Below are 56,673 nucleotides of genomic sequence, written 5' to 3' on the forward strand. Positions count from 1 at the left end.
AAAAGCACGACGACCATCAGCGGCATGCTCTCCTCCAGCGGGGTCTTCGCCACTCCGTGCCCCAGCACCGACGAACTCTCCGAACTCATCGCCGAGGTCCAGTTCAGATACGAAACAGACGGGCTGGCCAACAGCGTTCCGTTCCTCGGAGGTCTGGGGCTCTTTCCCTGGACGCCAGAGAGTACGTACATGCTGCTGAGCGAATACTGGGCTGCCCAGCGAAGCCGTACGATGCCTCGTCCGCACGTGGAGCGGGAACTCAGCGACCTTTGGGACACCGCGGACACCCGTGTCCTGAGCGCGCACTCATCGCTGCCGTCCCTCCCACTGGTCACTTATCCCGACCCTTGGGAGAAGCTGAAGGCCGAGCCGGATCTTCGAGTCGGCACCGTCACAGCAATGATGCTCGGCGAGCGCGGTGGGGGCGACCGTGCATGGGAACATTGGATGTCCACTCGCCCGTGGAGCACACTCACGGCCCGCCACTTGGTTCAGCTTGGCGGCGATCTCGTCCGGTGCAAGGCAGCTCAGCGGACCCTCGCTCAGTACGTCGATCTGGCACCAGCTGGCCATATCTCCCGTGCAGTCCTTTTACGGGCGGCGGAGATCATCGAAGAGCAGTTGAAGGACATCGCACTAGCCATCGAAAGCATTGGCGCCATCGAGTACGACTTGCTACGCGAGCGCACAGCGGACGAGCACTTCCAGGACGGTTGCCTTGCCACCTTCAGCAAGCACCTTCTGAAGCGCTCTCAAGCCTTCACGCCCTTCGAAGAACATAAGATGAACCATGGCACATGGGCTGCGATCCCCTGGTGGTCCCTAGTCGTTCACGGTAAGCAAGAACAGCGGGCGGTTGAGGACTTCCTGAAACGCGGCGGCCTCCAACTGGGTGTCGCCGCCGAAAGTCCCGACGCCGACGAGCTCGTCATCAGCTGTGAGGAACCCGACCTCGGACCTTCATGGATAACCGCCCGGCTCATCTTCGATCTTCGCGACGTCGTACAGGCCTGCGAGTTGCTTCTTCTGGGTCGGCGGCAATCCGTGGTTGTGGACTTCCTCACCGAGCACATCGATGAGTGGGACGATCGGCAAGTGCATCTGGCCGGAAGTCTCGACCTCTCGCTCGGGCCGGAGATCGGAGCGACACTGACCGATGTCGCAACCCGTGCCCTGCACCGACTTTTACCTGATTCTCCTGGTCCATCGCTTCATCACGAGGGCGTGCCGGCACTTGATCGACTCCTCGGCTCGTCACGGCTCCCGAGGATCGCCCGCTGCCCTCGCTAGCCGGCGGTGTCCTCGCACGCTCGGACGAGGTCGCGGTGGCCGAGTTCGCGCGCGTACTCGCCACCTCCGCCATCCTGGCAGCAGCTACCGATCCGCGTTTTTGAACGATGAGGACGGGCATGGACGTCGCGCCCTCGGAATGGCAGAAGCACATTCGACGATTCGACGGTCGGCGCCGACACGCACTGGTCGCAGCATCGCGCGGACTGCTGCAGACAGCAAGGCTCCCCGACTTGCATCGCCGCAGGTCAGGGAGCCTCTGAAGGCCTACTCAGACGCTGAAGCGGAACTCCACCACGTTCCGCCCTGCATCACGTAGTTCTACGCGATCTTCCATCGATGCCTCGCCCTTGACGCAGTCCTTGGCCGCCGAGCTGGCCTCCAACAAGTCCTTGGCCGCCACAGGAGGGCAAATCTTCCGTGCGACATCTCTATAGGGGACATGCAAGCACAACCCAGTTCCCTGGCCTCGGCGCCCAACTGCACGTACCCCGCGCCCCCATCCGAGCGGCACCCGGGCCCGGGCACCCCGGGGCAGGCCCGGGTGGCCCTCCCCGAGGAGCCGCCCGACGTGACCGAGCCCGTCGCTGCCACCCTCCTGCAGCTCCTTCGCACCCTGATCGCCGATTCGAGCCAGCAGCGCCCCGAGACCGGCAGCGGCTGACCGAGAGACGCGGGCAGCCACTGGCTCTTCTCCCCCATTCGAGGTACGACAGAACGCCGCATAACACCCGCAGCGCGCCCCACACCGCGCGCCCGCACTGGGAGTCTCACCGCACGTGATCCGCTTCGCCTTCGCCGGCCGCTGCTCCACCGAGGACCTCCAAGACCCCGAGGCCTCCAGAAACTGGCAGCTCACCCGTGCCCGAGCCCTGATCGAACCCGCCGGCGGCCACATCGTCACCCAATACTTCGACATCGGACACAGCCGCTCCCTGCCCTGGCAGCGCCGCCCCCGCGCCAACGAACTCCTCCAAGCCCTCCGCAACCCCAACCGCGGCTTCGACGCCGTCGTGATCGGCGAGCCACAGCGCACCTTCTACGGCAACCAGTTCGGCAACACCTTCCCCGTCTTCGTCCACTTCCGTATCCCCCTGTGGGTCCCGGAGATCGGCGGCCCGATCGACCCGGACAACGAGGCCCACGACCTCGTCATGTCCGTCTTCGGCGGCATGAGCAAGGGCGAACGCAACCGCATCAAGATCCGGGTCCGGACCGCCATGAGTTCTCAGGCCCAGCTCCAGGGCCGCTACCTCGGCGGACGCCCCCCGTACGGATACCTGATCGGCGACGCGGGGCCGCACCCGAACCCGGCCAAGGCCGCCACGGGACAGCGGATCCACCGCCTGGAACCCGACCCCGCCGCAGCCCCCACCGTGGCCCGGATCTTCCAGATGTACATCGACGGCATGAGCGACAAGGCCATCGCCGCCCAGCTCACCCGGGAAGGCATCCCCTGCCCCTCCGCCCATGACGCGGCCCGTAATCCCCACCGGAAGAAGACCGCATGGCAGGCCGGAGCGGTCAGAGCGATCCTCATCAACCCCCGATACACCGGCTACGAGATCTGGAACAAGCAGCGCAAGGAGGAACACCTCTACGACGTCGACGACGTCACCCTCGGCCACCGCACCCGCATGACACACAACCCGGCCGACCAGTGGGTGTGGTCCAATGACGCCGCTCACGAAGCGATCGTCACCACCCAGCTCTTCGACACCGTCAAGAAGATCCGTCAGCAGCGTGCCCGCATGCCGCAGCGCCTCGAACGCCCCGGACGACAACCGCAGGGGCAACGGACGTACGCACTGCGCGGGCGGGTGCGATGCGAGACGTGCGGGCGCAAGATGCAGCCCGCGACGATCCGCAACACCGTCTACTACCGCTGCGAGTTCAGGGAACAGGAGCGGTCCCTCCACCCCGGCCTGGATCACCCCCGGACCGTCTACCTCCGGGAGGACGTGGTGTGCCGGGCTCTGGACCGGTGGATCGCGAAAGCCTTCGCCCCCGACCGGCTCACCGCCACCCTCACCGCCCTCGCCCAAGCCAGCGCGGCAGCGCACGCTGCCGAGACGCTCACTCCGCAGCACGCACAGGCCCGCAAAGTCGTCAAGGAATGCGAGCGGCGTCTCGCCCGCTACCAGGCCGCCCTCGAAGCCGGCGCCGACCCCGCCGTCGTCACTCAATGGATCAACGAGGCGCAGGCGGAGAAGGAGGCAGCACGCAAGAAGCTCGACACGCCACCTGCCGCCACTCGAAAGAAGGAAACTCCCCTCAGTGCCGACCAGATCCGGGAGATCACTGAGAGACTCGGAGACATCGCACAACGCGTGCAGGCCATCGACGCAGAGAAGAAGAGCCCACTCTACGAAGCCCTCGGGATCACGATCAGTTACGAACACGCAGGTAGGGCCGCAACCGTTAGGTCGAGGCCCTCATCCGCGTATCGCTATAGCGAGTGTCCGAGGGGGGACTTGAACCCCCACGCCCGTTAAAGGGCACTAGCACCTCAAGCTAGCGCGTCTGCCATTCCGCCACCCGGACTAGGTGTCTGCCGCCTGACCGGGGGTGTTCCCCGCGGCGACATGGACAACAATACCAAGCTTTCGGAGTGCCTTTCACCTGCGTTTCCGTCGGCGTCTGCGCAGGTCGGGCGCTCGTCACCGCCCGTGGCCGGGTCATCACCGGGCGGCCAGCAGCGCCTGCAGCGCGCGGACGAACGTCGCGGCCGTCTCGTCGTCCAGAGGCGCGAGAAAGCGGCGTTCCGCGGCCCGCCGCGCGTCCTCGGCATGCCCCATCCGCTCACGCCCGGTGTCCGTCAGTTCGACGATGTTGCGCCGACGGTCCTGCGGGCTGCGCCGGCGCTCGACCAGCCCCCGCCGCTCCAGACCGTCGAGCAGGGCGACCATCGTCGTGCGGTCCACCCCGAGCCGCCCCGCCACCTCGATCTGGGACAGCGGTTCGGCTCCGGCCAGCACCACCAGGACCGCCAGCTCGTGCCCGTCCATGGCGTACGGCGCGAGCGTCTCGGCCGAGGTCCGCGCCAGCTCGGCCTGGACGTGCTTGAGGAGGTATCCGAGCCGGGATTCGAGGGGGTCGCTGGCCATGCCGTAGACGATATCGAAAACTGATCGTCAGCAATGCTGATGATTTACTACGCTGACGACTATGACCGCCATGACGACTGTGACGACCGGGACGACCGGGACGCCTTTGCGCTTCGGCATCAAGACGACGCCCATGCACGTTCCCTACGACGACATCCGCCGCGTCTGGCAGGAGGCGGACGCGGTGCCGGAGATAGCGGACGCCTGGCTCTGGGACCATCTGCTGCCGGTGGCCGGGCCCAGGGACGGCGCCGTCCACGAGGGCTGGACGCTGCTCTCCGCCCTGGCCGCGCAGACCGAGCGGCTGCGGCTGGGACTGCTGGTGACCAGCAACCGGATCCGGCCGCCCGCCCTCCTCGGCAAGATGGCCTCCACCGTGGACGTGATCTCGGGCGGCCGGCTGGTCCTCGGGCTGGGCGTCGGCGGGACGCACCAGCCGCCCGGGGCGGGCGGGATCGCCGGGGAGAATCCGGCGGTCGCCGAGTACGAGGCGTACGGCCTCACGCTCGTGCCGCCCGCCGAGGGCATCGCCAGGCTGGACGAGACGGTACGGATCCTGCGGCTGATGTGGACCCGGGACGTCTTCGACTTCGAGGGCACGCACTACCGGCTCAAGGGGACCCGGAACGAGCCCAAGCCGGTGCAGCGCCCCGGGCCCGCGCTGCTGATCGGCGGCTGGGGCACCCGGCTGCTGCGGCTGGTCGCCGAACACGCGGACGTCTGGAACGTACCCGGGCCGCCGCACAACACCGTGGAGTTCGTCGCCGAGCGCGCCGGGGTGCTGGACGCGCACTGCGCCGAACTGGGCCGGGATCCGGCGGAGATCGTCCGCTCGGTCCAGGTCCTGGTGTCGTACGACGACCCGGCGGCGACCCGGGCCACGGTCATCGCCCTCGTCCGCGCCGGGATGAACCACATCGTGCTGAGCCTGCCGCGCCCCTATCCGCAGGGCGTGGTCCGCAGACTCGCCGAGGAGGTCGTCGCGCCCGTACGTGCCGTCATGGGATGAGCTGATATTCCGGGAAGTTCCCCGGCAGCCGCTCCCCCACCGGCCCCTGCGTCACCGCGCGCACCAGCAGCTCCCCGCCGACGAAGGCTCCCCGCCAGGACGCGCCGAAGCCGCCGAACAACTCGTCGCGGTCCCCGCGTGAACGCGGCTTTCCGTGCCCGACCTTGAAGGCGCGGATCTGCGGGGCCAGGCGCGCGAAGGTGGCCTCGTCGTCGGTGGAGAGCGAGGCGACCAGCGCGCCGTTGGAGGCGTTCATGGCGGCCAGCAGTTCGGCCTCCGTGTCGACCAGGACGATCGTGTCGACCGGGCCGAAGGGTTCCGCGTGGTGCAGCGGGGAGGACCGGGGCGGGTCGAGGAGCGTGACCGGGTGGACGTACGACGAGGTGTCCTGACCGGGCAGGAAGCGCGCGTCGGCCGGGCGGCCGCGGTGCAGCGGGACGGCGCCGCGGTCGACGGCCTCGGCCACCTGGTCGGTGAGTTCCTTGGCCTTGGCCGCGTTGATCACCGGCCCGAAGTCCAGCTCGGGCAGCGGGTCCCCGGGGGCGGAGACCGCGAGGGGGTGGCCGATCCGCAGCCCGCGCACCGCCGGCAGGTACGCAGTGAGGAACTCGTCGAACAGCTCACGCTGGACGACGAAGCGCGGGTAGGCGGTGCAGCGCTGTTTCCCGTAGTCGAAGAGCCCCGGGACTACGGCCGTGAACGCCTCCCAGTCGGTGAAGTTCCAGATGCCCCAGGTGTTGAGTCCCTCCTGTTCGAGTACATGCCGTTTACCCAGGTCGGCTACGGCGGTGGCCACGGCCGCCCCTGTGTCCCGGCCGCCGACGAAGGAGACGCAGCCGATCTCCGGCGCCCGCACCAGCGCCTCGGACAGTTCGCCCCCGCTGCCGCTGAGGAGTGTGACCGGCAGGCCCTCACGGGCGGCCAGCGCGCAGGCCAGGGTGAGACAGGCGACCCCGCCGTCGGTCGGGGTCTTCGCCACCACCGCGTTGCCCGCCAGAGCCTGGACCAGTACCGCGTGAACGAGCACGCTCATCGGGTAGTTCCAGCTGGCGATGTTGGACACCGGCCCGTCCAGCGGCGCCCGCCCGGCGAGCATCGGCTCGATGCCGTCGGCGTACCAGCGCACCCCGTCGATGGCCCGGTCCACGTCCGCCCGGGCGAGCCGCCAGGGTTTGCCGATCTCCCAGACTAGGAGCAGGGCGAGGAGTTCGCGGTGTTCGGCCAGGGCGTCCAGGGTGGCGGCCACCCTGGCTCTGCGCTCCCCCAGAGGGGTGTGCCGCCAGGCGCGGTGCTGGTCGAGACAGGCGCGGACGGCCCGGCGGGCGGTGTCCCCGTCGAGGCGTGGGGCGCCGGCGACGGGGCTGCCGTCGACGGGGCTGGTCGCGGGCAGCGGGCGGCCGTCGGACTGCCAGGCCCCGGCCCAGAGGTTGAGGACACGGTCGTCACGGAAGGCCTCTGGGGCGACGGCGAGACAGCGCGCCCAGGCGTCGCTCCAGCCGGTGCCGGGCTTTCGAACAAGCGGGACCAGCGGGACCGGAGAGTCGAGGACCATGGCTCAGCTCCCTTCCGGCTGACGGGCATCGAGCAGCTCCAGGACCAGCCGGGCCGTCTCGGTCGGTGTGCTCCCCACCCGCACCCCGGCCGCCTCCAGCGCCTCCCGCTTGGCCCGGGCGGTCCCGGCCGATCCGGACACGATGGCGCCGGCGTGCCCCATGGTGCGGCCCTCGGGCGCGGTGAACCCGGCGATGTAGCCGACGATCGGCTTGGTGACGTGGTCCCGGACGTAGGCGGCGGCCCGTTCCTCCGCGTCACCGCCGATCTCCCCGATGAGGACGACGAGTTCGGTGTCGGGGTCCTCCTGGAAGGCTGCCAGGCAGTCGATATGGCTCGTACCGACGACCGGGTCACCGCCGATCCCGACGCAGGTCGAGAAGCCGATGTCCCGTAGTTCGTACATGAGTTGGTAGGTCAGCGTGCCCGACTTGGAGACGAGACCGAGCCGCCCGGGCTTGGTGATGTCGGCCGGGATGATGCCCGCGTCGGACTGGCCCGGTGTGATCAGTCCGGGGCAGTTGGGGCCGATGACCCGGGTGCCCTTGGCACGGGCGTACGAGGTGAAGGCCACCGAGTCGTGGACCGGGATGCCCTCGGTGATCACCACCGCGAGGCCGATTCCGGCGTCGGCGGCCTCCAGCACCGCCGCCTTGGCGAACGCGGGCGGCACGAAGACGACGGTGACGTCGGCGCCGGTCGCGGCGATGCCCTCGGCGACGGTGCCGTAGACCGGGACGGCACGGTCGTCGAAGTCCACGGTCCGGCCCGCCTTGCGCGGGTTGACCCCACCGACGACGTCCGTCCCGGCGGCCAGCATCCGCCGGGTGTGCTTCATGCCCTCGCCGCCGGTCATGCCCTGGACGAGAACCTTGCTCTCCTTGGTGAGATAGATCGCCATGTCCCGGCTCCTCAGGCGCTGTGGGCGAGTTCGGCTGCGCGGCGGGCGGCGCCGTCCATGGTGGTGGCCTGTTCGACCAGGGGGTGCGCGCGTGCGTCGAGGATCGCCCGGCCGCGCGCCGCGTTGTTGCCGTCGAGGCGGACCACCAGCGGTTTGGTCAGCCGGACCGTCTCCAGTGTCCGCACGATCCCGTCGGCGACCGCGTCGCACGCCGTGATCCCGCCGAAGACGTTGACGAGCACTGACTTCACGGCCGGGTCGGAGAGGATCACCGAGAGCCCGTCGGCCATGATCTGGGCGGACGCCCCGCCGCCGATGTCCAGGAAGTCGGCGGGTCGCGCGCCACAGCCGGCCACCACGTCGAGGGTGGACATCACCAGGCCCGCGCCGTTGCCGATGATGCCGACCTCACCGTCCAGCTTGACGTAGTTGAGCCCCTTCGCGGCGGCCGTCGCCTCCAGCGGCTCGCGGTGCTCACCCTCCTCGGCGCCCCAACGGGCCTGCCGGAAACGGGCGTTGTCATCGAGGGTGACCTTGCCGTCGAGGGCCAGGATCCGGCCCTGCCGGGTGCGTACGAGCGGGTTCACCTCGACGAGCAGGGCGTCCTCGCGGACGAGCACGTCCCACAGCCGTACGAGGACGTCGACGGTCTGCGGCGGCAGCCCGGCCGCCTCGGCGATTGCGCCCGCCTTCGCCGATGTGACGCCCACAGCGGGGTCGACGGGGACCCGGGCCACCGCCTCGGGCCGGGTCGCGGCCACCTCCTCGATCTCCATGCCGCCCTCGGCCGACGCGATCGCCAGGAAGCCGCCGGCCGCCCGGTCGAGGACGTAGGAGACGTAGAACTCGCTCTCGATGTCGACGGGTTGGGCCAGCATCACCTTGCCGACCGGGTGCCCCTTGATGTCCATGCCGAGGATCTGACGCGCGGTCAACTCGGCTGCGGCCGGGTCCGCGGCGAGCTTCACCCCGCCCGCCTTGCCCCGGCCGCCCGTTTTCACCTGGGCCTTCACCACCACTCGCCCGCCGAGCCTGCGGGCGATCTCCCGGGCCTCCTTGGGCGAGTCGGTGACCTCGGCCCTCGGCACCAAGATGCCGTGTTCCTCGAAGAGTTCCCTTGCCTGGTGTTCGTACAGGTCCATTTCGGCTCCTGTCTTGAAAGTGCAGCACGCCCCCTGGACACCACCCACCGGATGCGGGATAACAAGGTTCATACAGTATTCGTCGACTGTATGCAATGTACGAAGACGGCATCCCGGACGCCATCCCAGACGGCATTCCACCCCCCTACGAAGGGACAAGGACTTCGCCATGCCCGACGACACCCAGGACGTGATTTCCGGTGGTCATCTCGTTGCGAAGGCACTGAAGGCCGAGGGGGTCGACCGCATCTACACGCTGTGCGGCGGCCACATCATCGACATCTACGACGGCTGCGTCGACGAGGGCATAGAAGTCGTCGACGTCCGCCATGAGCAGGTGGCCGCCCACGCCGCCGACGGCTACGCGCGCCTCACCGGCAAGCCCGGGTGCGCGGTCGTCACCGCCGGCCCCGGTACGACCGACGCCGTCACCGGGGTCGCCAACGCCTTCCGCGCGGAGTCCCCGATGCTGCTGATCGGCGGCCAGGGGGCGCACTCCCAGCACAAGATGGGGTCGCTGCAGGACCTGCCGCACGTCGACATGATGACGCCGATCACCAAGTTCGCGGCGACCGTCCCGGACACCGCGCGCGCCGCCGACATGGTCTCCATGGCGTTCCGCGAGTGCTACCACGGCGCGCCCGGCCCCTCCTTCCTGGAGATCCCGCGCGACGTCCTGGACGCCAGGGTCCCGGCGGAGAAGGCGCGCATCCCGAAGGCGGGCGCCTACCGCGCCTCCACCCGCTCCGCCGGCGACCCCGAGGCGGTCGAGAAGCTCGCCGACCTCCTCGTCCACGCCGAGAAACCCGCCATCCTGCTGGGCAGCCAGGTCTGGACGACCCGCGGCACCGCCGCCGCCATCGATCTCGTGCGCACCCTCAACATCCCCGCCTACATGAACGGCGCCGGACGCGGGACCCTGCCCCCCGGCGACCCGCACCACTTCCAACTCTCCCGCCGGTACGCCTTCTCCAACGCCGATGTCATCGTGATCGTCGGCACGCCCTTCGACTTCCGCATGGGCTACGGCAAGCGCCTCTCCCCCACCGCGACCGTCGTCCAGATCGACCTCGACTACCGCACGGTCGGCAAGAACCGGGACATCGACCTCGGGATCGTCGGGGACGCGGGCCTGGTGCTGAAGTCGGTGACCGAGGCCGCCTCCGGACGCGTCAACGGGGGTGCGTCCCGGCGCAAGGAGTGGCTCGACGAGCTGCGCGCCGCCGAACAGACAGCGATCGAGAAGCGGTTGCCGCATCTGCGGTCGGACGCCAGCCCCATCCACCCGTACCGCCTGGTCAGCGAGATCAACGACTTCCTCACCGAGGACTCGATCTACATCGGCGACGGCGGTGACATCGTCACCTTCTCGGGGCAGGTGGTCCAGCCCAAGTCCCCTGGCCACTGGATGGATCCGGGTCCGCTCGGCACCCTCGGCGTCGGCGTCCCCTTCGTGCTCGCCGCCAAGCAGGCCCGCCCCGACAAGGAGGTGGTCGCCCTCTTCGGCGACGGCGCCTTCTCGCTCACCGGCTGGGACTTCGAGACCCTGGTCCGCTACGACCTCCCCTTCGTGGGGATCGTCGGCAACAACTCCTCGATGAACCAGATCCGTTACGGCCAGGCCGCCAAGTACGGCAAGGAGCGCGAGCGGGTCGGCAACACCCTCGGGGACGTCCACTACGACAAGTTCGCCCAACTGCTGGGCGGTTACGGCGAGGAGGTCCGCGACCCCGCCGACATCGGTCCCGCCCTGCGCCGGGCCCGCGAGTCGGGCAAGCCCTCGCTGATCAACGTCTGGGTCGACCCGGACGCGTACGCCCCCGGAACCATGAACCAGACCATGTACAAGTGAGGTGGAACGCCCATGACCACCAAGGCACTTGAGGGCATTCGCGTCCTCGACATGACGCACGTCCAGTCCGGCCCCTCCGCCACCCAGCTGCTCGCCTGGCTCGGTGCGGACGTGGTCAAGCTGGAGGCGCCGACCGGTGACATCACGCGCAGGCAGCTGCGCGATCTCCCGGACGTCGACTCCCTCTACTTCACGATGCTCAACTGCAACAAGCGGAGCATCACCCTCAACACCAAGACCGAGCGCGGCAAGGAGATCCTGACCGAGCTGATCCGCCGCTCGGACGTGATGGTGGAGAACTTCGGGCCGGGCGCGGTCGACCGGATGGGGTTCACCTGGGACCGCGTCAAGGAGATCAACCCGCGGATCGTCTACGCCTCCATCAAGGGGTTCGGGGACGGCCCGTACACCGACTTCAAGGCGTACGAGGTCGTCGCCCAGGCGATGGGCGGGTCGATGTCGACGACGGGGTTCGAGGACGGCCCGCCGCTCGCCACGGGCGCGCAGATCGGTGACTCGGGCACCGGCGTGCATACAGTGGCCGGGATACTGGCGGCACTCTTCCAGCGGGAGCGCACCGGCCGCGGCCAGCGGGTCAACGTCGCCATGCAGCACGCCGTGCTCAACCTCTGCCGGGTGAAGCTGCGCGACCAGCAGCGGCTCGCTCACGGCCGGCTCGCCGAGTACCCCAACGACGACTTCGGCGTCGAGGTGCCCCGCTCCGGCAACGCCTCCGGCGGCGGCCAGCCCGGCTGGGCCGTCAAGTGCGCGCCGGGCGGTCCCAACGACTATGTGTACGTCATCGTGCAGCCCGTCGGCTGGCAGCCGATCACCCGTCTCATCGGCCGGCCGGAGCTGGCGGAGGACCCCGAGTGGGCGACCCCGGAGGCCCGCCTCCCCAAGCTCAACAAGATGTTCCAGCTGATCGAGGAGTGGTCCTCGACGCTCCCGAAGTGGGAGGTGCTGGAGCGGCTCAACGCCCACAACATCCCGTGCGGGCCGATCCTCTCCACCAAGGAGATCATCGAGGACGAGTCGCTGGTCGCCAACGAGATGGTGGTCACCGTCCCGCACCCCGAGCGCGGCGAGTTCGTCACCGTCGGCAACCCCCTCAGGCTCTCCGACTCCCCCGTGGAGGTGACCAGTTCACCCCTCCTCGGCGAGCACAACGAAGCGGTCTACATCGGCGAACTGGGTCTCGGCGACGAGGAGTTGCGCCTGCTCAAGTCGAACGGAGTGATCTGACGTGATGGCAGAGGACCGGGAGCTGCGGGTCCGTGCGCTCCTCGACTCCGTGCGGGCCGAGGGCCGTACCGCACTCACCGCGCCCGAGGGCAAGGTGATCGCCGACGCGTACGGGATCGCCGTACCGGGCGAGGAGTTGGCGACGGACGTGGACGAGGCGGTGGCGTACGCGGCACGCTTCGGCGGTCCGGTCGTGATGAAGATCGTCTCGCCGGACATCCTGCACAAGACCGACGCGGGCGGGGTGGTCGTCGGCGTCGAGGGCGCGGCGGACGTGCGCGCGGCCTTCCACCGGATCATCGAGAACGCGCGCGGCTACAACGCCGAGGCCCGCATCGAAGGCGTCCAGGTACAGGAGTTGCTGCCGAAGGGCACGGAGGTGATCGTCGGCGCGGTCACCGACCCGACCTTCGGGAAGGTCGTCGCCTTCGGGCTCGGCGGGGTGCTGGTCGAGGTGCTGAAGGACGTGACCTTCCGGCTCGCGCCCGTCTCCGCCGACGAGGCGCTGTCGATGCTGGACTCCATCAAGGCGGCCGAGGTGCTGCGCGGGGTGCGCGGGCAGGCCGGGGTGGACCGCTGGGCGGTCGCCGAGCAGATCCGCCGGGTCTCCCAACTGGTCGCGGACTTCCCGGAGATCGCCGAGGTCGACCTCAACCCGGTGATCGCCACATCGGAGGGCGCGGTCGCCGCGGACATCCGGATCATCCTCGCCGACCAGGTGCCGGCGGCCCGTCGGCGGTACGGACGAGACGAAATCCTGGCGACCATGCGCCGGTTGATGCAGCCCCGCTCGGTCGCCGTGATCGGCGCCTCCAACGAGCCGGGAAAGATCGGCAACTCGGTGATGCGCAACCTCGTCGACGGCGGTTTCGCCGGGGAGATCCATCCGGTGAACCCCAAGGCCGATGACATTCTGGGCCGCAAGGCGTACAAGAGTGTCACGGACGTTCCCGGTGAGGTGGATGTGGCCGTCTTCGCCATTCCCGCCAGGTTCGTGGCAGCGGCGCTGGAGGAGGTGGGACGGAAGAAGATCCCCAACGCCGTCCTGATCCCCTCCGGTTTCGCGGAGACCGGCGAGCACGAACTCCAGGCTGAGATCGTCGCGATCGGCGAGCGCTACGGCATCCGTCTCCTCGGCCCGAACATCTACGGCTACTACTCCACCTGGCAGGACCTGTGCGCCACGTTCTGCACGCCGTACGACGTGAAGGGCGGGGTGGCGCTGACGTCCCAGTCGGGCGGGATCGGCATGGCGATCCTGGGCTTCGCGCGCACCACCAAGACGGGTGTGTCGGCGATCGTGGGCCTCGGCAACAAGTCGGACCTGGACGAGGACGACCTGCTCACCTGGTTCGGCGAGGACCCGCACACCGAGTGCATCGCGATGCACCTGGAGGACCTCAAGGACGGCCGCGCGTTCGTGGAGGCGGCGCGGAACACCGTACCGAGGAAGCCGGTTGTGGTCCTCAAGGCGGGGCGTACGGCCGCCGGTGCCAGGGCGGCCGGTTCGCACACGGGCGCGCTCGCGGGCGACGACGCGGTGTACGACGACATCCTGCGGCAGGCGGGCGTCATCCGGGCGCCGGGCCTGAACGACATGCTGGAGTACGCGCGCGGCCTGCCGGTGCTGCCCACCCCGCAGGGCGACAACATCGTCATCATCACGGGAGCCGGCGGCAGCGGCGTGCTGCTGTCCGACGCGGTGACCGACAACGGGCTGACCCTGATGGAGATCCCGCCGGACCTCGACGAGGCGTTCCGGCGCTTCATCCCGCCCTTCGGCGCCGCCGGCAACCCGGTGGACATCACCGGTGGCGAGCCCCCGTCGACGTACGAGGCGACGATCCGGCTGGGGCTTGAGGACCCCCGGATCCACGCACTGGTCCTCGGCTACTGGCACACCATCGTCACCCCGCCGATGGTCTTCGCCGAACTGACGGCCCGGGTGGTCGCGGAGTTCCGGGAGCGGGGGATCGAGAAGCCGGTCGTCGCCTCCCTCGCGGGGGACGTCGAGGTCGAGGAGGCCTGCCAGTACCTGTACGAGCGGGGGGTCGTGGCGTACCCGTACACGACCGAACGGCCGGTGGCCGTGCTCGGCGCCAAGTACCGCTGGGCGCGGGCGGCCGGACTGCTGGGGGGCGCGTCATGACGTAGCCGAGGAAGGGGCCGGCCGGCGGAGCGCGTCCTCGGCCGGCCCCGGGACCCGTGCGCGCGCGAAAGGCATTGGACAGGGGGCGCTGGCCAGAGCTTTCGACGCAAGGGGTGCTGAGCGAACATGTCATCCATCGATCTATCGGCGTCCGTCCCTTTCAGGGAGGTGACGGACCGCAACGGCCGCAGGTACCGGATCGGCGAGACAGATGTCGATCTCATGGGCCGGACAAGGAAATGGATGGTCGTCCTGCCCTGGGTGGGCATGATGGGCATCAGCTCCGCCGAGTACGCGTTCACGTCGGCGGAGGAGACGCTCCACGAGGCGCATCTGTGGAGCAGTGGGCACATCTTCTGGCTGATGGGCGTCTGGGTGTTCTTCCAGGCGGCCGTGGCCTTCCCGGCCGGGCAGTTGCGGGAGAGCGGACGGCTCCCCGCCCGTACGGCCATGCTGATCGGCGCGGCCGGCACGCTGCTGGGCTATCTGGCGCTGGCGTTCGCGCCGAACGTGGTCGTCGCCTATCTCGGCTTCGGCATGTGCAGCGGCATCGGCGCCGGTCTCGTCTACGCGACCTGCGTGAACATGGTCGGCAAGTGGTACCCGGAACGCAAGGGCGGCAAGACGGGCTTCGTGAACGGCGGTTTCGCCTATGGGTCCGTACCTTTCGTGTTCCTCTTCACCTCGGTGCTCGACCTGAGCAACTACAAGGCCGTCCTGTCCGCGGTCGGAGTCGGCCTGTGTCTGGTGGTGGCGTCGGCCGGCTGGTTCTTCAGGGACCCGCCGAAGAACTGGTGGCCGCCGCACGTCGATCCGCTGAGGGCCACTCAGGATCCGCGCATCCGGCGGGCGTTGGAGAAGAACCCGCCGGCGATCAAGCAGTACACACCCAAGGAGGCCGCCCGTACCCCCGTCCTGTGGATGATGTGGTTCTGTCTGCTCTGCACGGCCGGGATCAATATCTTCGGCATCGCCTTCCAGGTGCCGTTCGGCAAGGACATGGGCTTCGCGGGCGGGATCGTGGCCACGGCCATGTCCCTGAAGGCGCTCGTCAACGGCACCGGACGCGGGGTCATCGGCTGGATCTCCGACCGCTACGGCCGCCGCAACACCCTGATCATCGTCTGCATCGTGCTCGGCACGGCACAGTTCGGAGTCCTGGCGTCCGGCCAGACGCACAGCATGCCGTTCTTCCTGTTCTGCTCCATGGTCTCCGGCTTCGGCGGCGGGGCGATCTTCCCGCTCTTCGCGGCCATGACGGCGGACTACTTCGGTGAGAACAACAACGCCACCAACTACGGGATGGTCTACAGCTCCAAGCTGATATCCGGCCTGGTGGGCTCCGGTCTGGGCGCGGTCGTCGTCGGTGAATGGGACTACCACGGCGCGTTCGTGCTCGCGGGCTCCGTCGGCCTGGCCTCCGCAGTGCTGGCGCTCTTCCTCAAGGCACCGGGCAGGCCCAGCGCCCGGCGCATCGTCCCCAACCCGCAACCGCTCGGCGAGGAGATGGCGTGACATGTCGGCAGACCCTGTAGCCACGAACAGCACCGGCGCCGAACGGCGTCCGTACCGCGAGGTGACGGACGCCCGCGGCCGGGTGTACCGGATCGGCGAGACCGACCGGGACATCCTCGGCCACTCCCGCAACCTCATGGTGTATCTCCCGTGGGTCGCCATGATGGCCATCAGCGTCTTCGAGTACGCGTACGGCTCCGCGGAGGACACCCTGTCCCATGCGCACGGCTGGACGCAGTCCAACACCTTCTGGATCCTGAGCATCTGGGTGTTCTTCCAGGCCGGCATCGCGTTCCCGGCGGGCTGGCTGCGGGAGAAGGGCATCCTCACGGCCCGCCGGGCGATGTACACCGGCTCCGTGATGTGCCTGATCGGCTTCCTGGCCCTCTCCCACATCAGCGAGATCTGGCTGGCGATCATAGGTTTCGGTGTGATCGGCGGCCTCGGCTCGGGCCTCGTCTACGCGACCTGCATCAACATGGTCGGCAAGTGGTTCCCCGAACGCCGTGGCGCCCGCACGGGTTTCGTGAACGGCGGCTTCGCCTACGGCTCACTCCCCTTCATCTTCATCTTCAACTACGCCTTCGACACGGCGAACTACCACCGGGTCCTGGACCTCATCGGCGCCTACGTGATGGTCGTCGTCCTGGTCTCGGCGTTCTTCTTCAAGGACCCGCCGAAGAACTGGTGGCCGGCCGACATCGACCCGCTCACGCACGCCGGCGGCTCCAGGACCGGGACGGCCCTCGCCAAGAACCCTCCCGCGGTACGCCAGTTCACTCCGAAGGAAGCGATCCGCACCGGCATGCTCCCGCTGATGTGGATCTCGATCGTCATGACGGCAGGCGTCTCGATCTTCGGCATCTCGTTCCAGGTGGACTTCGCGAAGGACGTGGGCTTCGGTCCACTGGTCGCGGCCTCCTCCATGGGCGTGATGGCGGTCATCAACGGCGTGGGCCGAGGTGTGGTCGGCTGGCTCTCCGACCGCTTCGGCCGCAAGCCGACCCTGGTCTTCGTGATACTGGTCCTCGGCCTCGCCCAGTTCGGCGTGATCTGGGCCGGTGACGTCAAGAGCGAATGGCTGTTCCTGTTCTTCGCCTTCCTCTCCGGCTTCGGCGGCGGCGCGTTCTACCCTCTCTTCGCCGCCCTGACCCCGGACTACTTCGGCGAGAACTACAACGCCACCAACTACGGCCTGGTCTACAGCGGCAAGCTCATCAGCGGCCTCTTCGGCGGCGGCCTCGGCTCCATGGTGGTCGGCGCCTGGGGCTACAACGGCGCGTACGCCCTGGCGGGCGGCATCTCGATGCTGGCAGCGGGGGTGGCCCTGCTGCTGCGGCAGCCGGGCCACGAGGGCACGGGCGCGAAGGTGCGGGCCGCACAGCCACAGACGGCGACCTGACGGTCCCGGTCTCCGCGTTGCACCGCGGTTGAGTCCCGGGCAGCTGTCCGGGACTCGACCGTTCGCTGACTCGATGCGTTCGGTCCCTTCACAGGCCGAAGAACAAGCGACCCCGACACCCCAGTCACTGGCAGCGCATGACGTTCCGTCAAAGGATCTCAGAGACCTTGTAGGCGATTCCGCCTTCGACCAGGTACCCCGATCCGACGCACACCGTGCCGTTGAGCCAGGCGTACGGCTCGGCTCCTGTCTCGAAGAGGGGGTTGGTGCGGAAGTAGTACTGGTCGGGGTCGATCCGGTGCCGCTCGGCGGGGTCGGCCATGGCGGCGCGCAGCTTGGGCGGGGTGACCCAGCGTCCCCCGTAGGTCATGTGCAGGAGGGCGCCGTCGTGGGTGCGCAGGGTCAGGCGTACGTCCAGGCTCATCGTTCCGTCGGGACCGAACAGCGCCCAGTCTCCTCCGCCGGGGAGGACCTCGCCGTGCAGCCTGGGCCCGTGGAACGTGCCGCCTGCCGCTCCGAAGAGGACGCGTCGGCCGAACGGGCCGGGGCCGATGGGCAGGCGGGGGTGCAGGTCGACGACCATGTCGAAGAGGTGCGCTGTCCGGATGTCGCCGACGTCCTTGACCCGCGGGTCCGTTGTCATGCGGCGTCGCCTCCTTCGAGTGCGGGGAACAATCGGCGTCGGACCGCGTCCGTCGAGACGCCGGACCGGGCGCAGAGCGTCGCCAGGTCGAAGAGGAACCGTTCGCCCGCGATGAGGTCGTCCGCGAAGGTGAACTGGATGAACACGGGTATCTCCGCGCGCCTGCCGTTGGGACGTACGCCGAACCGGTTGCCCGTCATGGTCATTCGTGCGGTGCCCCAGCACACGAGCGTGTCGCCGTTGCTCGCGTGGCCTTGCAGGTCGACGTCATAGTCGGGAAACGAGGCGAAGAACCGGCGCAGCACCTTCTCGTTCTCGGCCAGACCCCTTGCCGTCGTACCGAAGGCGGGTGTCTCCAGCAGGACGTCGGGGTGGAGGAGCCGCAGTGCGGCGGGGACGTCCTGCCGGCTCTTCACCTCGGCGAGGGAGTGGGCCAGTTCTAACATGCTTTGTCCGTCCATGAGTTGCCTCCTTCTCGGAGAGATGAACGTACGACCGGTCGTACGCTTTGGGCAAGCCCGTATGTCAGGATGGGGCCATGAGCGATCAGTCGGAGCACTGGGGCCCGCAATCGGTCCCGGTGGCGGGCGGAGCAGCAGGCGAGTCCATGTCGGATCAGCGGCTCGTCCGGGGGGTGCGCGCCCGGCGCAGGATCGCGCGGCACGGTGTCGATGTCGCGTCGTTGGAGGGGCTGGACGGACTGAGCATCGGCCGGCTCGCCGCCGACCTGGAGCTGAGCAAGAGCGGCGTCCAGACGCTGTTCAGGACCAAGGAGAACTTGCAGCTCGCGGTCGCGGAGTCGGCGCGCGCGGAGTTCGCCGAGGCGGTGGTCCGCCCCGCACAGGCCGCGGAACCGGGCGCCGCGCGGCTCCGTGCGCTGGCGGAACGGTGGATCGCTTACGCCGAGGCACCGCTGTTCGCCGGCGGCTGTTTCTGGGCGGCCAGCCTCCCGGAGTTCGACAGCAGACCCGGCATGGTCCGCGACGCCCTGCTGCTCCACCGTCGCAACTGGCTTGCTCTGCTTGCCGGGGAGCTTCGCCATGGTGTGGACACGGGAGAGATCTCCGAACTCGACCCGGATCTCACGGCCTTCCAGATCGACGCGGTACTCATGGCCGCCAACACGGCCTTGCGTCTGGGCGATCCCGACGTGGTCTCGAAGGTGCGCCGTGTCGTCGACGGGTTCCTCGCGCCATCACCGCACTGACTGGTGTACATCGCCGACAGGTGACGTGGCGGTCAACGCCTGAGTTCTCCGGTCTCCGGCCAATGCCGCGCCTCGGCGACCAGCGCGTTCCGGACCCGCACAAGCGGATGGTCGTCCCGGTCAGTCCTGCGTCCGCTCGTGGTACGACCGCCGTGTGTGTTCCGTGTGTTCGCGCATCAGGGTGGTCGCCAGCTGTTCGTCGCGGGCCGTGATCGCCGCTATCAGTTCACGGTGTTCGATCCAGGACTGGCGGCCCCGCTGGCGGGCCACCGGGGTGTAGTACCAGCGGACCCGGCGGTCGACCTGGGCGGCGAGTTCGGCGAGGACCGTGTTGCCGGCCAGGGTCATGATCTTGGCGTGGAAGGCCGCGTTCAGGGCGACGGCCGTGTCCACATCGTCCGCGGTGACCGCCTTCTCGCCCTCGACGCACAGGGATTCCAGCGCGGCCACTCCCGCCTTGTCCGCGTTGGCCGCCGCCAGGCGCGCCGCCTCCGCCTCCAACAGGGTGCGGACGGTGAGGAGTTGGTCGGCCTCCTGCTCCGTCGGCTCGTGGACGAACGCGCCCTGGGCGGGGCGCAGATCGACCCAGCCCTCGGTGTTCAGCCGCTGGAGCGCCTCGCGGACCGGCTGCCGGGAGACGCCGAGGTGGCCGGCGAGTTCGCTCTCGACGAGGTGCTGGCCCGGCTGGAGGGCGCGGGTGGTGATGAGCTCCAGCAGGGCCTCGTACACGCGGTCGCGGAGCGGGCCGGGGCGTTCCAGCTTCGGCACCGCGCCCTGCGGCAGTCCGGCAGACAACATCGGCTTCCCCCTCCTCGGCGGACGCGCAGAGAGTCAATGCAGAGAGTCAATCCAGTATCGATTGTCTTTCGTCTACAGTCTACGGTGCGCAAAGGCCGGAGGAAGCGGGAGTCGGACGCCTCACAGTGGGACACACGCTCCTCGCCGCCGCCTCAGGGGCAGCGCACGACCTGCCCGGCGTACGACAGGTTGCCGCCGAAGCCGAACAGCAGGACCGGGTCGCCGCCGGAGACGCGGCCCTGTTCGACGAGCTTGGAGAGCGCGAGGGGGATGCTCGCGGCCGAGGTGTTGCCCGATTCGGTGACATCGCGGGCGACGACCGCGTTGACCGCGCCGATCTTCGCCGCGAGCGGCTCGATGATCCGCAGGTTCGCCTGGTGCAGGACGACCGCCGCGAGATCGACGGGGTCCACGCCCGCCTTCTCGCAGGCGCGCCGGGCGATGGGCGGCAGCTGGGTGGTGGCCCAGCGGTAGACGCTCTGCCCCTCCTGCGCGAACCGGGGCGGGGTGCCCTCGATGCGTACGGCGTTGCCCATCTCGGGGACGGAACCCCACAGGACCGGTCCGATCCCGGGCTCCTCGCCCGGTCCGCACGCCTCGACCACGGCCGCGCCCGCCCCGTCGCCGACCAGGACGCACGTCGTACGGTCGGTCCAGTCCGTGACCTCGGACATCTTGTCGGCGCCGATGACCAGGGCCCGGGTGGCGGCACCCGCCCGGACGGTGTGGTCGGCGGTGGCGAGCGCGTGGGTGAAGCCGGCGCACACGACGTTGATGTCCATCGCCGCGGGCTGCGGGATGCCGAGGCGGGCGGCGACGCGGGCGGCGGTGTTCGGGGAGCGGTCGATCGCGGTGGAGGTGGCGACCAGGACCAGGTCGATGTCCGCGGGGGTGAGGCCGGCCGCGGCGAGGGCCTTGGCGGCGGCGTGCGCGGCCAGCTCGTCGACGGGTTCGTCGGGGCCCGCGATGTGCCGGGTGTTGATGCCCACCCGGCTGCGGATCCACTCGTCACTGGTGTCGACCATGCGCGCCAGGTCCTCGTTGGTGAGTACCTTGGCGGGCTGGTAGTGGCCGACGGCGGCGATGCGCGAGCCGTTCATGGGTGGTGGATCCCCCTCGTTGCCTCGGTGTGCGGGCCCACCAGTCTGTTCAGTGACTCACGGGTACGACGGCATGTAAGGCCACAGGAAACGGGCGCCCGAGTTGTCGGCTTCTGGCAGACCATCGGACGCCCGAACATGCTTCCGGTTCAGCCGTTGAACAGCTGTGTCGCCTTCTGTACGAGTTCGTACACACCGTAGGCGAAGGGCGCGCCCACCCAGACCCAGGCGAGCGCGATCAGCCAGCGGCGGTCGGGCTCAGGCCGGCTGCTGTCGTTCGACATCGACTGCCTCCCTCGGGGCGGGGATGTGGTGGCGGGCGTCGACCGGCCGGACGAATTCGTTGGCGATGAAGCCGATGACAAGCAGGCCGATCATGATGCCGAAGGACAGGGTGTACAGGTCCGAGCCGTGCTTGCCGGCGGACTTCTGGTGGTCGGCGATCCAGTTGACGATCAGCGGTCCGAGTACACCGGCGAGGGACCAGGCGGTGAGCAGCCGGCCGTGGATGGCGCCGACCTGGTAGGTGCCGAAGAGGTCCTTGAGGTAGGCGGGGACGGTGGCGAAGCCGCCGCCGTAGAAGGAGAGGATCACCAGCGCGCAGAGGATGAACAGGGGTTTCGAGGAGTCGCCGAAGAGGGTGATCAGCAGGTACATCAGGGCGCCCACGCCGAGGTAGACACGGTAGATGTTCTTGCGGCCGATCAGGTCGGACGTGGACGACCAGCCGATACGGCCGGCCATGTTGGCGGCGGACAGCAGGGCGACGAACCCGGCCGCCGCGGACACCGTCACCGGGGTGGAGCTGCCGGCGAAGAAGTCCGTGATCATCGGGGCGGCCTTCTCCAGGATGCCGATGCCCGCGGTCACGTTCATGCAGAGCACGACCCACAGGCACCAGAACTGCGGGGTGCGGATCGCGCAGTTCGCGGAGACCTGGACGCCCTCGTAGGCGCTCGGCGCGTCCGCGACCGGCTTCTCGGTGCGAGGGACGCGGATCAGCAGCACGCCGAGGGTCATGAAGACGGCGTACGACAGCCCGTGCACCAGGAAGGCGAGCGCGATGCCATCGTTGTCACTGCCGAAGGACGAGAGCATCTGCGCGGACCAGGGCGAGGCGATCAGTGCGCCGCCGCCGAAGCCCATGATGGCGATGCCGGTGGCCATGCCGGGGCGGTCCGGGAACCACTTGATCAGTGTGGAGACGGGCGAGATGTAGCCGATGCCCAGGCCGATGCCGCCGACGAAGCCGTAGCCGAGGACGATCAGCCAGAACTGCTTGGTCTCGGCGCCGAGGGCGGAGATCAGGAAGCCGGAGGAGAAGCAGATCAGGGCCACCGTCATGGCCCAGCGCGGTCCGTTGCGCTCGACCAGGGTGCCGCCGAACGCGGCCGACAGGCCGAGCATCACGATCGCGAGCTGGAAGGGCAGCGCGCTCTCGGTGCCGTTCAGGTTCAGCGCGGATTCGAGCGGCGGCTTGAACACGCTCCAGGCGTAGGCCTGGCCGATGGAGAGATGGACGGAGAGGGCGGCGGGCGGGACGAGCCAGCGGCTCCAGCCCGGCGGTGCTACAGGGGGGCTGCTCATGAATCCCGAACGGTAGGGCCCCGTCAGGTGGTTGAGAACCCGACGACTCGATCGTATGCGGTGAGCGGTATCCAGAATGCGCCGAACGGTCGCTGTCCGAACCCTTGTCGCCCTCAACTCCATACTGTAGACAATATTTCGTCGACATGATTCGGCCGATGCCTGACACGATCCGGCCTTCCCCCAGGCCACCTCCGCGGTATCCCTCAAACCGAACGGAGCGTTCCGTGAAAGTCGCAGTCCTCGGCGCCGGTGCGATCGGCGCCTACGTCGGTGCCGCGCTCCACCGCGCGGGCGCCGATGTGCATCTCATCGCCCGTGGACCCCATCTGGCGGCCATGAGGCAGTACGGAGTACGGGTGCTGAGCCCGCGCGGCGACTTCACCGCGCACACGCACGCCACCGACGATCCGGCCGAGGTCGGCCCGGTCGACTATGTCTTTCTGGGTCTGAAAGCCAACTCGTACGCGGCGTGCGGGCCGCTGATCGAGCCGCTGCTCGACGAGCGCACGGCGGTGGTCGCGGCCCAGAACGGCATCCCCTGGTGGTACTTCCACCGCCACGGCGGCCCCTACGACGGCCACCGCGTCGAGAGCGTCGACCCGGGCGGTGCCGTCAGCGCCGTGCTCGCCCCCGAACGCGCCGTCGGCTGTGTGGTCTACGCAGCCACCGAGCTCGAAGCCCCGGGCGTGGTACGGCACTTGGAGGGCACCCGGTTCTCGGTCGGCGAGCCCGACCGCAGTGTGTCCACACGCTGTCTGCGGTTCAGCGAGGCCATGCAGGCCGGCGGGCTGAAGTGCCCGGTGGAGCCGGGCCTGCGCAACGACATCTGGCTCAAGCTGCTCGGCAACATCTCCTTCAATCCGATCAGCGCGCTGGCCCGCGCCACCATGCGGCAGATGTGCCTGCACGGCGGCACCCGCCGGGTCATCGAGATCATGATGCGCGAGACGCTCGACGTGGCCGAGGCGCTCGGCTGCGAGGTCGGTGTCTCCATAGAACGCCGGCTCGCGGGCGCCGAGAAGGTCGGCGACCACCGCACCTCCACGCTCCAGGACCTGGAGCGTGGCAAGCCGCTGGAACTCGACGTGCTGCTCGCGGCCGTCGTCGAGCTGGCGGAGATCACCGGCGTGGAGGTGCCCACCCTGCGCACCGTGCACGCCATCTCGGACCTGCTCGCGCTGAGGAGCGCCGCATGAGGAAACGGCAACCGAAGACGTACACCCGGCTCACCCACCCGCTGGTACGGGACTCCCGTGACGAGCCGCTCCGGCAGGCGAGTTGGCAGGAGGCGCTGGACCGGGCGGCCCAGGGCCTGGAGCGCAACCGCGACGCGTTCGGGATGTTCTCCTGCGCCCGCGCCACCAACGAGATGAACTACGTGGCCCAGAAGTTCGCCCGGGTGGTGATGGGCACCAACAACGTCGACTCCTGCAACCGGACCTGTCACGCCCCGAGCGTGGCCGGCCTGAGCGCCGCCTTCGGCTCCGGCGGCGGCACCTCCTCCTACGAGGAGATCGAGCACACCGACGTCATCGTGATGTGGGGCTCCAACGCCCGCTTCGCGCACCCGATCTTCTTCCAACACGTGCTGAAGGGGATCCGGAACGGCGCCCGGATGTACGCGGTGGACCCGCGCCGCACCTCGACCGCGGAGTGGGCGGAGAGCTGGCTCGGGCTGAACGTCGGCACGGACATCCCGATGGCGCACGCGATCGGCCGGGAGATCATCCACGCGGGGCTGGCCAACGAGGCGTTCGTCGAGCGGGCGACGACCGGCTTCGAGGAGTACCGGGCACTGGTCGAGCCGTGGACGCTGTCGCTCGCGGAGAAGGTGACCGGCGTACCGGCTGCCGCCATACGGGAGTTGGCGCATGCCTACGCCCGCGCCGAGCGCGCCCAGCTGTGCTGGACCCTCGGGATCACCGAGCACCACAACGGCACCGACAACGTCCGCGCCCTGATCAACCTCTCGCTGCTCACCGGCCAGGTGGGCCGGTGGGGCGCCGGGCTGCAGCCGCTGCGCGGTCAGAACAACGTGCAGGGCGGCGGGGACATGGGGGCGATCCCCAACCGGCTGCCCGGCTTCCAGGACATCCTCGACCCGGGCATCCGGCTGAAGTTCGAGTCCGCCTGGGACACGGTGATCCAGCCGCACTACGGGCTGAACCTCACCGAGATGTTCGAGGCGATGGAGGAGGGCGCGCTGAAGGCGGTCTACTGCATCGGCGAGAACCCGGCCCAGTCGGAGGCGGACAGCGAACAGGCCGTACGACGGCTCCGCGCCCTCGACTTCCTCGTCGTCCAGGACATCTTCCTCACGAAGACGGCCGAGTTGGCGGACGTGGTGCTGCCCGCGACCGCCGGCTGGGCGGAGACCGAGGGCACGACGACCAACAGCGAACGCCGGGTTCAGCGGGTACGCCGTGCGGTCGCCCCGCCCGGCGAGGCCCGCGAGGACATCGACATCCTCTGCGACCTGGCGGCCCGGCTCGGCCACGACTGGAAGTACAGGGACGCGGAGGCCGTCTGGAACGAACTCCGCTCGGTCTCCCCCGACCACTACGGGATGACGTACGACCGGCTCACCGAGCACCAGGGCATCCAGTGGCCCTGCCCGAGCACCGAGCGTCTCGAACCGACGTACCTGCACGGCCGGTTGTGGGAGAAGGACCCGGCGAGGCGCGGGCTGCCGGCTCCCTTCGGGCTGGTCCGGCACGATCCGCCGGTCGATCTCACCGACGAGGAGTACCCGATCCGGCTCACCACCGGGCGACGGCTCGACTCCTACAACACCGGTGTGCAGAGCGGGGGTTACGCCTCCCCGCTGCGGCGCGGCGAGTACGTCGAGCTGTGCCCGGAGGACGCCGAGCGGTACGGGGTGGCCGTCGGCGAGGAGGTCCGGGTGTCCTCGCGGCGGGGCGCGGTCGTGGCGCCGGTCTGGGTCGACACGGCCCTGCGCCCCGGGCTCGCCTTCATGACCATGCACTTTCCCGACGAGGTCGACACCAACCAGCTGACGATCGAGGCCAACTGCCCGATCGCGGGGACGGCGGAGTTCAAGGCCTCGGCCATCCGTATCGAGAAGCTCCCGGTCGCGACCATCGTGAGGTGACACAAGTGGACCTGCACTTCGGCGACAGCAAACCGACGGACGACGAACGGGCCGCCGTCGACGCCCTGTTGGGCCCTCCGGAGTCCTCCTGGGAGGGCGCCGACCGCACCGACGCGGACCTGCGCTGGGCGCGCGGCGGCCGCGAGGCCCGGGACCGCCGCGACCTGCTGCTGCCGGGGCTGCACGCCCTCAACGACCGGATCGGCTGGATCAGCGAGGGCGCCCTCGACTACCTGTGCCGCCGTCTGACGGTCCCCCCGGCCGAGGCCTACGGCGTCGCCACCTTCTACGCCATGTTCTCCGTCAGACCCCGCCCGGCCACCGTCCTGCACATCTGCACGGACCTGGCGTGCACGGCGGCCGGGGCGGCCGTGCTGTGCGACGAAGCGGAGGCGGGTCTCGGCCCCGGGGTGCACGTCGAGCGCAGCCCGTGCCTGGGCCTGTGCGAGCGCGCCCCGGCGGCCCTTGCCGTCCGGGCGGGCGATCCGGTGCGTACGGCGGTGTCGGCCCCGGCGACGGTCGAAGCGGCCGTCCTCGCGGCCACCGCGCCTGACTCGGCGCCGCAGGAACCGCCGGCGGCGACGGCCGTGCCCCAGGCGGGTCAGGAGGGTCAGGAGGGTCAGGAGGGTCAGGAGGGTCTGATCCTGTTGAAGCGGGTCGGCGTGGTCGATCCGTCGTCCCTCGACGACTACCGGGCGAACGGCGGCTACACAGCCCTGCGCCGCGCCTTCGAACTCGGGCCGGCCGGGGTCATCCGCGAGGTCACCGACTCCGGTCTGGTCGGGCGCGGCGGCGCCGCCTTCCCCACCGGCCGCAAATGGCAGGCCACGGCGTCCCAGCCGGACCGTCCGCACTACCTGGTCTGCAACGCCGACGAATCCGAGCCGGGCACCTTCAAGGACCGCGTGATCATGGAGGGCGATCCGTACGCGCTGGTCGAGGCGATGACGATCGCGGCGTATGCGATCGGCGCGCACCGGGGTCTCGTCTACGTCCGCGGTGAGTATCCGCGAGCGATACATCGCATACGGCATGCGGTCGACCAGGCGCGCGCCCGTGGCTTCCTCGGCGACGACGTCCTCGGCCAGGGGTTCGCCTTCGACATCGAGATCCGGCGGGGTGCGGGGGCGTACATCTGCGGTGAGGAGACGGCCCTGTTCAACTCGATCGAGGGGTACCGGGGCGAGCCGCGATCCAAGCCGCCGTTCCCCGTGGAGAAGGGGCTGTTCGGGAAGCCGACGGTAGAGAACAACGTGGAGACACTGGTCAACGTCCTGCCGATCCTGACCATGGGCGCGCCGGCGTACGCGGCGATCGGGACGGGACGGTCGACCGGTCCGAAGCTGTTCTGTGTGTCCGGGTGCGTGGCCCGGCCGGGCGTCTACGAACTCCCCTTCGGTGCGACGCTCGGCGAGCTCCTCCGGCTGGCCGGGGTGCGGGACGGGTTGCGGGCGGTGCTGCTCGGCGGCGCCGCGGGCGGCTTCGTACGGCCGGACGAACTCGGCATCCCGCTCACCTTCGAGGGCACCCGGGAGGCGGGCACCACGCTCGGCTCGGGCGTGGTGATGGCCTTCGACGACACCGTGCCGCTCCCTGGGCTCCTGCTCCGGATAGCCCGGTTCTTCCGGGAGGAGTCCTGTGGGCAGTGCGTGCCGTGCCGGGTCGGGACGGTCCGGCAGGAGGAGGCGCTGCACCGGATCGTGACCCGCACGGGCGCCGACGCGGCCGGGGACATCGCGCTGCTGCGCGAGGTCGGCCGGGCGATGCGGGACGCCTCGATCTGCGGTCTCGGGCAGACCGCCTGGAACGCCGTGGAATCCGCCATCGACCGTCTGGGGGCGTACGAATGACCGTGACACCGCTGGGGATCCCGCGCCGGCTGCTGGAGTTCACGATCGACGGCCGGGAGGTGCGGGTCCCGGAGGGCTCCACGATCCTGGACGCGTGCCGGACGGCGGGGAAGGACGTCCCGACGCTGTGCGAGGGCGACACCCTGCGCCCGAAGAACGCCTGCCGGGTGTGTGTCGTCGAGGTGGAGGGGTCCCGGACGCTGGTGCCCGCCTGCTCCCGGAAGGCCGAGCCGGGGATGGTGGTGCGAACCGGCACCGAACGCGTCCGGCACAGCCGGAAGCTCGTGCTGGAGCTGCTGGCCTCCTCGGTGGACCTGTCGACGACCCCGCGCGCCGCCGAATGGATCAAGGAGTACGAGGCGAAGCCGGGCCGCTTCGGCCCCGACGCGGCCCGCCTGAACGAGGAACCCAGGGTCGACAACGAACTGTATGTCCGCGACTACGGCAAGTGCATCCTCTGCTACAAGTGCGTGGACGCCTGTGGCGACCAGTGGCAGAACAGTTTCGCGATCTCCGTCTCCGGGCGCGGTTTCGACGCCCGGATCGCCGTCGAGCACGACGCCCCGCTGACCGACTCGGCGTGTGTCTACTGCGGCAACTGCGTTGAGGTCTGTCCCACCGGGGCACTGTCGTTCAGGTCGGAGTTCGACATGCGGGCGGCCGGTTCCTGGGACGAGTCCCGGCAGACGGAGACGACGACCGTGTGCGCGTACTGCGGTGTGGGCTGCAACCTCACGCTCCACGTGCAGGACAATGAGATAGTCAAGGTCACCTCGCCGCACGACAACCCGGTGACCCACGGCAATCTCTGCATCAAGGGCCGTTTCGGCTACCAGCACGTACAGAACCGGGGCTGATCAGGACATGGGACGAGTCACGGAACGACGCAAGGTCATCCGCATCCGCGACGGAGCGGTCTCCGCCCGGCCGGACACGCTCGTCGCCGAGGAACCGCTGGAGATCAGACTCAACGGGAAACCCCTCGCGATCACCATGCGCACACCCGGCGACGACTTCGCGCTGGCGGCCGGGTTCCTGGTGAGCGAGGGGGTGCTGGCGGCCGCCGACGACCTGCAGAACATCGTCTACTGCGCGGGCGCCACGGTCGACGGCTCCAACACCTACAACGTCGTCGACGTGCGCACCACGCCGGGCGTCCAGCTGCCCGACTTCACCCTGGAGCGGAACGTCTACACGTCCTCGTCGTGCGGGCTGTGCGGCAAGGCGAGTCTGGACGCGGTGCGTACGACGGCTCGCTGGCCGATAGCCGACACTCCCCCGGTCCGGGTCACACCCGAGCTGCTCGCGAGCCTCCCCGACCGGCTCCGCGCGTCGCAGCGGGTGTTCGACCGGACCGGGGGGCTGCACGCGGCGGCGCTGTTCTCGGAGGACGGCGAGCTGCTGGACATCCGTGAGGACGTGGGCCGGCACAACGCGGTGGACAAGCTGGTGGGCCGGGCGCTGCAGAACGGTCAGCTGCCGTTGTCCCGCACCATCCTCCTGGTCTCCGGGCGGGCCTCCTTCGAGCTGGCGCAGAAGGCCGTGATGGCGGGCATCCCGGTGCTTGCGGCGGTCTCGGCGCCGTCGTCGCTGGCGGTGGACCTGGCGGCGGAGACCGGGCTGACCCTGGTCGGTTTCCTGCGGGGCAGCAACATGAACGTGTACGCGGGCGAGGACCGTATCGCCCTGCGGGCCGCGGCCGCCCAGGGCTGACCGGTTCCCCGCGTCACGGCGGCGGGGCCCCGACCGGCGGGGAGCGCCCCCTGCGCCGCAGGGGCCCCGCCTCAGTCGGGCATCGCGACCCCCGCCGCGGCCTCGGCGAACGCGGCGACCAGCGGGGAGTGCCGGCCGGTCGCCCAGGCCAGCAGCACCTGGTCGGGTTCGGCGTCGACGACCGGGACGTAGACGATGTCCGGACGGGAGTACTGCTCGGCGGCCGAGCGGGGCACCATCGTGATGGCGGTGCCGGCGGCCACGCACTCGAACTTCTCCTCGATGGTGCGCAGCGGCAGGTCGCCGGGCCGGGGATCGTTGTAGCGCAGCCACTGTTCGCCGTCGAGGTCGGCGAGGGAGATCTCCTGCTTCCCGGCGAGCCGGTGCCGGTCCGGGAGCATGGCCACGCGGGGCTCGCTGTACAGGGGGCGCAGTTCGAGTCCGTCCGGCCGGACGGGCCGGCGTACGTAGGCGATGTCGACGGTGCCGTCCAGGATCAGTTGCTCCTGGTCGTCCCACTCGACCCGGCGGGCATTGGCCTCGATGTCCGGGTGTGCCGCGGTGAAGGCGCGCAGTGCGCCGGTGACGACGACGCCGGCGCGGAAGCCGACGACCAGTCGCCGCCGGCCCCGTGCGGCCTGTAGGACGCGGCGCCGGGTGGCGTCGGCGCCGGCCAGCAACGGGCGTGCGTCGTCGAGGAGTTGGTGTCCGGCGTCGGTCAAGGTCACGCCATGGCTGTCGCGTACGAACAGGTCGGCGCCCAAGTCCTTCTCCAGTGCGCGGATCTGACGGCTCAGCACCGGTTGCGCGATGTGCAGCCGCTCGGCCGCCCGGCCGAAGTGGAGGAGTTCGGCGACCGCCACGAAGTAGCGGACCTTGCGCAGATCCAGGTCCATGGCCGCGGCCCCTTCCCGCACGGTGGCAATGCCTCCAGGGTATCGCCACCGCTCAAAGAGGTCTTGGACGGCGGACATCGCCGGACCGCAGGCTGGAAGCGTCCGAACGGGACGGAAAACCGGCTGGGAAAGGGATCGGTCATGGGTCTGCAGGGACAGCGTGTCGTCGTCATCGGGGGCACGTCGGGCATCGGGCTGGCGGTCGCCGAGGGCGCCGCACGGGAGGGCGCGCGGGTGGTCGTCGCCTCGCGCCGGCAGGAGAACGTGGACGCGGCGCTGAAGGTGCTTCCCGAGGGCGCCGAGGGGCTGGTGCTGGACGCGTCGGACGGGGACGCGGTGCGCGGCTTCTTCGCGGCGGTCGGCGAGTACGACCACCTGGTGTACACGGCGGGTGACTCGCTGCTGCTGGAGAGTGTGGCCGAGACGGACGTCGAGCGGGCCCGGCGTTTCCTGGACACCCGGTTGTGGGGCGCGTACACGGCGGTGAAGTGGGGCGCGGGGTCGATCCGTCCGGGCGGGTCGGTGGTGCTCACCACCGGGACTGCGGGGCAGCGGCCGCTGCCCGGTTCGAGTGTCGCGTCGGCGTTGTGCGGGGCGATGGAGTCGCTGACCCGGGCGCTGGCAGTGGAGCTGGCGCCGCTGCGGGTGAACGTGGTGTCGCCGGGGGTGGTGCGGACCGAGCTGTGGCGGGAGCTGCCGGAGGAGGACCGGGACGGGTTGTTCCGGTCGTCCGCCGAGTCGCTGCCGGTGGGGCGGGTCGGCGAGCCGGCGGATGTGGCCGAGGCGTATCTGTATCTGATGCGCGGGGGGTACAGCACCGGGTCGGTGGTGGTCGTGGACGGGGGCGGGTCGCTGGTCTGAACGGTCAGGCGGGGGTGAGGTGCAGGTCGGCGGCGGTCACGACGGTGCCGAGGCGCGGGAAGTCGAGCCGCACGGACGCCTCGTGCTCCGCGGCGGTGAGGGCGGCCATGGCGTCCTCGACGAAGACGAGGTCGTAGCCGAGGTCGGCGGCGGCGCGGGCGGTGGACTCGACGCCGAGGTTGGTGGCGATGCCGCCGAACACCAGCCGGGTGACGCCGAGCCGGCGGAGCCGGGCGTCGAGTTCGGTGCCCTGGAAGGCGCCGATCGTGCGCTTGGTGATCTCCACGTCCCCTTCCTCGCGCAGTCCGGCCACCAGCGCGCTGCCCGGCGGCTGCTCCGCGAGGGCGGGCCGCTCGACGCGGACGAGCACCACGGGGGCGCCGGCCGCGCGGAAGGCGGCGGCCAGTTCCTCGGCGGTGTGCAGGACTTCGGTGCCTTTGCGGGGCTCCAGGGGCAGCGCGACGATGCGGTCCATCAGGTCGACGAGGACGAGGGCGGTGCGCGCCGGGTCGAGTGCCAGGGGTGCGGTCATGACGGAACGTTAGCCTTCATGAGCCGTCCGTACCGGAGATCCGGATCAACAGGCCCATGAACTGGTCGCGTTCGGCCGCCGACAGCGGGGCGAGCAGCGTGTCGTTGGCCGCGCGGGCCGCCTCCTCGCAGCGGGCGAGCAGGCGGCCGCCTTCGTCCGTGAGGGACACGGCGTTCTTGCGGCGGTCCGTGGGATCGGGTGTGCGCAGGACGAGTCCGGCGGCCTGGAGGTCGTTGAGGACGCCGACCAGGTCCTTGGGGTCGAGGGAGACCGATCGCCCCAGGTCGGCCTGGGCGACGGGGGCGAGGTCGCGTACGGCGGAGAGGACGACGTGGTGCCACATCCGCATGCCGTGTTCCGCGAGCGCCTCGGCGACCAGGGCCCGGCCGCGGGCGGCGGCCCGGCCGAGCAGCCAGCTGGGCAGGGAGCGGATGGCAGGGAGGGGGGCTTCGGCCATGGGAGCAGCCTAGCCAAGAACCCGTTGGCCCCCCCAACGAAAATTCATTGGACTCCCCAACGAACCCCTCCTATCGTTGGGGATCCCAATGAATTCCCTGCCCTGCGGAGGTGCGATGCGTCGCGTCCGGTACGAGTCCACCGGCGGCCCCCTGTTCCTGGAGGAGGCACCCGTCCCCGAGGCCGGGCCGGGTGAGCTGCTGGTGCGCTGCGAGGCGGTCGGGGTCACGCTGCCCGTGGTCCGCAAGGTCACCGAGGCGGCGGAGCCGGTACCGCTGGGCGGCGAGATCGCCGGCGAGGTGGTGGCCGTCGGTGCGGGCGCCACCCGCTTCCGTCCCGGCGACCGGGTCACCGGCCTGTGCTTCGGCCACGGCTATGCCGAGTTCGCCGTTCTGCGGGAGGCGATGGCCTCCCCCGTCCCCGGCACGGCGTCCGCCGTCGACGCGGTGGCCCTGGTCCGCAGCGGCCTGGTCGCCCTCGGCGCCCTGACCGCGGCCCGCCCCGAACCGGGCGAGACGGCCCTGGTCACGGCGGCGGCGAGCGGAGTCGGCCACCTCGCCGTCCAGCTCGCCCGCGTCCGGGGAGCAGGACGGCTCGTCGGCGCCGTCTCCGACCCCGCCAAGGCGGCCTTCGTCCGCTCCCTGGGCGCCGACGCGGTGGTGACGTACGCCGACGGCGACTGGGACACCCCGGCCGACTACGCCCTGGACGCGGTCGGCGGCGACCTGCTCACCCCCGCCCTCGCCGCGCTGGCCCCCGGCGGCCGGCTGGTGGCGTACAGCTCGGGCGGCGGGACCGTCCGGGCGTACGACCTGCTGGTGGACGCGAAGACGGTGACCGGCTTCCAGATCGCCCGGATCGCGCGCGAGCGGCCGGCGCTCTACGAGCAGTGGCGTCGGGAACTGTGGCGGCTGTTCGCGGACGGGTCCGTACGGCCCGCCGTGCACGGGGAGTTCCCGCTCGCGGAGGCCGCGCGGGCGCACGAGGTGATCGAGACACGGGCCAACCTGGGCAAGGTGGTGCTGCGCCCCTGACCTCAGGTGTTCAGCGGCCGGGCGTCCCCGTGCCGACGGCCGGCCGTGGCCGCGCCGCCGGGGCGGCCGGGGGCAGGACGTCCTCCTGGGCCTCCGGGTCGTGGGCGCGGCGCTTGGCGATCACCGCGCAGACCATGAGCTGCATCTGGTGGAAGAGCATCAGCGGCAGCACGGCCAGCGAGGCGTGGGCGCCGAACAGGACGCTGGCCATGGGCAGCCCGGAGGCGAGGGACTTCTTCGACCCGGCGAACTGGATGGCGATCCGGTCCCCGCGACCGAAGCCGAGCGCCTTGGCGCCGTACCAGGTCAGGAAGAGCATCACGGCGAGCAGGGCGGCCTCGGCCACGAGGAGTCCGCCCAGCCGGACGGGGCTGACCTGGTGCCAGATGCCCCGGACCATGCCCTCGCTGAAGGCGGTGTAGACGACCAGCAGGATGGAGCCGCGGTCGACCAGGCCGAGGACCTTCTTGTGCCGGGTGACGAAAGCGCCGATCCACGGCCGCAGCAGTTGCCCGGCGACGAACGGCACCAGCAGCTGGAGCACGATCTTGACCATCGAGTCGACGGAGAACCCTCCCCCGCTGTTGCCGAGCAGCGCGGCGGCGAGCAGCGGGGTGATGACGATGCCGACGAGGGAGGAGAAGGAGCCGGCGCAGATCGCGGCGGGCACGTTGCCGCGGGCGATCGAGGTGAAGGCGATCGACGACTGGATGGTCGAGGGGACCAGGGTCAGGAAGAGGAAGCCCTGGTAGAGCGGGTGGGTGAGCAGTACGGGGACCAGGCCCCGGGCGGCCAGGCCGAGCACCGGGAAGACCACGAAGGTGCAGACCAGGACCGTGACGTGGAGCCGCCAGTGGCGCAGCCCCTCGACGGCCTCGCGGGTGGAGAGGCGGGCACCGTAGAGGAAGAAGAGGAAGGCGATCGCGGCCGTGGAGGCGCCGGAGGCCGTGTCGGCGGCCACGCCCCGGGCCGGGAGGACCGCGGCGAGACACACCGTCCCGAGCAGCAGCAGGACGTACGGGTCGATCGGCATCCGACTGGGCCAGGTCAGGCGTTTCACGGCGCTCCACTTGCGGGTCGGGCAGGGGTCGGACCGGCGTGTACGGCCGGACTGTCACCAGGGCCGGAAGGCCCCTCTCCATCGTCCTCCTCCACCAGGTGATCGGGAATCCCGTATACCACTCTGACTGACATCACGTTCCGCGATAACATGTTCGAGTGTACGACCCTTCGCAGCTGCGCACCTTCCTGGCGGTGGCCCAGACGCTCAGCTTCACCCAGGCCGCCCGCCGCCTGGGGCTGCGCCAGTCGACGGTCAGCCAGCACGTGCGCCGGCTGGAGGACGCGGCCGGCCGGCAGCTGTTCTCCCGCGACACGCACTCCGTGGAGCTGACCGAGGACGGTGAGGCGATGCTCGGGTTCGCCCGCCGGATCCTGGAGGTGCACGAGCAGGCGACGGCGTTCTTCACGGGCACCCGGGTGCGCGGCCGGCTGCGCTTCGGTGCGTCGGAGGACTTCGTCCTCACCCGGCTGCCGGAGATCCTGGAGGGCTTCCGCTACGACCACCCCGAGGTCGACCTCGAACTGACCGTGGAGCTCTCCGGCACGCTGCACGAGCAGCTGGCCGCCGGAAAACTGGACCTGGTTCTCGCCAAGCGCCGCGCGGAGGACCCGCTGGGCGAGCTGGTCTGGCACGACGACCTGGTGTGGATCGGCGCGGAACGGCTCCGCCTGGACCCCGACCGCCCGGTCCCGCTGATCGTCTACCCCCCGCCGGGCATCACCCGCACTCTCGCCCTGGAGGCACTGGAGCGCCAGGGCCGCGACTGGCGCATCGTCTGCACGAGCGGCAGCCTCAACGGCCTGATGGCGGCGGCGAGGGCGGGTCTGGGGGTGATGGCCCATTCGAGGGGCCTGATCCCACCGGGCCTGTTCCGCGTCCCGGACCGGGCGGGCCTGCCGGAGCTGGGCAAGGTCGACTTCGTCCTCGTCCATGGCCCTGGACGTACACCGGCACAGACGGCGGCAGATGCACTCGCGGCGGCAATCCTGGCAAGCGGAGCCCGCTTGAGACGCCCCTGACCGCAGCGCCGGGCAAGGGGCGCGGGGAACTGCGCGATCAACCCCCACCGGCCCGCAGACTCACCACAACCCCTGATATGTCGACTGTTTCACCCTCCGCAAAAAACCGCATGGCCTCAGTCGCGGGGGCCGTCGGGACGGTGGCGGGCGGGCTGGTTCTGGCGCTGGTACGGGCACCCCGGGCGGCGATCGGAGTGACGGAATCCGGCACGGTGGCGCTGACTTCAGAGAGCACCTCGACACCTCACACCTGACCGTTCGGTAACCAGCAGGAGGCCGTAATCGGGTCGTACAGATTCAGTGGAGATTACGGAGCCGAAACTTACTGAACCGTAAGGATTGTGTCCGACCCTTCCGCATGTGAGCGCATTTTCCGGACGAGGGCGCGACGATACGAGAGCAATGCTTGTTTTCGCACCCCCTCCCGAACGGTCTTCCGGTGGGGTAGCTTTCACGGCGCTGTGCGGAGCGTCACCAGTGAGACTGTGGAGCGAGAACCGGGGAGCGGGGTTTGCGCGAGTTCACCAACCCGCCGTTGGCGTCGGCACCGCCGGTCGGCGGTCTGGCCGACTGTGTGTTCGAGCGTGCCGAGACGGACCCGCTGCACATCGCCCTGGGCCGCAAGGACGACCTCGGCCAGTGGCAGGACGTGACCTCCGCCGAGTTCCGTGACGAGGTCCTGGCCCTCGCCAAGGGGCTCCTCGCGCGGGGCATCCGGTTCGGCGACCGGGTCGCGATCATGTCCCGCACCCGCTACGAGTGGACCCTCTTCGACTTCGCGCTGTGGACGATCGGCGCCCAGGTGGTGCCGGTCTACCCGACGTCGTCGGCCGAGCAGTGCTTCTGGATGCTGTACGACGCGGAGTGCACGGCGGCGATCGTGGAGCACGAGGACCACGCGATGACGATCGCCACCGTCATCGACCGGCTGCCGCAACTGCGCCAGCTGTGGCAGCTGGACTCGGGCGCGGTGCAGGAGCTGTACGACGCGGGTGCGCATCTGGACGACGAGGTCGTGCACCGGCACCGGCAGGCGGTCACCCCGGAGTCGGTCGCCACGATCATCTACACCTCGGGCACCACGGGCCGGCCCAAGGGCTGTGTGCTGTCGCACGGGAACTTCATGTTCGAGGCGGACACGGTCGTCGCCCGCTGGGAGTCGGTGTTCCGCGCCAAGAAGGGCGAGGAGGTCTCCACGCTGCTCTTCCTGCCGCTCGCGCATGTCTTCGGACGCATGGTGGAGGTGGCCGCGATCCGGCACGGCGTCCGCTTCGGCCACCAGCCCCAGCTGCACGCGGCCGCGCTCCTTCCCGACCTGGCGGCCTTCCGGCCGACGTTCATCCTGGCCGTGCCGTACATCTTCGAGAAGGTGTTCAACGCGGCGCGGCGGAAGGCGGAGAAGGAGGGCAAGGGCGGCCCGTTCGAGAAGGCCGTCGAGCTCGCCGTGAAGTACGCGGACGCCGTCGAGGCGAAGGCGTGGGGCACCGGGCCGGGGCCGTCGGCGGGCCTGCGGATGCAGCACCAGCTCTTCGACAAGCTCGTCTACTCCAAGGTCCGGGCGGCGATGGGCGGCCGGATCCGCAACGCCATGTCCGGCGGCTCCGGGATGGACCGCAGGCTCGGTCTGTTCTTCGCCGGCGCCGGGGTGCACATCTACGAGGGCTACGGCCTGACCGAGTCGACGGCCGCCGCGACCGCGAACCCGCCGGAGCGCACCCGCTACGGCACCGTCGGCCAGGCCGTCCCGGGCACGACCGTGCACATCGCGGACGACGGTGAGGTCTGGCTGAACGGCGGCAACGTCTTCCAGGGCTACCTGAACAACCAGAAGGCCACCGACGCCACCCTGCACGACGGCTGGCTGGCCACCGGCGACCTGGGCTCCCTGGACGAGGACGGCTATCTCACCATCACCGGCCGCAAGAAGGAGATCCTGGTGACCTCCGGCGGCAAGAGCGTCTCCCCCGGCGTCCTGGAGGAGCGGGTCCGCGACCATCCGCTGGTCAGCCAGTGCATCGTCGTCGGCAACGACCGCCCCTACATCGCCGCCCTGGTCACCCTGGACACCGATGCGGTCGAGCACTGGCTGACCATGCGCGGCAAACCCCAGATGTCCGCGGCCCAGCTGGTGCGGGACGCCGACCTGGAGACCGAGGTGCGGCGGGCCGTGGTGGCCGCCAACACCCTGGTCTCACAGGCCGAGTCGATCCGTACGTTCCGTATCCTCGCGCAGCCGTTCACCGAGGAACACGGTCTGCTGACCCCGTCGCTGAAGCTGAAGCGCAAGGCGATCGAGAACGCCTACGCCAACGAGGTCGAGGCCCTGTACCGGGCCTGACGGCACGTCAACTGATGGTGATCCGGAAGAGCTTGTCGGATCCGTCCGGCTGGTTGCCGTTGTTGTCGCAGTTGGTGGTGGACAGCCACAGCTGGTCGGCGCCCGGCACCTTGGTCACGGTCCGCAGCCGCCCGTAGGTGCCGACGTAGTACGCCGTCGGGGTGCCGACCGTCTCCGCGTTGCCGTTGATCGGGATCCGCCAGAGCCGCTCGCCGCGCAGGGACGCCATGTAGACGACGTTGCGGACGATGGCGATACCGCTCGGGGAGGCCTCGGAGACGTTCCAGGTGGCCTTGGGGTTGGTCATCCCGGCGACCGAGCAGGTGCCTTCGCAGGTCGGCCAGCCGTAGTCGGCGCCCGGCTTGATGAGGTTCAGCTCGTCCTTGGAGCTGTTGCCGAACTCGGCCTCCCACAGCCGTCCGTTGCGGTCGAAGGCGAGGCCCTGCGGGTTGCGGTGGCCGAGGCTGTAGACGTAGTTCCCGAACGGGTTGCCGGGGGCCGGCTTGCCGTCCGTCGTCATCCGCAGGATCTTGCCGTTGAGGGAGTTCTTGTCCTGTGCCAGGTCCGGTGTCTGGGCCTCCCCTGTCGAGACGTAGAGATAGCCGTCCGGGCCGAAGAGCAGCCGTCCGCCGTTGTGGTAGCGGTTCTTCTTGATGCCCTGGAGCAGGATCTTGTAGTCGCCGAGTGTGCTGCCGTCGTAGGTCATGCGGACGACCCGGTTGCCCTCGTCGGCGGTGTGCATGAAGTAGACGTAGTGGTTGGTCTCCCATTTCGGGTCGACGGCGACGCCGAGCAGGCCGCCCTCGCCGTTGGTGGTGACGGCGTTCGGGACGGTCCCGACCTGGGTCCTCGTACCGTCCTTGGTCACCTTCCAGACCCGGAAGTCGTCCCGCTCGGTGACCAGCGCGGTCTTGCCGTCGGGCATCCAGTAGGTGCCCCAGGGGATCGTCCAGCCGCTGGAGAGAGTGGCGATGGACGACGGCACCCCGCCGTCGGTGGCGCAGGCCTTGGTGGTGAAGGTGACGGCGTTGCTCGGCTGGGAGACGTTGCCGGCGGCGTCCCGGGCGACGACGTCCAGGGTGTAGGGGCTGTCGCAGGCCAGACCGGTGAGGGTGGTGGTCGTGGCGCCGGTGACCGTCTTGTAGACGGTGTCCCCGCTGCGGATGTCGTACGCGGTCACCGCGCGGTCGTCGGTGGACGCGCCCCAGGTGAGGTCGACGGTGTTCGCCGTGATGTCGGCCGTGGTGAGGGTGCCGGGCGCGGTCGGCGGTGTGGTGTCGCTGCTCGGTTTCGTCGTGCAGTCGACGACGGGACTGGCCGGCGAGGTGTTGCCGGCCGCGTCCCGGGCGATGACGGTGAGGTCGTAGGTGGTGTTCGGGGCGAGCCCGGTGAGGGTCTTCGACGTCGAACTCCCGGGCGCCTCACCGATCTTGTTGCCGTGCTCGTAGAGGTCGTACGCCGTCACGCCCACGTCGTCCGTTGCCGCGCCCCAGGCGAGGGTGAGGGCGTCCTCGCCGATGTCGGAGCAGGACGGCTGGCCGGGGCGGGTGGGGGCCTGGGTGTCGGCCGGCGCGCCGACGCTGATCCGGTCCAGGTTGGGGCCGCCGTCGGCGGTGGTGGCGGTCGCCCGGATCTTGTTGCTGCCCGCGGTCAGCGGCACGTTGACCGACTTGGTCACCCAGGTGTTCCAGTCGGCGGTGGCCGGGAAGGAGACCGCGGAGGCGACGACCGTGCCGTTGACGGAGATGTCCATCGGCCGGTCGGCGGCGGTGCCGTTGGCGAAACGCAGGGTGAGCGACGAGGTGCCCGCGGCGGCCGCGCTCACCGTGAACTCCACGTACGAGCCCTTGATGTTGGTGTAGTCGACGAAGCCGGTACCGGTGTAGCCGGTGTGGTTGGTGGCGACCGTGCCCTGCGAGATGGTGGCGTCCTCGGCCTGGTAGTCGGTGGCCGCGAGCGCGGTGCCCTGGCTCAGGCCGGCCAGCGGCAGCGCGAGCACCGCGGCGAGGCCGTAGGGCAGAACTCTCCTGAGATGCATGGGGGTTGCTCCCTCTCAGCCCGTGTACTGGGCGAAGACCTTGAGGTAGTCGTACGGCTGCTGCGACACACCGCTGCAGGCGTCGCCGTCGGTGCCCGAGCCGCAGGCCCGGTCGCGGTTGACGGCCCAGTAGGTGAGGCGGCCGATGTGGTGCTGCTGGGCGTAGCCGAGCATGGTCCTGAAGTCGGCGACGCGGACCCGTTCACCGGAGTCGTCGGTCGTGCCGTTCATCGAGGACAGCCCGATGTGAGCGTAGGCGGTGGCGTCGCTGTAGCCGTAGGCCGACTTGACCTTGGCCTTGAGCCCCTCCATGGCCTGGGTGGTGAGAGTCCCCATGTTCGTGGACCCGCCGCCGAAGTCGAACGGCATGATGCACCAGACGTCGTTCGCCAGCCCGGAGTTGGCGGCCCGCTTGATCATGTCGGCCCCTGTGGAGTCCGGGCCGCTGGTCGTCGTCCCGAAGGTGATGACCGTCTTCAGGCCCGAGTTGTTCGCCTTGACCGTCTTCAGCGCGTCGACGACCCGCTGCCGTACGGTCGCGTTGGACCACTCGGTGTTCTCGATGTCGATGTCGAGGGCCTTCAGCTTGTAGGCGTTGATCACCTTCTGGTAGGCGCCCGCGAGCGCGGCGGCGCTGGAGCACTTCTCGCCGAGCTTGTCGCCGCTCCAGCCGCCGACCGACACGACCACGTCTCCGCCGGCCGCCCGGATCGCGTTGATCTTCGCCTGGTCGTCGCCTCCCGTGAGCGGACGCGACCCGTCCCACTTGGGGTTGCAGGTGCCGTCGGAGAGGACGAAGGCGAGGGTGAACCACTTGACGCCGGTCGCCGACATCACCGAGGTCGGGTTCTGCGGGCTGCCCCAGCCGAGGTACTCGTAGGGGGCGACGGCGAAGCCCGGTGAAGCGGCCGCGAGCTCGGCGGAGTTGACGGGCTTGACGCGGATCAGGCGGGTCTCGCCCGGGCGCAGGGTGGCGCTGTAGGAGTTCGCGATCACGCCTTTGTGGGAGCCGGACCACAGGTCGGTGACATCACCGGAGCCGGAGAAGCCGACCTGCGACCAGTCCACGCTCACCGTGGAGTTGCCGGAGGTCCCGGTGTTGAAGAGAGCCACGACGTACTGGCCGTCGCTCTCCTTCTTGCTCCACACCTGCTGGACCCCGCTGTTCACGATCCGCTTCGCGGCCACCCCGTCCTGGTCGACGCCGATCAGCCGGTCGTTGGTGAGCATCGCCTTGTCAACGGTGTCGAGGTGGGTGAGGTCGGTGCCCAGAAGCAGCGGGGCCGCCGCCATCGACCACAGCGTGAAGTGGGAGCGGCGCTGGTCGGCCGTGAGGCCCACCTGGTCGCCGTTGCCGAGCTCCAGCGAGTCCAGGTCGTTCCAGCCGCCGGGACCGGCGTACGGCTGCCAGGAGGCGGCCGAGTCGAACCGCTTGGACACATGGGACCAGTCGGTCAGCGGATAGCCGCTGCCGTTGTCGCCGGGCCCGCAGTAGCACTCCACATCGCCCTGGGTACGCCAGCTGTTGGCGAGCCCGCGCCAGGTGGTGGCGTCGGCGATCGGAAGGTTGTTGGAGAGGGCGAAGTTGATGGGCCGTCCGCTCGCCCGCAGCGCCTTGTCCCAGGCCTGGACGTCGGACACGTCCTGGCTGCCCACGCCGTCGATCTTGAGATAGTCGACACCCCAGGAAGCGAACTGCCTCGCCCAGGAGTTGACGAACTCCTGCGCGCCGGGCTTCCCGTAGTCGATGTAGTACATGTTCTTGCAGTTGTAGTTCTTCTCCGTCTTCGAGGTGTCCGCGATGTCCTTCGCGTGGTACGACGTGCCCTCGATCGGCGTGTTCTTCAGGACGGCGTTCTTCGCGATGCCGGGTGTGACGTAGAAGCCGAACTTCAGGCCCTTGGAGTGGACGTAGTCGGCGACCGCCTTGATGCCGGAGGGGAACTTGGCGGTGTCGGCGGTCCAGCGGCCGTAGGAGTCGACGACGAAGCCGTTGCTGTCGCACTTCTGCCAGAAGTCGTCGAGGTTGACGTACACGAAGCCGTGGTCCTTCAGGCCGCTGGAGGCCAGTGCGTCGGCCTGGGCCTCGATCTTCGCCTCGGTGGGCTGGCGGCGTACGAAGCTCCAGCTGCTCCAGCCCATGGCGGGACGGGCCGCCTGGCCGTTGTCGGAGGCGGCGGCCGGCTGGGCGGCGGTGCTCAGGAGCGGCACGGCGGCCGCCACGAGCAGACCGGCCACCGCGGCCGTGAGCGTTCTGACGCGTTTCATGACTGTCCCCCGTTCGCGGGTGTGGCGTACGACGTCCCGATCCACGCCTCGTCGATCCGCAGCCGCTGGTACCGGGTGGAGTCGGTGGCGGCGGCCCAGGTGCTGTCGACTTCGAGGCGGACGTAGCGGGCGGTGGCGGCGGTCAGGTCGATGCCCTGGATGCCACGGCGGCTGGGAAGCTGCCCGGACTTGACCGGGCTCCCCCAGTCCGTGCCGTCGTTGCTGACATACACCTTGTAGTCCTTGATCCGCGCCGACTGCTCGGTGTCCGAGCGGGCGTAGGCGACCGAGTCCTCGCGCTGGTTGAGCCCGAGGTACTGCACCTTCCTGGCCGAGCCGAGGTCGAAGGTGAGGTTCACGGGCAGCGTCTTGTTGTTGTCCCAGTAGGTGAGGTAGTCGCCGTCACCGGCGGCCGATCCGGCGTGCCCGCTCGCGGCGGCGCTCGCGCTCACCTTGACTCCGGTGAGGATGCCCTGGCGGCCGGCGGTGGTGACCTTGAAGACGGTGTCGTACGGGTCCCAGTCGCCGAGCCCGGTCAGGGTCAGCACACCACCGGACTGCGACCACGAAACCGCCTTGCCGGTACGGAGGTTGGTGACCGAGGCGATGCGGTAGCCGTTGTCACGGAGGCGCAGGGTGCTGGTGCTGGGCGGGGTCAGGACGTGGATGTACTGGCGGTTCGGATCGGTCTTGGCGACGGTCGTCACGCCGTGGGCGCCGTCGTTCCAGAAGCCGGGTTTGAGGCCGCCGTACATGTAGCCGCCGCCCTCGGTACCGTGCAGGGACTCCCAGATGGGGTCGAGGTAGCTGTTCGCGAAGGTGTTGAAGGCGGCCTGGTTGCTCGGGAACTTGCCGTTGACCTGGGCGGTCTCCGCCATCAGGGCCTTCACCGAGGAACCGGCGTTGGTGACGAGCCGCCCGAGGGTGAGCGCGCGGTCGACGGTCGGGTCCGAGCCGTCGTACCACCAGGCGCCGGTCGAGGGCAGCTTGAAGTCCGCCTCGGTGAGGCGGGGTTGGGCGGTGTAGACGGCCTGGGGGTAGTCGTAGGCCGGGGTCATGCCCGTCTTCTGCTCATTGCTGATCATGTCCATGATCGGCGTGTCTTCGTTGTTGTTGCTGAGCGTGTAGTTCGGACGCTTCTGGTAGATCTGCTGGTAGAGGTCGTGGCTCTCCCAGTACGCGTTGTCGTTGTCGATCCAGAAGCCGCCGAGGTCGGGATAGCGGTCCATGACCTCGAAGAAGTTGTCGTAACTGAACTGCCCGAAGCCGTCGTTGGTGGTCAGGTCGACGTTCTTGCCCTTGTAGGCGGAGTAGGCGGCCGAGTCGAGCCACTCGTGACCGCCCTCGTCGTGCCACTGGGGGTCGTTGGTCATGTAGAGGATGACCTTCATGCCCTTGACCTTGGCGGCGGTGATCAGCTCGCCGAGGAAGTCCCGCTTGGTGGCGCAGGAGCCGGGGATCTTGGAGGGCCAGGGGCGGGCGTAGCCGAGGCGGCTGTGGAAGGTGGCGAGGACCAGGTACTGGGTGTGCAGCTTCTGGGCCTCGTTGACCCAGTAGTCCGGGGTCCAGCCGCCGCTCGTGACATCGTTCTCCCAGGCGGTGCAGCTGGTGTGGGCGGGGGCGGTGCGCAGGCCCCAGTGGAGGAAGAGGCCGCCGACGGAGTTGCGGAGGAAGTCCTGGCGGGGGTTGTCCAGGTCGAGCGGCTTCGCGGCCGCCGTGCAGTCCTGGGTGCCGGAGACGCGCAGGGCGCCGCCGGAGGTGTTGTGACCGTCCGTCAGGCAGGCTCCGGTGACGTCCTGAAGGCCGATGTCGTACGGCGAGTCGCCACCCTGCTGCGCGGTGAACCGGGTGAGGCGGAGGTCGCTCGCCGCGTTGGCGATGAGCGCCGGTCGGCCGTCGTCCGACGCGAACTTCACGCTGCTGTCCGTGAACCGGACGTGGTCGGCGTTGTGCAGGTACCAGCCGTAGGCGGGCCGGGTGCCGATGGCCTTGGGGTTGTAGTCGTTCGGGTCGTTGCTGGGCACGCCCGTGGACATGGTGCCGTTGCCGCCGGGGACGGTGATGTCGACGTGGTTGAACGTGACCCCGCTGATGCGGTGGCCGCTCTCGCCCCACAGGGTCGGGCTGAAGGAGGGGCTGTTGCCGGTGGCGGTGATGTCGTCGTACGTGACGTCGCTGATCGATCCGACACCCGGGCTGTTCCCGCAGCGTTTCCTCGTCCCGATCTTCTCCATGATCGGCGAGTGGACGTTCGTCATCGTGATGTCGCGGTAGTGGACGTCGGAGATCTTCGCGCCGTCCATCGAGACCATGCCGAGGCCGGACTTGTCGGCGCCGTCGATGCGGATGTTCTCGAACTGGTAGTCCGAGAAGTCGCCGCAGGTCTCGGAGCCGAACATCAGGGCGTTGCAGCACTTGGCGCCGAGCGTCGAACCGCTCACGCGGACGTGCCCGTTGGGGAGCTTGGCGCCGAGCGCGTAGTCGCTCTTGAAGACCAGGGCGTCGTCGTTGGCGTGGATGGTGGCGTTGGTGATCGTGGCGTTCGTCGTGGAGATGACGTTCCAGCCGTCGCGGTCGCTCGCGGTGTCGATGGTCAGGTGGTCGGAGGTCACGTTGGTGCAGCCGTTGATCAGGGCCCCGAAGTGCCCTCCCCGGCGGAGTGTGAGGCCGTCGCCGATCCGGAGGCCGTCGCACCTGGTCAGCGAGATGATCTTGTCGGCCTCGCCGGTCTTCGGGTTGCCGGTGATGAGGTTGCCGGCGCCGTCGATGACTCCCTGGCCGACGAAGCCGATGTCGGTGAGCTTGTCGCCGTAGATCATCGCGTCGTGGAAGTGGCTGTGGCCGTAGTCCTGGTAGGCGTCGTACGGGTTGGACTCCGCCTTGTCGTAGGTGTCGGCGCTGGAGCCCTGGAGGGTGGCGCCCTTGTCGAGCTGGAGCGTCACATGGCTCTTCATGTGGAGGGTGTTCTTGGACTTGTAGGTGCCGGCGGTGAAGCGGACCGTGCCGCCGCCCGCCGCGTTCGCCGCCGTGACGGCCTTGTCGATGGCCGGGGAGTCGTTGGCGGAGCCGTCGCCCTTGGCGCCGTAGTCGCGTACGTCGAAGACGGCGGCGGGGTGGGGTGCGGCGGGCGGGGCGGCGAGGGCCGCCGGGTGGGAGAGTCCCAGCACGACGGCGAGGACGAAGAGGACGATCGCGGCAGCACGGTGCCGTGGAACGGTGGGGGGCTTCATATGACGGTTCCTCACACCAGTTGGTAGCCGCGGAGATTGGTGAGCAGGAGGTAGGTGTCCTGCAGGGAGCCCGAGGTGTCGCCCAGGGAGCGGTAGATGCCCCACTTCGGGCGGACCCGGTCGGCCAGGAAGGTGTCGACGCCGGTCTTGGAGGCGTCGATCACGGTCGAGCCGCCGGACTTGAGGATCCAGCGGACCGAGCCCGCAGAGCCGTTGCCGACCTTGATCTGGAAGTCGACGTCGGTCCAGTTGTCGTGCAGCGGGTCCAGGTCGGTGCGGCCGACCAGGATGTCGTCGATGGCGAGCCTGAGTTCGATGGTCTGCTTCCCGTTCACCCGCCGCAGGGACTGCACGACGATCGGCGAAGTGCCGCTGCCGGGCTGCTTCATCTGCATGATGTGCGTGAAGGTGGTGGTCGCCTTCAGCGAGCTCGGGATGTACATCGAGTAGGTGACCCGCCAGGTCTGGCCCTCGTTCCACTTGAGGTAGCTGCTGGAACCCGTGCGCAGGCCGGTGACCTCCTGGCGCTGGCGGTCGGTCGAGGTGTCGCGGTCGACCGTGTGCATGTTGAAGCGCCAGTTGTTGCCGGTGGCGTAGATGTGCGGATGCCCGGCGGGGTGGGAGTCGGCGCGGTCGTCCTCGACGGTCTCGAAGGCGCCGAGCCCGTCACTGCTCGCCGACGGCTGCCACTTGAGCTGCCAGGACGCCGCGTGCGCGGTGGTCGCGGGCAGGCCGACGGCCGCCGCCGTGGCACCGGCGAGCGCGGCGCCGAGAACCGCCCTTCTGGATGTCGTGCTCATGACACTGAATCTCCTCGCAGTTGCTCGTTCATGATCAGGAAGGCCCCGAGGCCATGGAGGTCGTTGGTGGCCCGGGTGCGGGCGACGTAGTACGCGTAGTCGCCGACGTTGGTGCCGACGGAGATGTCGGCGAGATCGGTGCGGCCGTCCGGGCCCACCGACAGCCTGGCGAGAACGCCCTGGTAGCCGTGGCGGGCGACGTCCGCGTAGTGCGGGTCGAGGTAGTGCTGCTGGGCGCCGCGCGAGAGGGCGTAGGTGAACATGCTGGAGCAGGAGGTCTCGGTCCAGTCGTCGCTCCGGCCGCCTTTGTCGATCACCTGGAACCAGCGCCCGGTCGCCGGGTCCTGGTACTTCTCCAGGGCCGCCGCCAACTTCTGGAAGATGGAAAGGAGTTGAGGGCGCCGTGACTGGTTCGCCGGGACCGCGTCCAGCACGTTCACGACTGCCATCGCGTACCAGCCGACGGCACGGCACCAGTGCTCGGGCGCGAGCCCGGTCGCCGGATCCGCCCAACTCGCCGTCTTCGACTCGTCGTAGGCGTGCTTGAGCAGGCCGTTCGCGACCTGGAGATGGCTGCCGTAGACGTAGAGCTGCTTGGCCGCCTCGTCGTCGGTGTACGCGCTGTCCCCGAACTCCTTGCCGTACTCGACGAGGAACGGGTTCACCATGTAGACGCCGTCCGCCCAGAGTTGGTGCGCGCGGCTGGAGTTGTCCGCGTGCCAGAAGCCGCCGTCGGCGGTGCGCGGGTAGGTGTCCAGGCGGTCGCGGATCTTCTTCGCCGCCTTGCGGTAGCGGTCCTGGCCGGTCTCGTGGTGCAGGATCACCAGGAGGCGGCCGGCCTGCATGCTGTCCAGGCTGTTGAAGGACTGGTCGATGGATCCGTCGCTCTTCACGAACCGGTCGACGTAGCTCTTGACGTAGGTGAGGTAGCGGGGGTCGTGGGTGCGCTTGTAGGTGAGGTACTGGCCGTAGAGGTAGAGGCCGACGGGGTAGGACCAGCCGCCGATGGTGGCCGGGGTGTAGCGGGCCATGATGGAGTCGACGACCGCGGTGGACCAGTCGGGGGCGGCGGCCGGTCTGGTCGCTCCGGCGGCCGGGGTGTCGGCGACGGCGGGCGGGGGTACGGCCGCGGGGAGCGCGGCCAGGGCGACGGTGGCGAGGGCGACAGCCGCGACGGCGGCTCGCAGGCGTTTCATGGTCCTCCTTCTCCTGACCGACCGACCAGTCGGATGGGGTTCGAGCAAGATCCGCGGCGCAGTGGACGCGGTGTCGCCCGGCTCGGTCCGCCCCAGTGCGTGCGCCGACTGAAGGGGTGCCGGTCGTAGGGGTGCCGGTCGTAGGGGCGCCGGTCACAGGGGTGTTCGGCGGTGACGGTCACGGGGTGGGTCAGCGGTCGCCCAGTGTGTATCCGGTCACTTCCAGGGCGGTCTCCACAACCTGGCGACCAGGGCCTTGCCAGACCTTTTCATCCGATGTCTGCAGAACGGTGGTTTCCGGTAGACAGCCCTCGGGGGTCGTCTCGTTCATGGGCGCGTACCTGCTTTCCTGAGGTTGGGGGGTCTCAGAGCGCAGAACAGGGAGTCACGTTCACAGGGATCCGCTGGAAAACCCACAGAATGGTTCACATCCCTGTACCGGGTTCAGCGATACGTCCGACGGTGCGAACCAGAGTCCCGGCAGAAGCAGGCCGCGGTCAATGGTCCGGACCCATGCCGTGGGATGCGTTTCCGGCCAATCTCCGCCGCCGATGCCTGACCCGTCGGTCAGTTCCGGCGGATTCCCCGGTCAGGAATGCATCTCGCCTCGTGATCGTTGACGATGGGAGTACCACCTGTCGACAACCTAAGGATCGAGAGCTCGTGAGCAGCAAGGTCCCCCCGAAAATCCTCAACAACGGCGTCGAGATGCCCCAGCTGGGCTTCGGCGTGTGGCAGGTGCCGGACGACGAGGCCGAGCAGGCCGTCGCCACGGCGCTCGAGGCCGGGTACCGCAGCATCGACACAGCGGCGATCTACGGCAACGAAGAGGGCACCGGCAAGGCCATCGCCGCCTCCGGTGTGGCCCGCGAGGACATCTTCGTCACCACCAAGCTCTGGAACGCCGATCAGGGATACGACGCCACGCTGCGCGCCTTCGACGCGTCGCTGGCGAAGCTCGGTCTGGACTACCTGGACCTGTACCTCATCCACTGGCCGCTGCCGGCCCGGGGCAAGTACATCGACTCGTACAAGGCGTTCGAGAAGCTCTACGCCGACGGCCGGGTCAAGGCGATCGGTGTCTCCAACTTCCTTCCGGAGCACCTGGAGCGGCTGATCGCGGAGACGTCGGCCATCCCGGCCGTCAACCAGATCGAGCTGCACCCGCATCTGCAGCAGCGCGTGGCGCGGGAGTTGCACGACGAGCAGGGCATCGCCACCGAGGCCTGGTCGCCGCTGGGCCAGGGCAAGGGGCTGCTGGAGGTGCCGGCGATCGTGGCGATCGCCCAGAAGCACAACCGCACGCCGGCCCAGGTCGTGCTGCGCTGGCACATCCAGCTCGGCAACGTCGTGATCCCGAAGTCCGTGACGCCGTCCCGGATCAAGGAGAACATCGAGGTGTTCGACTTCAGCCTGGACACCGAGGACCTCGCGGCGATCAGCGCGCTCAACGAGGACCGGCGCATCGGCCCGGACCCGGCCACCTTCGACATCGGCTGAACCGGCACCCGCCGGGCGGCAGCCCGGTTCGCGAACGGCCGTCCCGTCGTGCGTACGACAGGACGGCCGTCGGCGTTCCCGGACCCCGCACTCCGCATCCCCGCCTTCCCCGTGCGGGGATGCCGGCTCCCCGTGCGGGGCACGTCAGCCGGGGTGCACATCGGCGTGGAGGACCTCGAACTCCTCCAGACCGACCACGGTCACATGCGCCTTGGCCGCGTCCTGGCGGCGGGCGGCGGCCTGGCCGGCCCTGGAGGCGGCCATCGAGGCGCGGTCGACGAAGAGCGAACCGGCCATGCCCCGGCCGCGCTCCCGGTCGACGAACACGGCACACCGCGCGAACCCGGGCAGCGTCTCCAGCCGGGGTATCGCCGAGGATCGGAACGTCTCGGCGAACAGGTCCGCGTCGATCGGATCGAACTCCACCCTGGTGATCCGCAGACCACCGCCCACCCTCGGCAACTGCGCCGAGTGGAAGACGGCCACCTCGTAGTTCTCGACCGCGACGGTGCCCGCGAACGGCTCCAGCATCGGCCCGCGCCGCTCGCGCATCACCTGGTCGCTGTTGCGCCGGGCCTCCTCGGAGCCCCACCAGCTCACCGCGAGCAGTTTGCCCAGCTCCCGGTCGACGAAGACGCACGCGCCCCGGTACTCGGGACGTTCCTCCAGCAGACTGCGTCCCTCGCTGTTCAGCGCCCTGACGGCGGCTTCGATCCGCGCCGGGTCACCGGTGACGTAGACCGTGCGTACATACATGACCCCTCGCCTCCCAGGAGCCATCGGAGCCACCGCTCAACCCCCGCACGGCTCCTGCATAAATGTTCGGAATGTCCTGCCCCACCAGTTTCCCCCTGTGCTCATATCGTCGCAATGCGCAATAAATAACCTACTTCTCATCCAAGGGTTGACGCGGACATGCAGTCGGGTCCACCTTGTACGGCACCCGGTCAGGAAACTTTCCTAACAGAAGGGGACCCCCCACAGTGCGCATCCGAACACTGACCCTTGCCGCGGCCTCCGGGGCCGCACTGCTGGCCGCCGGAGTACTCCCCGCGAACGCGTCCGGCGCCACCGTTCCCAAGTCCGCCCAGGAGGGCTCGGTCAGCGCGGCGAGCCTGCTCGCCAAGGTGACGTCCTGCTCCCAGATCTCGAACGGCAAGTACAAGACCGACGACGAGACCTCGGCCACGATCCCCGTGTGCGGCAAGAACGGCGCGGTGTTCTGGAAGGCCGACATGGACATCGACTGTGACGGCCAGCGGACCACCAACTGCAACGAGGACCGCGACCCCTGGTACCAGGACGACACCGCGTTCCACCAGTCCGACGGCAAGCCGCTGAAGGCCGAGTCGCTGCCCTACATCGTGGTGCCCAGCTCCAGCAGCATCTGGAACTACTCCAGCGCCGGCATCAAGGGCGGCGGAGTGGTGGCCGTGATCTACAACAACAAGGTCGAGTACGCGGTGGTCGGTGACACCGGCCCCACGAAGATCATCGGCGAGGCCTCGTACGCCACCGCCAAGGCCCTCGGTATCGACCCCGACCCGGCGACCGGCGGCGCCGACTCGGGCGTGACCTACATCCTGTTCAAGAACTCCAAGGTGTCCCCCATAGAGAGCCACAGCGCGGCGGTGTCCCTCGGCGACCAGCTGGCGAAGCAGTTCCTCGCCGACAACTGACCGAGGCCGTTCCCCGCCGGCGTCCGGTCCCGGGGATGGCGGGCGGCCCGGTACCGATGCGGTACCGGGCCGTCGCGGCAGATCAGTTGGGCTGCCCGAGCGGCCGTACGACGACGGTGTTGACGTCGACGCCGGCCGGCTGCCGGATCGCCCAGACCACCGAGTCGGCGATCTGGTCGGCGGTCAGCAGGCGGCCGGGCGGCAGGCTGCCGTTGCCGTCCCAGAACGGGGTCTCCACCCGGCCCGGCGCGACCAGGGTGACGCCGATGCCGAACTCGGTGACCTGGCGGCGGGTGTTCTCCGCGAGCCCGGTGACCGCCCACTTGGTGGCCCCGTACAGGTTGCCGGGCGTGTTCACGAACCCGGCGACACTGCCGACCAGGACGATCCGGCCCCGGCTCTCCTTCAGGGCGTCGACCGAGGCGCGGATCAGCAGCGCGGGGCCGAGCACATTGGTGAGGACCATCTCGGCCCACCCCGCCGGGTCACCCTCGGCGACGGTGTCGTGGGTGGCGAACCCGGCGTTGGCGACGACGGTGTCCAGACGGCCGTACGCCTTGAGTGTGCTGTCGACCGCGGACCTGACGTCCTCGTACTCGGCGGCGTCACCGACGATCGTCAACAGGCCGTCCGGCTCGCCGAGTTCCTCGGCGAAGGCACGCAGCCGCGCCGCACCGCGCCCGGTGACGGCCACCCGGTGCCCGGCGTCCAGCAGTTGGCGTGCGACGGCGGCGCCGATGCCGCTGCCGCCGCCGGTGATGAGCGCGACCGGAGAGTCGCTCATGATGTCCCCCTGGTGTCCGGTGATCGATGAACCGTCGGAGTCCATCACTTCGAGCGCTCTCGATGTCAAGGGCCGGACCGGCGCTATACGGGCCGTACCGCCGTGTGGACCGTCCGGGCGCCGAGGACGAACAGGTCGGACCTGCGGTGCAGGCTCGCCGGGTCGGCCGGGTCGAGAAGGCGGTCCAGGATGGCGCGGTCCTCGGCGTCGAGTCCCTCGCCGACCGTGTCGCGCAGCCGGGAGAAGATCTCGACGGCGTAGGTACGGGCCGGCTCGGAGGCCGGGGCGGGCAGGTCGATGAGGAAGCTGCGGCTGCGGGTGTACTTGAGCCCGGCGGCCGCCAGCAGCGCCGGCCAGTCCTCGGCCTCGGTGACCGAGTCGGGCAGTTCGGTGCGCATCCGCTCGAACCACTCCTCCAGCATCGCGTCCAGCCGCGCCTGGAGGCCGGGCCTGCCGATGCCGATGTCACGGGGCAGGAAACGGCTGGGCAGGCCGCCTTCGAGGATGGCCAGGGTGCCCCCGGGGGCCAGCCGCTCGGCGAAGGCGGTGAGCGCGGCCCGCTGGTCACCGAGGTGGTGCAGGCTGTGCCCGGCCCACAGGAGATCCGCCGGGTAGTCCAACTGGTCCAGCACGCCCGGGAGTTCACCAGCGAGAACACCGAAGCGGTCGCCCACGCCCTGCCGCTCGGCGCGGGCCCTGGCCCGGTCGAGGAGCGGTTCGCTGCCGTCCACGGCGAGCACCCGCGCATCGGGGAAGGCCTCGGCGAACAGGCACGACACCACCCCGGGCCCGCTGCCCAGGTCGACGATCAGTCCCGGCTCGGTGACCTCCTTGCCGAGCCAGCCCAGGACGTTCTCGTAGAGGGGCGCGAAGAGCTCCGCCTGCGACTCCAGGTGCCCGGCCATCTCGCCCCAGTCGATGTCCGTGTGGGAGTGCGAGTGTGTGTGCTCGCGCTTGTGCTGGTGATCGTGCTGGTGATCGTGCGCCATGGGAGCAGCCTCTCGTCCGGGTGCCGTCAGCGTGCTCCGGCACACCGCCCGGAGGCCAGCCGTGTTGCCGGTGCGGCAAAAAACCTGATGCGTACGGCAAGGCGGCCGGGCCACGATGACCGGATGGACGACGAGCTGGTGGAACGCTTCCTGACCGACGGCTTCGTGAAGATCGAGGGCGCGGTCCCGCCGCGGGTCGCCGAGGACTGCGCCCGGCTGCTGTGGCGGGAGACGGGGTACGACCCGGACGACCCCGGCAGCTGGCAGGACCCGGTGGTGTGGGTGGCCGGCATGACGCAGGGCCCGTTCGCGGCGGCCGCCAACTCCCCTGAGCTGCATCGGGCGTTCGATCTGCTGGTGGGCGAGGGCCGCTGGGTGCCACGGTATTCGCTGGGGAGTTTTCCGCTGCGGTTCCCGCACCCGGAGGAGCCGGACGACGCCGGCTGGCACATAGAAGGCAGCTACCTCCCGGACGGCGTCGAGACCCGCTGGTACCACACGAACCTGCGCTCCCGGGACCGCGCGCTGCTGATGCTGTTCCTCTTCTCCGAGGTGACCGAGCAGGACGCGCCCACCCGTATCCGCGTCGGCTCGCACCTCGACATCCCGGCGGTGCTGGAGCCGTACGGCGAGGAAGGCGTGTCGATGCTGGAGATCGCCCCGGAGGTCGTCGAGGCCTCCGCACACCGCCCGCTCGCGTACGCCACCGGCCGCCCGGGTGACGTCTACCTCTGCCACCCCTTCCTGGTACACGCGGCCCAGCCGCACCACGGCACCCGCCCCCGCTTCCTGGCCCAGCCACCACTGATGCCGGCCGCCCCCTACGAACTGGAGCGGCCGGACGGAGACTACTCACCGGTGGAGATTGCGATCCGCCGGGGCCTTCCCCGCGCCCTGTAGGGGCGCTGGGGGCACCCCCGGCCGAAGGCTGGGGGAGGAACTGCGCGACCAGCCACACACAGCCCGCAGCTCCCCACCCACCCGCTATGACAGCGGCGGATACGCGTTGGCCATCAGCTGCTGAAACTGCGCGGAGAACCAGTGCCCGGACAACGGCGCGTTCGGCAAGGCACCGGACATGTTGTTCCCGTTACGGGCGTTCCCCGTGTACGTCGGGTCGCACATCTGGTCGAATCCCTTGCCCTCGTCGTTCGGGATGGCCGAGCTGGAGCCGTCGGACTCACCCGGCGGCTTCATCCACACATACGCGTCGATCCCGGCGGCCGGACTGGCCTGCGGGCGCTCGCCGAGGCCGGCTCCGGCCTGGTTGCACCAGTTGCCGACGTGGATCCGGCGGTCGTAACGCCCGCCGTCGACATACGCGTCCACGCTGGTCGTCGGGCCGGGGCCGGCCGGCCTCGCGCTGCCGCCCCAGCCGTTGCGGGAGGTGTCGATCAGCATGCCGATACCTGAGTTGAAGCCGACCGAGACCAGTTCCGTGCGGAACGCCTGGGCGAACGACAGCTCGTCGACGTAGCGGTTCCAGTCGACCCACTTGGACTGGCGGACGGAGGTGCCGTTCACCGAGTCGTTGATGGTGAAGTTGTTCTCCTTCAGGGCGCTGTAGTTGGCCGTGTTGGTGATGAAGCCCTGGACGTCGTCGACGGTCGCGCCCTCGCTGGTGGCCGCCTGCTTGAACAGGTTGGCCGCCGGGGCGAAGTTGTCGTCCCAGCCGAGCCAGCCGTGGTGGCCGGCGTCCAGGTAGTTGTAGACGTTCGGGATCGCGCCGAGCTTGGCCAGCGCGTAGCCGACGCCCTTCACGTAGTTGCCGTTGGCGAGCATGGTGTTGCAGTTGGCGGTGGCGGTGGCCCGGCTGCCCGTGTTGGTGACGAGGTTGGGCAGCGAGTCGATCTCGATGGTGGTGACGATCCGCAGCGAGGCGTACTTGGAGTCGGAGAGGATCGCCGCGATCGGGTCGATGAAGCCGGACTTGTACTTGTCGATCTCCGTCGGGCCGAGTTCGCCGTTGGACGCGAGGGCCGCGCAGTCACGTCCGGGCAGGTCGTAGATGACCAGCTGGACGACCTCCTCGCCGCTGCCCTTCTGCGCCAGCGCCGCGTCCAAGTGGTCGCGCAGTCCCATACCGCCATTGACGCCGTTGATCGCGGCGATGCGGTCGAGCCAGACGCCGGTGGGCTGGTTGGAGATCCGGCTGCCGCCGGTCTCGGCGGCGGCCTTCGCGGACCACTCCGGGTTCACGTACACCTTGGCGCCGGAGTACGGGTTGTCGACGCGGGTGCCGGTACCGCCGCCGCCCCCGCCGGAACCTCCACCACTACTCCCGTCGTCGACATTGCAGGTGACGCCGTCGAGGGTGAAGGCGGTCGGGATCGCGTTGGTGCCGCTGTACGTCCCGTTGAACCCGAAGCTGACCGAACCGCCGGTGGCCAGCGTGCCGTTGTAGGTCTCGTTGTTCGCGGTGACGGCGGTGCCGCTCTGGGTCAGCTTGGTGTTCCAGTAGCTGCTCACCGTCTGGTTCCCGGCGTACGACCACTTCACCGACCAACTCGACTTTGCCGCCGAGTTGTTGGTGACGGTGACGGCGGCGGTGAAGCCGGAGCCCCAGTCGTTCTGGATCTTGTAGTCGACTGTGCAGGGAATCGCGGAGATCGCCGCCTGGGAGGAGGGGGTCACGGCGACCGCCGGACCCGAGACCCCGGCGACGAGCGCCAGGGCGGCGAGTACCGCTGTTCTGGTACGACTCATGAGTGCGGGTTTCCTTCTTCCTCGGTGGAACTTCTTCGGTGGACGTGCTCAGGGGTTGATGGTCTGGAGGTGGTCGCGCAGCCCGACGCCGTACGCCGTGGGCGTACCGCTGTAGTCGGAGATCAGGGACGGGCCGGAGGAGCAGTCCCAGGTGTTCCAGGTCCAGCCCAGGTAGGAGAGGCCTCGGTCGTCGAACCACTTCATGACCTGGTCGACGAACGCGTGCGAGCAGGTGTTCTCACCGATCTCCCCGGCGACCAGCGGCACCTGGGCCGCGACCGGGGCGAGGCTGGAGTTCCAGCAGCTCTCACTCGCGCAGGTGTTGAAGTTGTAGACGTGGTACGAGGCGACGAGATTGCCGGCCGGGTCGGTGGGCCTGTACGTCAGCCACTGGCTGAGGTCGTTGGAGTACGCGAGCCCGCCGATCATGATGACGTTCTTGGCGCCGGCGGCCCGGATGCTGTCCACCAGGTCCTGCATACCGGCGACCTGGTAGCCGATCCCGGAGCAGGTGCCGCCGTCCCGCCAGCACTCCCAGGCCTGGGTGGTGGTGGCGGTCGCCCGGTCCGGGTAGGGCTCGTTGAACAGGTCGAACACGGCGGCCGGGTCGTCCTTGAAGGTGCCGGCCACCGAGGACCAGAAGGACGGGGTGTACTGGGCGTCGGGCATCGGCTTCTGGCAGGTGGCGTGCACGTCGGAGCAGCCCGCCGAGTTGCCGGTGTACTGGCCGTAGGTCCAGTGCAGGTCGAGGATCGGCGTCAGGCCGAACGACTCGACGCGGGACACCAGCTCCTTGACCGCGTTGATGTAATTGGCACCTCCGTACTCGGACTTGACGTTGGACAGACCGAGCCAGCACTCCTCGTTGAGGGGGATGCGGACGGCGTTGGCCTTCCAGTCGGCGATCGCCTTGATGGCGGCGTCGTCGACCGGGCCGTCCCAGATGCCGTAGCCCTGGACGCACATGAACTCGCCGCCGGAACGGTTCACACCGAGCAGGCGGTGGGCCGTGCCGTCGGCGGCCACGAGCTTGGCGCCGGACACGTGCAGGGCCGGTGCCGTCCCGGTGGCGGGTGGTTCGGTCGGCGTCGGGGTCGGAGTGGGCTCCGTGTCGACGTTGCAGGTCGTGCCGTTGAGCTTGAAGGTCGTCGGCACGGTGTTGCTCCCCGACCAGGAGCCGAGGAATCCGGCACTGACGCTCGCGCCGGTGGCTAGGGAGCCGTTCCAGCTCTCGTTCACGGCGGTGACCGTCGTACCGGACTGGGACCACTTGGCGTTCCAGCCCTGGGTCACCTTCTGGCCGTTCGCAAAGTCGAAGCCGAGGCTCCAACTGCTCACGGCGGCCATGTTGTTGGTGATGGTCACGGAGCCCTGGAAGCCGGTGTCCCACTGGCTGGTGACCGTGTATTCGACCGTGCACGCGGGTGTGGCGCCGGACGCCGACACCACCGGCACCAGCGCGGCCCCGACTAGGGCGACCGCACCGGTGACGGCTAAAAGAACTGAACGCGGGGGGTGTCGCATGAGCGACTCCTTGCAGCTCGGGCGCGTCGTGACCGACGCGTCGACTGAACGGAATCGCTCCCACTGGTGCGAAGGAAGGTAGCGCCAAGTGACAGCAAAGAACAGGGGAGTTGCTTGACTTTTCGGCGGGCGTATCCGTCGAATCTTTTCGACTCTTCAACCACCTTGACCGCCCCACCCCCCGTCTCCACTATGGGAGCGCTCCCACTGGTTCAAGCCTTGACTTCTTCCCCGAGCCGCAAGCGCAAGGAGGAACCAGCACATGCATCCCGCACATCCCGGAGGTCCCGTAAGGAGGCGCAGAGCCGTGCGGCGTTTGTGGACCGCCGTCGTCGCTGCCCTCGCCCTGCCGCTGTCGATGCTCGCCACCGGAACGACCCCCGCCCAGGCGGCGACGGTCCAGTGCAGCGTGGACTACAAGACCAACGACTGGGGCACCGGCTTCACCGCCGACCTCACCCTCACCAACCGCGGTACGGACGCGATCAACGGCTGGACGCTGACGTACGCGTACACGGGCAACCAGAAGCTGTCCAACGGCTGGAACGGCACCTGGTCCCAGTCCGGCAGCTCGATCACCGTGC

The 56,673-nt window shown here is 69.5% G+C and carries 48 protein-coding genes and 1 tRNA gene (2 of these 49 only partly in view); 23 read left to right on the forward strand and 26 right to left on the reverse strand.

The features are described from left to right. The 3 genes from ACIRR9_RS37865 to ACIRR9_RS37875 all read left to right on the forward strand — a co-directional run. On the forward strand, nt 1-1,290 hold the 3' portion of the coding sequence (locus tag ACIRR9_RS37865; protein WP_403761666.1) for a caspase domain-containing protein. The gene continues 918 nt to the left of window position 1, outside the view; the window shows 1,290 of its 2,208 coding nt (coding positions 919-2,208); its start codon lies beyond the left edge, outside the window; the stop codon is at nt 1,288-1,290. Nucleotides 1,291-1,732: 442 nt separating this feature from the next. After that, entirely contained in the window at nt 1,733-1,954 is a 222-nt protein-coding gene (locus tag ACIRR9_RS37870; RefSeq protein ID WP_403761669.1) for a hypothetical protein, read from the forward strand. A 115-nt stretch (nt 1,955-2,069) separates the two neighbouring features. Then, a complete protein-coding gene (locus tag ACIRR9_RS37875; RefSeq protein ID WP_403761672.1) occupies nt 2,070-3,785 on the forward strand; it encodes a recombinase family protein in 1,716 nt (571 codons plus the stop codon). On the opposite strand, the gene ACIRR9_RS37880 is transcribed toward ACIRR9_RS37875, so the two are convergent. Continuing rightward, nucleotides 3,750-3,834: transfer RNA gene (locus ACIRR9_RS37880), tRNA-Leu, on the reverse strand. The two genes, ACIRR9_RS37875 and ACIRR9_RS37880, sit on opposite strands and share 36 nt — an antisense overlap. 137 nt (nt 3,835-3,971) lie before the next feature. Further along, a complete protein-coding gene (locus ACIRR9_RS37885) occupies nt 3,972-4,397 on the reverse strand; it encodes a MarR family winged helix-turn-helix transcriptional regulator (RefSeq protein WP_403761675.1) in 426 nt (141 codons plus the stop codon). Between the two features lie 70 nt (nt 4,398-4,467). On the opposite strand from ACIRR9_RS37885, the gene ACIRR9_RS37890 reads away from it, so the two are divergent. After that, nucleotides 4,468-5,406: an LLM class flavin-dependent oxidoreductase gene (locus ACIRR9_RS37890; protein ID WP_403761678.1), complete on the forward strand. Its 939-nt coding sequence runs from the start codon at nt 4,468-4,470 to the stop codon at nt 5,404-5,406. On the opposite strand, the gene ACIRR9_RS37895 is transcribed toward ACIRR9_RS37890, so the two are convergent. From ACIRR9_RS37895 to sucC, 3 genes are read right to left on the reverse strand one after another with little or no spacing between them, the layout of a single operon-like run. After that, nucleotides 5,396-6,958, reverse strand: coding sequence for an aldehyde dehydrogenase family protein (locus tag ACIRR9_RS37895; RefSeq protein WP_403761681.1), 1,563 nt, complete (start codon nt 6,956-6,958; stop codon nt 5,396-5,398). The two genes, ACIRR9_RS37890 and ACIRR9_RS37895, sit on opposite strands and share 11 nt — an antisense overlap. Nucleotides 6,959-6,961: 3 nt before the next feature. Then, a complete protein-coding gene (sucD, locus tag ACIRR9_RS37900; protein ID WP_403761684.1) occupies nt 6,962-7,858 on the reverse strand; it encodes a succinate--CoA ligase subunit alpha in 897 nt (298 codons plus the stop codon). Nucleotides 7,859-7,869: 11 nt separating this feature from the next. After that, the gene (gene sucC / locus ACIRR9_RS37905) at nt 7,870-9,000 is read right to left on the reverse strand and encodes an ADP-forming succinate--CoA ligase subunit beta (RefSeq protein WP_403761687.1); all 1,131 of its coding nucleotides are present in this window, start codon (nt 8,998-9,000) and stop codon (nt 7,870-7,872) included. A 169-nt stretch (nt 9,001-9,169) separates the two neighbouring features. Between sucC and ACIRR9_RS37910 the strand changes: the two genes are divergently transcribed. From ACIRR9_RS37910 to ACIRR9_RS37930, 5 genes are all read left to right on the forward strand, one after another. Continuing rightward, complete coding sequence (locus tag ACIRR9_RS37910; protein WP_403761690.1) at nt 9,170-10,852, forward strand: thiamine pyrophosphate-binding protein; 1,683 nt, start codon at nt 9,170-9,172, stop codon at nt 10,850-10,852. A gap of 12 nt (nt 10,853-10,864) precedes the next feature. Continuing rightward, on the forward strand, nt 10,865-12,097 hold the full coding sequence (gene frc, locus ACIRR9_RS37915) for a formyl-CoA transferase (protein WP_403761693.1): 1,233 nt from the start codon (nt 10,865-10,867) through the stop codon (nt 12,095-12,097). A gap of 4 nt (nt 12,098-12,101) precedes the next feature. Next, entirely contained in the window at nt 12,102-14,246 is a 2,145-nt protein-coding gene (locus ACIRR9_RS37920; RefSeq protein ID WP_403761695.1) for an acetate--CoA ligase family protein, read from the forward strand. Nucleotides 14,247-14,372: 126 nt separating this feature from the next. Further along, nucleotides 14,373-15,761, forward strand: a complete 1,389-nt coding sequence (locus ACIRR9_RS37925; RefSeq protein WP_403761697.1) for an OFA family MFS transporter — start codon at nt 14,373-14,375, stop codon at nt 15,759-15,761. A 1-nt stretch (nt 15,762) separates the two neighbouring features. Continuing rightward, nucleotides 15,763-17,163, forward strand: coding sequence for an OFA family MFS transporter (locus ACIRR9_RS37930; RefSeq protein WP_403761699.1), 1,401 nt, complete (start codon nt 15,763-15,765; stop codon nt 17,161-17,163). A 148-nt stretch (nt 17,164-17,311) separates the two neighbouring features. Here the strand turns inward: ACIRR9_RS37930 and ACIRR9_RS37935 are convergent, their stop codons facing one another. Both ACIRR9_RS37935 and ACIRR9_RS37940 read right to left on the reverse strand, forming a co-directional pair. Beyond that, on the reverse strand, nt 17,312-17,806 hold the full coding sequence (locus tag ACIRR9_RS37935; RefSeq protein WP_403761702.1) for a DUF3237 domain-containing protein: 495 nt from the start codon (nt 17,804-17,806) through the stop codon (nt 17,312-17,314). Then, nucleotides 17,803-18,252, reverse strand: coding sequence for an ester cyclase (locus tag ACIRR9_RS37940; RefSeq protein WP_403761705.1), 450 nt, complete (start codon nt 18,250-18,252; stop codon nt 17,803-17,805). The genes ACIRR9_RS37935 and ACIRR9_RS37940 overlap by 4 nt, the downstream gene beginning before the upstream one ends. A gap of 92 nt (nt 18,253-18,344) precedes the next feature. Here ACIRR9_RS37940 and ACIRR9_RS37945 point away from each other — a divergent pair, with 92 nt between their 5' ends. Next, a complete protein-coding gene (locus tag ACIRR9_RS37945; RefSeq protein ID WP_403761707.1) occupies nt 18,345-19,013 on the forward strand; it encodes a TetR family transcriptional regulator C-terminal domain-containing protein in 669 nt (222 codons plus the stop codon). Nucleotides 19,014-19,133: 120 nt separating this feature from the next. On the opposite strand, the gene ACIRR9_RS37950 is transcribed toward ACIRR9_RS37945, so the two are convergent. The 4 genes from ACIRR9_RS37950 to ACIRR9_RS37965 form a co-directional block, all read right to left on the reverse strand. Beyond that, nucleotides 19,134-19,811, reverse strand: a complete 678-nt coding sequence (locus tag ACIRR9_RS37950) for a GntR family transcriptional regulator (RefSeq protein WP_403761710.1) — start codon at nt 19,809-19,811, stop codon at nt 19,134-19,136. Between the two features lie 152 nt (nt 19,812-19,963). Further along, on the reverse strand, nt 19,964-20,911 hold the full coding sequence (locus tag ACIRR9_RS37955; protein WP_403761713.1) for a beta-ketoacyl-ACP synthase III: 948 nt from the start codon (nt 20,909-20,911) through the stop codon (nt 19,964-19,966). Nucleotides 20,912-21,060: 149 nt separating this feature from the next. Next, nucleotides 21,061-21,195, reverse strand: a complete 135-nt coding sequence (locus ACIRR9_RS37960) for a hypothetical protein (protein ID WP_365340466.1) — start codon at nt 21,193-21,195, stop codon at nt 21,061-21,063. Then, nucleotides 21,170-22,498 (reverse strand): OFA family MFS transporter, encoded by a 1,329-nt coding sequence (locus tag ACIRR9_RS37965; protein ID WP_403761714.1) that lies wholly within the window; start codon nt 22,496-22,498, stop codon nt 21,170-21,172. The genes ACIRR9_RS37960 and ACIRR9_RS37965 overlap by 26 nt, the downstream gene beginning before the upstream one ends. A gap of 227 nt (nt 22,499-22,725) precedes the next feature. Between ACIRR9_RS37965 and ACIRR9_RS37970 the strand changes: the two genes are divergently transcribed. From ACIRR9_RS37970 to fdhD, 5 genes are read left to right on the forward strand one after another with little or no spacing between them, the layout of a single operon-like run. Next, nucleotides 22,726-23,697, forward strand: coding sequence for a 2-dehydropantoate 2-reductase (locus ACIRR9_RS37970; protein WP_403761717.1), 972 nt, complete (start codon nt 22,726-22,728; stop codon nt 23,695-23,697). Further along, complete coding sequence (locus ACIRR9_RS37975) at nt 23,694-25,613, forward strand: molybdopterin oxidoreductase family protein (RefSeq protein ID WP_403761720.1); 1,920 nt, start codon at nt 23,694-23,696, stop codon at nt 25,611-25,613. Before ACIRR9_RS37970 ends, ACIRR9_RS37975 begins: the two co-directional genes overlap by 4 nt. A 5-nt stretch (nt 25,614-25,618) precedes the next feature. Further along, nucleotides 25,619-27,463, forward strand: a complete 1,845-nt coding sequence (locus ACIRR9_RS37980) for an NADH-ubiquinone oxidoreductase-F iron-sulfur binding region domain-containing protein (protein ID WP_403761815.1) — start codon at nt 25,619-25,621, stop codon at nt 27,461-27,463. After that, a complete protein-coding gene (locus tag ACIRR9_RS37985) occupies nt 27,460-28,320 on the forward strand; it encodes a 2Fe-2S iron-sulfur cluster-binding protein (protein ID WP_403761723.1) in 861 nt (286 codons plus the stop codon). Before ACIRR9_RS37980 ends, ACIRR9_RS37985 begins: the two co-directional genes overlap by 4 nt. 7 nt (nt 28,321-28,327) lie before the next feature. Next, nucleotides 28,328-29,176 carry a formate dehydrogenase accessory sulfurtransferase FdhD gene (gene fdhD, locus ACIRR9_RS37990; RefSeq protein WP_123972438.1) on the forward strand — a complete coding sequence of 283 codons (849 nt, stop codon included), beginning with the start codon at nt 28,328-28,330 and terminating at the stop codon, nt 29,174-29,176. A gap of 71 nt (nt 29,177-29,247) precedes the next feature. On the opposite strand, the gene ACIRR9_RS37995 is transcribed toward fdhD, so the two are convergent. Further along, nucleotides 29,248-30,072, reverse strand: a complete 825-nt coding sequence (locus ACIRR9_RS37995) for a LysR family transcriptional regulator (protein ID WP_403761726.1) — start codon at nt 30,070-30,072, stop codon at nt 29,248-29,250. Between the two features lie 141 nt (nt 30,073-30,213). Between ACIRR9_RS37995 and ACIRR9_RS38000 the strand changes: the two genes are divergently transcribed. After that, nucleotides 30,214-30,933: an SDR family oxidoreductase gene (locus tag ACIRR9_RS38000; RefSeq protein ID WP_403761729.1), complete on the forward strand. Its 720-nt coding sequence runs from the start codon at nt 30,214-30,216 to the stop codon at nt 30,931-30,933. Between the two features lie 4 nt (nt 30,934-30,937). Here the strand turns inward: ACIRR9_RS38000 and ACIRR9_RS38005 are convergent, their stop codons facing one another. Both ACIRR9_RS38005 and ACIRR9_RS38010 read right to left on the reverse strand, forming a co-directional pair. Then, the gene (locus ACIRR9_RS38005) at nt 30,938-31,465 is read right to left on the reverse strand and encodes an isochorismatase family protein (protein ID WP_403761732.1); all 528 of its coding nucleotides are present in this window, start codon (nt 31,463-31,465) and stop codon (nt 30,938-30,940) included. 16 nt (nt 31,466-31,481) lie between these two features. Continuing rightward, nucleotides 31,482-31,922 carry a MarR family winged helix-turn-helix transcriptional regulator gene (locus ACIRR9_RS38010; protein WP_403761735.1) on the reverse strand — a complete coding sequence of 147 codons (441 nt, stop codon included), beginning with the start codon at nt 31,920-31,922 and terminating at the stop codon, nt 31,482-31,484. Between the two features lie 115 nt (nt 31,923-32,037). Between ACIRR9_RS38010 and ACIRR9_RS38015 the strand changes: the two genes are divergently transcribed. Continuing rightward, a complete protein-coding gene (locus ACIRR9_RS38015) occupies nt 32,038-32,955 on the forward strand; it encodes a zinc-binding alcohol dehydrogenase family protein (RefSeq protein WP_403761737.1) in 918 nt (305 codons plus the stop codon). A gap of 10 nt (nt 32,956-32,965) precedes the next feature. On the opposite strand, the gene ACIRR9_RS38020 is transcribed toward ACIRR9_RS38015, so the two are convergent. Next, complete coding sequence (locus ACIRR9_RS38020; protein ID WP_403761740.1) at nt 32,966-34,015, reverse strand: bile acid:sodium symporter family protein; 1,050 nt, start codon at nt 34,013-34,015, stop codon at nt 32,966-32,968. 158 nt (nt 34,016-34,173) lie between these two features. On the opposite strand from ACIRR9_RS38020, the gene ACIRR9_RS38025 reads away from it, so the two are divergent. Further along, nucleotides 34,174-35,037: a LysR substrate-binding domain-containing protein gene (locus ACIRR9_RS38025; RefSeq protein WP_403761743.1), complete on the forward strand. Its 864-nt coding sequence runs from the start codon at nt 34,174-34,176 to the stop codon at nt 35,035-35,037. Between the two features lie 511 nt (nt 35,038-35,548). Beyond that, on the forward strand, nt 35,549-37,375 hold the full coding sequence (locus ACIRR9_RS38030; protein ID WP_403761746.1) for an AMP-dependent synthetase/ligase: 1,827 nt from the start codon (nt 35,549-35,551) through the stop codon (nt 37,373-37,375). A 7-nt stretch (nt 37,376-37,382) separates the two neighbouring features. Here the strand turns inward: ACIRR9_RS38030 and ACIRR9_RS38035 are convergent, their stop codons facing one another. From ACIRR9_RS38035 to ACIRR9_RS38060, 6 genes are all read right to left on the reverse strand, one after another. After that, nucleotides 37,383-39,413: a PQQ-dependent sugar dehydrogenase gene (locus tag ACIRR9_RS38035; RefSeq protein ID WP_403761749.1), complete on the reverse strand. Its 2,031-nt coding sequence runs from the start codon at nt 39,411-39,413 to the stop codon at nt 37,383-37,385. 15 nt (nt 39,414-39,428) lie between these two features. After that, nucleotides 39,429-41,681 (reverse strand): alpha-galactosidase, encoded by a 2,253-nt coding sequence (locus ACIRR9_RS38040; RefSeq protein ID WP_403761752.1) that lies wholly within the window; start codon nt 41,679-41,681, stop codon nt 39,429-39,431. Continuing rightward, nucleotides 41,678-44,911: a glycosyl hydrolase family 28 protein gene (locus ACIRR9_RS38045; protein ID WP_403761754.1), complete on the reverse strand. Its 3,234-nt coding sequence runs from the start codon at nt 44,909-44,911 to the stop codon at nt 41,678-41,680. Before ACIRR9_RS38045 ends, ACIRR9_RS38040 begins: the two co-directional genes overlap by 4 nt. Nucleotides 44,912-44,922: 11 nt before the next feature. Next, a complete protein-coding gene (locus ACIRR9_RS38050; protein WP_403761757.1) occupies nt 44,923-45,711 on the reverse strand; it encodes a Tat pathway signal sequence domain protein in 789 nt (262 codons plus the stop codon). Beyond that, a complete protein-coding gene (locus ACIRR9_RS38055) occupies nt 45,708-46,907 on the reverse strand; it encodes a glycoside hydrolase family 105 protein (RefSeq protein WP_403761760.1) in 1,200 nt (399 codons plus the stop codon). Before ACIRR9_RS38055 ends, ACIRR9_RS38050 begins: the two co-directional genes overlap by 4 nt. 190 nt (nt 46,908-47,097) lie before the next feature. Continuing rightward, nucleotides 47,098-47,238: a pyrroloquinoline quinone precursor peptide PqqA gene (locus ACIRR9_RS38060; RefSeq protein WP_403761763.1), complete on the reverse strand. Its 141-nt coding sequence runs from the start codon at nt 47,236-47,238 to the stop codon at nt 47,098-47,100. A 332-nt stretch (nt 47,239-47,570) separates the two neighbouring features. Here ACIRR9_RS38060 and ACIRR9_RS38065 point away from each other — a divergent pair, with 332 nt between their 5' ends. Continuing rightward, nucleotides 47,571-48,407, forward strand: coding sequence for an aldo/keto reductase (locus ACIRR9_RS38065; RefSeq protein WP_403761766.1), 837 nt, complete (start codon nt 47,571-47,573; stop codon nt 48,405-48,407). 144 nt (nt 48,408-48,551) lie between these two features. On the opposite strand, the gene ACIRR9_RS38070 is transcribed toward ACIRR9_RS38065, so the two are convergent. Then, nucleotides 48,552-49,163 (reverse strand): hypothetical protein, encoded by a 612-nt coding sequence (locus ACIRR9_RS38070; RefSeq protein ID WP_403761769.1) that lies wholly within the window; start codon nt 49,161-49,163, stop codon nt 48,552-48,554. A gap of 227 nt (nt 49,164-49,390) precedes the next feature. On the opposite strand from ACIRR9_RS38070, the gene ACIRR9_RS38075 reads away from it, so the two are divergent. After that, nucleotides 49,391-50,086 (forward strand): glycoside hydrolase family 75 protein, encoded by a 696-nt coding sequence (locus tag ACIRR9_RS38075; RefSeq protein ID WP_403761772.1) that lies wholly within the window; start codon nt 49,391-49,393, stop codon nt 50,084-50,086. A gap of 82 nt (nt 50,087-50,168) precedes the next feature. Here ACIRR9_RS38075 and ACIRR9_RS38080 read toward each other — a convergent pair whose 3' ends face one another. Together ACIRR9_RS38080 and ACIRR9_RS38085 are read right to left on the reverse strand one after the other, a co-directional pair. Beyond that, entirely contained in the window at nt 50,169-50,870 is a 702-nt protein-coding gene (locus ACIRR9_RS38080; protein WP_403761774.1) for an SDR family oxidoreductase, read from the reverse strand. A gap of 83 nt (nt 50,871-50,953) precedes the next feature. Next, nucleotides 50,954-51,859 carry a class I SAM-dependent methyltransferase gene (locus ACIRR9_RS38085; protein WP_403761776.1) on the reverse strand — a complete coding sequence of 302 codons (906 nt, stop codon included), beginning with the start codon at nt 51,857-51,859 and terminating at the stop codon, nt 50,954-50,956. Nucleotides 51,860-51,982: 123 nt separating this feature from the next. Between ACIRR9_RS38085 and ACIRR9_RS38090 the strand changes: the two genes are divergently transcribed. After that, nucleotides 51,983-52,759, forward strand: coding sequence for a phytanoyl-CoA dioxygenase family protein (locus ACIRR9_RS38090; protein ID WP_403761779.1), 777 nt, complete (start codon nt 51,983-51,985; stop codon nt 52,757-52,759). Between the two features lie 84 nt (nt 52,760-52,843). On the opposite strand, the gene ACIRR9_RS38095 is transcribed toward ACIRR9_RS38090, so the two are convergent. Both ACIRR9_RS38095 and ACIRR9_RS38100 read right to left on the reverse strand, forming a co-directional pair. After that, complete coding sequence (locus tag ACIRR9_RS38095) at nt 52,844-54,565, reverse strand: glycoside hydrolase family 6 protein (protein ID WP_403761782.1); 1,722 nt, start codon at nt 54,563-54,565, stop codon at nt 52,844-52,846. 48 nt (nt 54,566-54,613) lie between these two features. Next, nucleotides 54,614-56,089 (reverse strand): cellulase family glycosylhydrolase, encoded by a 1,476-nt coding sequence (locus ACIRR9_RS38100; protein WP_403761785.1) that lies wholly within the window; start codon nt 56,087-56,089, stop codon nt 54,614-54,616. A gap of 262 nt (nt 56,090-56,351) precedes the next feature. On the opposite strand from ACIRR9_RS38100, the gene ACIRR9_RS38105 reads away from it, so the two are divergent. Continuing rightward, nucleotides 56,352-56,673 carry the 5' portion of a glycoside hydrolase family 48 protein gene (locus ACIRR9_RS38105; RefSeq protein WP_403761788.1) on the forward strand. 2,615 nt of this gene lie beyond the right edge of the window, so only the first 322 of its 2,937 coding nucleotides appear in the window; it begins with the start codon at nt 56,352-56,354; its stop codon lies beyond the right edge, outside the window.

It is taken from the genome of Streptomyces sp. NPDC101234 (genome assembly GCF_044767525.1).
Classification (GTDB): Bacteria; Actinomycetota; Actinomycetes; order Streptomycetales; family Streptomycetaceae; genus Streptomyces; species Streptomyces sasae.

Bases quoted from the DNA above. Each gene is read 5' to 3' on its own strand.
- ACIRR9_RS37870 (WP_403761669.1), top strand. From the start codon at position 1,733: ATGCAAGCACAACCCAGTTCCCTGGCCTCGGCGCCCAACTGCACGTAC.
- ACIRR9_RS37885 (WP_403761675.1), bottom strand. From the start codon at position 4,397: ATGGCCAGCGACCCCCTCGAATCCCGGCTCGGATACCTCCTCAAGCAC.
- ACIRR9_RS37890 (WP_403761678.1), top strand. From the start codon at position 4,468: ATGACGACTGTGACGACCGGGACGACCGGGACGCCTTTGCGCTTCGGC.
- ACIRR9_RS37895 (WP_403761681.1), bottom strand. From the start codon at position 6,958: ATGGTCCTCGACTCTCCGGTCCCGCTGGTCCCGCTTGTTCGAAAGCCC.
- sucD (WP_403761684.1), bottom strand. From the start codon at position 7,858: ATGGCGATCTATCTCACCAAGGAGAGCAAGGTTCTCGTCCAGGGCATG.
- sucC (WP_403761687.1), bottom strand. From the start codon at position 9,000: ATGGACCTGTACGAACACCAGGCAAGGGAACTCTTCGAGGAACACGGC.
- ACIRR9_RS37910 (WP_403761690.1), top strand. From the start codon at position 9,170: ATGCCCGACGACACCCAGGACGTGATTTCCGGTGGTCATCTCGTTGCG.
- frc (WP_403761693.1), top strand. From the start codon at position 10,865: ATGACCACCAAGGCACTTGAGGGCATTCGCGTCCTCGACATGACGCAC.
- ACIRR9_RS37920 (WP_403761695.1), top strand. From the start codon at position 12,102: ATGGCAGAGGACCGGGAGCTGCGGGTCCGTGCGCTCCTCGACTCCGTG.
- ACIRR9_RS37925 (WP_403761697.1), top strand. From the start codon at position 14,373: ATGTCATCCATCGATCTATCGGCGTCCGTCCCTTTCAGGGAGGTGACG.
- ACIRR9_RS37930 (WP_403761699.1), top strand. From the start codon at position 15,763: ATGTCGGCAGACCCTGTAGCCACGAACAGCACCGGCGCCGAACGGCGT.
- ACIRR9_RS37935 (WP_403761702.1), bottom strand. From the start codon at position 17,806: ATGACAACGGACCCGCGGGTCAAGGACGTCGGCGACATCCGGACAGCG.
- ACIRR9_RS37940 (WP_403761705.1), bottom strand. From the start codon at position 18,252: ATGTTAGAACTGGCCCACTCCCTCGCCGAGGTGAAGAGCCGGCAGGAC.
- ACIRR9_RS37945 (WP_403761707.1), top strand. From the start codon at position 18,345: ATGAGCGATCAGTCGGAGCACTGGGGCCCGCAATCGGTCCCGGTGGCG.
- ACIRR9_RS37950 (WP_403761710.1), bottom strand. From the start codon at position 19,811: ATGTTGTCTGCCGGACTGCCGCAGGGCGCGGTGCCGAAGCTGGAACGC.
- ACIRR9_RS37955 (WP_403761713.1), bottom strand. From the start codon at position 20,911: ATGAACGGCTCGCGCATCGCCGCCGTCGGCCACTACCAGCCCGCCAAG.
- ACIRR9_RS37960 (WP_365340466.1), bottom strand. From the start codon at position 21,195: ATGTCGAACGACAGCAGCCGGCCTGAGCCCGACCGCCGCTGGCTGATC.
- ACIRR9_RS37965 (WP_403761714.1), bottom strand. From the start codon at position 22,498: ATGAGCAGCCCCCCTGTAGCACCGCCGGGCTGGAGCCGCTGGCTCGTC.
- ACIRR9_RS37975 (WP_403761720.1), top strand. From the start codon at position 23,694: ATGAGGAAACGGCAACCGAAGACGTACACCCGGCTCACCCACCCGCTG.
- ACIRR9_RS37985 (WP_403761723.1), top strand. From the start codon at position 27,460: ATGACCGTGACACCGCTGGGGATCCCGCGCCGGCTGCTGGAGTTCACG.
- fdhD (WP_123972438.1), top strand. From the start codon at position 28,328: ATGGGACGAGTCACGGAACGACGCAAGGTCATCCGCATCCGCGACGGA.
- ACIRR9_RS37995 (WP_403761726.1), bottom strand. From the start codon at position 30,072: ATGGACCTGGATCTGCGCAAGGTCCGCTACTTCGTGGCGGTCGCCGAA.
- ACIRR9_RS38000 (WP_403761729.1), top strand. From the start codon at position 30,214: ATGGGTCTGCAGGGACAGCGTGTCGTCGTCATCGGGGGCACGTCGGGC.
- ACIRR9_RS38005 (WP_403761732.1), bottom strand. From the start codon at position 31,465: ATGACCGCACCCCTGGCACTCGACCCGGCGCGCACCGCCCTCGTCCTC.
- ACIRR9_RS38010 (WP_403761735.1), bottom strand. From the start codon at position 31,922: ATGGCCGAAGCCCCCCTCCCTGCCATCCGCTCCCTGCCCAGCTGGCTG.
- ACIRR9_RS38015 (WP_403761737.1), top strand. From the start codon at position 32,038: ATGCGTCGCGTCCGGTACGAGTCCACCGGCGGCCCCCTGTTCCTGGAG.
- ACIRR9_RS38035 (WP_403761749.1), bottom strand. From the start codon at position 39,413: ATGCATCTCAGGAGAGTTCTGCCCTACGGCCTCGCCGCGGTGCTCGCG.
- ACIRR9_RS38040 (WP_403761752.1), bottom strand. From the start codon at position 41,681: ATGAAACGCGTCAGAACGCTCACGGCCGCGGTGGCCGGTCTGCTCGTG.
- ACIRR9_RS38045 (WP_403761754.1), bottom strand. From the start codon at position 44,911: ATGAAGCCCCCCACCGTTCCACGGCACCGTGCTGCCGCGATCGTCCTC.
- ACIRR9_RS38050 (WP_403761757.1), bottom strand. From the start codon at position 45,711: ATGAGCACGACATCCAGAAGGGCGGTTCTCGGCGCCGCGCTCGCCGGT.
- ACIRR9_RS38055 (WP_403761760.1), bottom strand. From the start codon at position 46,907: ATGAAACGCCTGCGAGCCGCCGTCGCGGCTGTCGCCCTCGCCACCGTC.
- ACIRR9_RS38060 (WP_403761763.1), bottom strand. From the start codon at position 47,238: ATGAACGAGACGACCCCCGAGGGCTGTCTACCGGAAACCACCGTTCTG.
- ACIRR9_RS38070 (WP_403761769.1), bottom strand. From the start codon at position 49,163: ATGTATGTACGCACGGTCTACGTCACCGGTGACCCGGCGCGGATCGAA.
- ACIRR9_RS38080 (WP_403761774.1), bottom strand. From the start codon at position 50,870: ATGAGCGACTCTCCGGTCGCGCTCATCACCGGCGGCGGCAGCGGCATC.
- ACIRR9_RS38085 (WP_403761776.1), bottom strand. From the start codon at position 51,859: ATGGCGCACGATCACCAGCACGATCACCAGCACAAGCGCGAGCACACA.
- ACIRR9_RS38090 (WP_403761779.1), top strand. From the start codon at position 51,983: ATGGACGACGAGCTGGTGGAACGCTTCCTGACCGACGGCTTCGTGAAG.
- ACIRR9_RS38095 (WP_403761782.1), bottom strand. From the start codon at position 54,565: ATGAGTCGTACCAGAACAGCGGTACTCGCCGCCCTGGCGCTCGTCGCC.
- ACIRR9_RS38100 (WP_403761785.1), bottom strand. From the start codon at position 56,089: ATGCGACACCCCCCGCGTTCAGTTCTTTTAGCCGTCACCGGTGCGGTC.